The sequence below is a fragment of the Azospirillum brasilense genome, from assembly GCF_022023855.1.
GTDB classification, from domain to species: Bacteria; Pseudomonadota; Alphaproteobacteria; order Azospirillales; family Azospirillaceae; genus Azospirillum; species Azospirillum brasilense_F.
The window spans coordinates 507074-563693 of sequence record NZ_CP059450.1; the positions used below are offsets into that span (position 1 = coordinate 507074).

The 56620-nt window shown below is 67.3% G+C and carries 52 protein-coding genes (2 of these 52 cut by a window edge); 23 read left to right on the forward strand and 29 right to left on the reverse strand.

Features of this window, described 5'->3' with window-relative positions:
- The 4 genes from H1Q64_RS15705 to H1Q64_RS15720 form a co-directional block, all read left to right on the forward strand.
- A protein-coding gene (locus H1Q64_RS15705; protein WP_237906098.1) for an AAA family ATPase crosses the window boundary here: on the forward strand, window positions 1-1042 show its 3' portion. Its footprint begins 518 nt before the window's first position; the window shows 1042 of its 1560 coding nt (coding positions 519-1560); its start codon lies off the left edge, out of view; its stop codon occupies window positions 1040-1042.
- A 138-nt stretch (window positions 1043-1180) separates the two neighbouring features.
- A complete protein-coding gene (locus H1Q64_RS15710; RefSeq protein ID WP_237906099.1) occupies window positions 1181-2047 on the forward strand; it encodes a universal stress protein in 867 nt (288 codons plus the stop codon).
- Between the two features lie 154 nt (window positions 2048-2201).
- Window positions 2202-2462, forward strand: a complete 261-nt coding sequence (locus tag H1Q64_RS15715; RefSeq protein WP_014197158.1) for a hypothetical protein — start codon at window positions 2202-2204, stop codon at window positions 2460-2462.
- A 238-nt stretch (window positions 2463-2700) separates the two neighbouring features.
- The gene (locus H1Q64_RS15720) at window positions 2701-3060 is read left to right on the forward strand and encodes a hypothetical protein (RefSeq protein ID WP_237906100.1); all 360 of its coding nucleotides are present in this window, start codon (window positions 2701-2703) and stop codon (window positions 3058-3060) included.
- A gap of 90 nt (window positions 3061-3150) precedes the next feature.
- Here H1Q64_RS15720 and H1Q64_RS15725 read toward each other — a convergent pair whose 3' ends face one another.
- The 3 genes from H1Q64_RS15725 to folK form a co-directional block, all read right to left on the reverse strand.
- On the reverse strand, window positions 3151-3309 hold the full coding sequence (locus H1Q64_RS15725; protein ID WP_014197156.1) for a hypothetical protein: 159 nt from the start codon (window positions 3307-3309) through the stop codon (window positions 3151-3153).
- A 205-nt stretch (window positions 3310-3514) separates the two neighbouring features.
- Window positions 3515-3922 carry a dihydroneopterin aldolase gene (locus H1Q64_RS15730; protein WP_237906101.1) on the reverse strand — a complete coding sequence of 136 codons (408 nt, stop codon included), beginning with the start codon at window positions 3920-3922 and terminating at the stop codon, window positions 3515-3517.
- Between the two features lie 144 nt (window positions 3923-4066).
- Complete coding sequence (gene folK, locus H1Q64_RS15735; RefSeq protein WP_237906102.1) at window positions 4067-4573, reverse strand: 2-amino-4-hydroxy-6-hydroxymethyldihydropteridine diphosphokinase; 507 nt, start codon at window positions 4571-4573, stop codon at window positions 4067-4069.
- A gap of 235 nt (window positions 4574-4808) precedes the next feature.
- Between folK and H1Q64_RS33855 the strand changes: the two genes are divergently transcribed.
- The 3 genes from H1Q64_RS33855 to H1Q64_RS15750 all read left to right on the forward strand — a co-directional run bounded on the left by H1Q64_RS33855 (window position 4809) and on the right by H1Q64_RS15750 (window position 6543).
- Window positions 4809-5270 carry a hypothetical protein gene (locus tag H1Q64_RS33855; protein ID WP_014197152.1) on the forward strand — a complete coding sequence of 154 codons (462 nt, stop codon included), beginning with the start codon at window positions 4809-4811 and terminating at the stop codon, window positions 5268-5270.
- 100 nt (window positions 5271-5370) lie between these two features.
- Complete coding sequence (locus H1Q64_RS15745) at window positions 5371-6033, forward strand: SRPBCC family protein (protein ID WP_237906103.1); 663 nt, start codon at window positions 5371-5373, stop codon at window positions 6031-6033.
- Between the two features lie 129 nt (window positions 6034-6162).
- Entirely contained in the window at window positions 6163-6543 is a 381-nt protein-coding gene (locus H1Q64_RS15750; protein WP_237906104.1) for a c-type cytochrome, read from the forward strand.
- 85 nt (window positions 6544-6628) lie between these two features.
- Here H1Q64_RS15750 and pepN read toward each other — a convergent pair whose 3' ends face one another.
- Window positions 6629-9286: an aminopeptidase N gene (gene pepN / locus H1Q64_RS15755; RefSeq protein ID WP_237906105.1), complete on the reverse strand. Its 2658-nt coding sequence runs from the start codon at window positions 9284-9286 to the stop codon at window positions 6629-6631.
- Between the two features lie 167 nt (window positions 9287-9453).
- On the opposite strand from pepN, the gene H1Q64_RS15760 reads away from it, so the two are divergent.
- The gene (locus tag H1Q64_RS15760) at window positions 9454-9969 is read left to right on the forward strand and encodes a DUF305 domain-containing protein (protein ID WP_237906106.1); all 516 of its coding nucleotides are present in this window, start codon (window positions 9454-9456) and stop codon (window positions 9967-9969) included.
- Between the two features lie 20 nt (window positions 9970-9989).
- On the opposite strand, the gene H1Q64_RS15765 is transcribed toward H1Q64_RS15760, so the two are convergent.
- The 11 genes from H1Q64_RS15765 to H1Q64_RS15815 form a co-directional block, all read right to left on the reverse strand.
- Entirely contained in the window at window positions 9990-10346 is a 357-nt protein-coding gene (locus tag H1Q64_RS15765; RefSeq protein WP_237906107.1) for a HesB/IscA family protein, read from the reverse strand.
- Between the two features lie 17 nt (window positions 10347-10363).
- A complete protein-coding gene (locus tag H1Q64_RS15770; protein WP_149165072.1) occupies window positions 10364-10771 on the reverse strand; it encodes an iron-sulfur cluster assembly protein in 408 nt (135 codons plus the stop codon).
- 23 nt (window positions 10772-10794) lie between these two features.
- Complete coding sequence (sufU, locus tag H1Q64_RS15775) at window positions 10795-11262, reverse strand: Fe-S cluster assembly sulfur transfer protein SufU (protein ID WP_014197141.1); 468 nt, start codon at window positions 11260-11262, stop codon at window positions 10795-10797.
- Window positions 11259-12521, reverse strand: coding sequence for a cysteine desulfurase (locus H1Q64_RS15780; RefSeq protein WP_237906108.1), 1263 nt, complete (start codon window positions 12519-12521; stop codon window positions 11259-11261). The genes sufU and H1Q64_RS15780 overlap by 4 nt, the downstream gene beginning before the upstream one ends.
- Window positions 12522-12535: 14 nt before the next feature.
- Window positions 12536-13891 carry a Fe-S cluster assembly protein SufD gene (gene sufD / locus H1Q64_RS15785; protein WP_237906109.1) on the reverse strand — a complete coding sequence of 452 codons (1356 nt, stop codon included), beginning with the start codon at window positions 13889-13891 and terminating at the stop codon, window positions 12536-12538.
- Between the two features lie 2 nt (window positions 13892-13893).
- Complete coding sequence (gene sufC, locus H1Q64_RS15790; protein ID WP_137116359.1) at window positions 13894-14646, reverse strand: Fe-S cluster assembly ATPase SufC; 753 nt, start codon at window positions 14644-14646, stop codon at window positions 13894-13896.
- Between the two features lie 32 nt (window positions 14647-14678).
- On the reverse strand, window positions 14679-16166 hold the full coding sequence (gene sufB, locus H1Q64_RS15795) for a Fe-S cluster assembly protein SufB (RefSeq protein ID WP_237906110.1): 1488 nt from the start codon (window positions 16164-16166) through the stop codon (window positions 14679-14681).
- Between the two features lie 48 nt (window positions 16167-16214).
- Entirely contained in the window at window positions 16215-16697 is a 483-nt protein-coding gene (locus H1Q64_RS15800; protein WP_237906111.1) for an SUF system Fe-S cluster assembly regulator, read from the reverse strand.
- A 286-nt stretch (window positions 16698-16983) separates the two neighbouring features.
- A complete protein-coding gene (locus tag H1Q64_RS15805; protein ID WP_237906112.1) occupies window positions 16984-17943 on the reverse strand; it encodes a hypothetical protein in 960 nt (319 codons plus the stop codon).
- Between the two features lie 7 nt (window positions 17944-17950).
- Window positions 17951-18367 (reverse strand): phage holin family protein, encoded by a 417-nt coding sequence (locus H1Q64_RS15810; protein WP_237906113.1) that lies wholly within the window; start codon window positions 18365-18367, stop codon window positions 17951-17953.
- On the reverse strand, window positions 18364-19347 hold the full coding sequence (locus H1Q64_RS15815; protein ID WP_237906114.1) for a hypothetical protein: 984 nt from the start codon (window positions 19345-19347) through the stop codon (window positions 18364-18366). The genes H1Q64_RS15810 and H1Q64_RS15815 overlap by 4 nt, the downstream gene beginning before the upstream one ends.
- 261 nt (window positions 19348-19608) lie before the next feature.
- Here H1Q64_RS15815 and H1Q64_RS15820 point away from each other — a divergent pair, with 261 nt between their 5' ends.
- The 7 genes from H1Q64_RS15820 (at window position 19609) to H1Q64_RS15850 (ending at window position 29058) form a co-directional block, all read left to right on the forward strand.
- Window positions 19609-21045: a hypothetical protein gene (locus H1Q64_RS15820; protein WP_237906115.1), complete on the forward strand. Its 1437-nt coding sequence runs from the start codon at window positions 19609-19611 to the stop codon at window positions 21043-21045.
- Between the two features lie 800 nt (window positions 21046-21845).
- The gene (locus tag H1Q64_RS15825) at window positions 21846-22385 is read left to right on the forward strand and encodes a hypothetical protein (protein WP_237906116.1); all 540 of its coding nucleotides are present in this window, start codon (window positions 21846-21848) and stop codon (window positions 22383-22385) included.
- Complete coding sequence (locus H1Q64_RS15830; RefSeq protein ID WP_237906117.1) at window positions 22378-23178, forward strand: response regulator transcription factor; 801 nt, start codon at window positions 22378-22380, stop codon at window positions 23176-23178. Before H1Q64_RS15825 ends, H1Q64_RS15830 begins: the two co-directional genes overlap by 8 nt.
- Window positions 23159-24790: a sensor histidine kinase gene (locus H1Q64_RS15835; protein WP_237906118.1), complete on the forward strand. Its 1632-nt coding sequence runs from the start codon at window positions 23159-23161 to the stop codon at window positions 24788-24790. The genes H1Q64_RS15830 and H1Q64_RS15835 overlap by 20 nt, the downstream gene beginning before the upstream one ends.
- 184 nt (window positions 24791-24974) lie before the next feature.
- The gene (locus H1Q64_RS15840; RefSeq protein WP_237906119.1) at window positions 24975-27614 is read left to right on the forward strand and encodes a cation:proton antiporter; all 2640 of its coding nucleotides are present in this window, start codon (window positions 24975-24977) and stop codon (window positions 27612-27614) included.
- A gap of 16 nt (window positions 27615-27630) precedes the next feature.
- Window positions 27631-28542 carry a DMT family transporter gene (locus tag H1Q64_RS15845; RefSeq protein ID WP_237906120.1) on the forward strand — a complete coding sequence of 304 codons (912 nt, stop codon included), beginning with the start codon at window positions 27631-27633 and terminating at the stop codon, window positions 28540-28542.
- 117 nt (window positions 28543-28659) lie between these two features.
- Window positions 28660-29058: a hypothetical protein gene (locus H1Q64_RS15850; protein ID WP_014197122.1), complete on the forward strand. Its 399-nt coding sequence runs from the start codon at window positions 28660-28662 to the stop codon at window positions 29056-29058.
- 48 nt (window positions 29059-29106) lie between these two features.
- Here the strand turns inward: H1Q64_RS15850 and H1Q64_RS15855 are convergent, their stop codons facing one another.
- The 5 genes from H1Q64_RS15855 to rimI form a co-directional block, all read right to left on the reverse strand.
- Entirely contained in the window at window positions 29107-30591 is a 1485-nt protein-coding gene (locus H1Q64_RS15855; RefSeq protein ID WP_237906121.1) for an alkaline phosphatase D family protein, read from the reverse strand.
- A gap of 250 nt (window positions 30592-30841) precedes the next feature.
- Entirely contained in the window at window positions 30842-31069 is a 228-nt protein-coding gene (locus H1Q64_RS15860) for an anti-sigma factor family protein (RefSeq protein WP_103039101.1), read from the reverse strand.
- 331 nt (window positions 31070-31400) lie between these two features.
- Complete coding sequence (locus tag H1Q64_RS15865; protein WP_237906122.1) at window positions 31401-31838, reverse strand: sigma-70 family RNA polymerase sigma factor; 438 nt, start codon at window positions 31836-31838, stop codon at window positions 31401-31403.
- Between the two features lie 522 nt (window positions 31839-32360).
- Window positions 32361-33842 (reverse strand): RimK family protein, encoded by a 1482-nt coding sequence (locus tag H1Q64_RS15870; protein ID WP_237906123.1) that lies wholly within the window; start codon window positions 33840-33842, stop codon window positions 32361-32363.
- Entirely contained in the window at window positions 33842-35035 is a 1194-nt protein-coding gene (rimI, locus tag H1Q64_RS15875; RefSeq protein ID WP_237906124.1) for a ribosomal protein S18-alanine N-acetyltransferase, read from the reverse strand. Before rimI ends, H1Q64_RS15870 begins: the two co-directional genes overlap by 1 nt.
- 288 nt (window positions 35036-35323) lie before the next feature.
- Here rimI and H1Q64_RS15880 point away from each other — a divergent pair, with 288 nt between their 5' ends.
- The 5 genes from H1Q64_RS15880 (at window position 35324) to H1Q64_RS15900 (ending at window position 43092) form a co-directional block, all read left to right on the forward strand.
- On the forward strand, window positions 35324-37822 hold the full coding sequence (locus H1Q64_RS15880; RefSeq protein WP_237906125.1) for a glycogen/starch/alpha-glucan phosphorylase: 2499 nt from the start codon (window positions 35324-35326) through the stop codon (window positions 37820-37822).
- Between the two features lie 285 nt (window positions 37823-38107).
- Window positions 38108-39121: an aspartate-semialdehyde dehydrogenase gene (locus H1Q64_RS15885; RefSeq protein WP_145671931.1), complete on the forward strand. Its 1014-nt coding sequence runs from the start codon at window positions 38108-38110 to the stop codon at window positions 39119-39121.
- A 166-nt stretch (window positions 39122-39287) separates the two neighbouring features.
- Window positions 39288-40895, forward strand: a complete 1608-nt coding sequence (locus tag H1Q64_RS15890; RefSeq protein WP_103039104.1) for a peptide chain release factor 3 — start codon at window positions 39288-39290, stop codon at window positions 40893-40895.
- 219 nt (window positions 40896-41114) lie between these two features.
- Window positions 41115-42692, forward strand: coding sequence for a sensor histidine kinase (locus H1Q64_RS15895; RefSeq protein WP_237906126.1), 1578 nt, complete (start codon window positions 41115-41117; stop codon window positions 42690-42692).
- Window positions 42685-43092, forward strand: coding sequence for a response regulator (locus H1Q64_RS15900; RefSeq protein WP_237906127.1), 408 nt, complete (start codon window positions 42685-42687; stop codon window positions 43090-43092). The genes H1Q64_RS15895 and H1Q64_RS15900 overlap by 8 nt, the downstream gene beginning before the upstream one ends.
- 10 nt (window positions 43093-43102) lie before the next feature.
- Here H1Q64_RS15900 and H1Q64_RS15905 read toward each other — a convergent pair whose 3' ends face one another.
- From H1Q64_RS15905 to H1Q64_RS15940, 8 genes are all read right to left on the reverse strand, one after another.
- Window positions 43103-43882: a LamB/YcsF family protein gene (locus tag H1Q64_RS15905; RefSeq protein ID WP_237906128.1), complete on the reverse strand. Its 780-nt coding sequence runs from the start codon at window positions 43880-43882 to the stop codon at window positions 43103-43105.
- The gene (locus H1Q64_RS15910; RefSeq protein WP_237906129.1) at window positions 43879-44964 is read right to left on the reverse strand and encodes a biotin-dependent carboxyltransferase family protein; all 1086 of its coding nucleotides are present in this window, start codon (window positions 44962-44964) and stop codon (window positions 43879-43881) included. The genes H1Q64_RS15905 and H1Q64_RS15910 overlap by 4 nt, the downstream gene beginning before the upstream one ends.
- Window positions 44961-45683, reverse strand: a complete 723-nt coding sequence (gene pxpB / locus H1Q64_RS15915) for a 5-oxoprolinase subunit PxpB (protein WP_237906130.1) — start codon at window positions 45681-45683, stop codon at window positions 44961-44963. Before pxpB ends, H1Q64_RS15910 begins: the two co-directional genes overlap by 4 nt.
- Before the next feature lie 11 nt (window positions 45684-45694).
- Window positions 45695-46996: a TRAP transporter large permease gene (locus tag H1Q64_RS15920; protein ID WP_237906131.1), complete on the reverse strand. Its 1302-nt coding sequence runs from the start codon at window positions 46994-46996 to the stop codon at window positions 45695-45697.
- A gap of 3 nt (window positions 46997-46999) precedes the next feature.
- The gene (locus tag H1Q64_RS15925) at window positions 47000-47509 is read right to left on the reverse strand and encodes a TRAP transporter small permease (protein ID WP_237906132.1); all 510 of its coding nucleotides are present in this window, start codon (window positions 47507-47509) and stop codon (window positions 47000-47002) included.
- Between the two features lie 154 nt (window positions 47510-47663).
- The gene (locus H1Q64_RS15930; RefSeq protein ID WP_237906133.1) at window positions 47664-48650 is read right to left on the reverse strand and encodes a TRAP transporter substrate-binding protein; all 987 of its coding nucleotides are present in this window, start codon (window positions 48648-48650) and stop codon (window positions 47664-47666) included.
- A 1-nt stretch (window position 48651) separates the two neighbouring features.
- Entirely contained in the window at window positions 48652-49515 is an 864-nt protein-coding gene (locus H1Q64_RS15935; RefSeq protein WP_237906134.1) for a putative hydro-lyase, read from the reverse strand.
- Between the two features lie 43 nt (window positions 49516-49558).
- Window positions 49559-50521 (reverse strand): LysR family transcriptional regulator, encoded by a 963-nt coding sequence (locus tag H1Q64_RS15940; RefSeq protein WP_237906135.1) that lies wholly within the window; start codon window positions 50519-50521, stop codon window positions 49559-49561.
- Between the two features lie 163 nt (window positions 50522-50684).
- Here H1Q64_RS15940 and H1Q64_RS15945 point away from each other — a divergent pair, with 163 nt between their 5' ends.
- Together H1Q64_RS15945 and H1Q64_RS15950 are read left to right on the forward strand one after the other, a co-directional pair.
- Complete coding sequence (locus tag H1Q64_RS15945; protein WP_237906136.1) at window positions 50685-51869, forward strand: efflux RND transporter periplasmic adaptor subunit; 1185 nt, start codon at window positions 50685-50687, stop codon at window positions 51867-51869.
- The gene (locus tag H1Q64_RS15950) at window positions 51866-54988 is read left to right on the forward strand and encodes an efflux RND transporter permease subunit (protein ID WP_237906137.1); all 3123 of its coding nucleotides are present in this window, start codon (window positions 51866-51868) and stop codon (window positions 54986-54988) included. Before H1Q64_RS15945 ends, H1Q64_RS15950 begins: the two co-directional genes overlap by 4 nt.
- A gap of 137 nt (window positions 54989-55125) precedes the next feature.
- Here the strand turns inward: H1Q64_RS15950 and H1Q64_RS15955 are convergent, their stop codons facing one another.
- Window positions 55126-56013 (reverse strand): LysR substrate-binding domain-containing protein, encoded by an 888-nt coding sequence (locus tag H1Q64_RS15955; RefSeq protein WP_237906138.1) that lies wholly within the window; start codon window positions 56011-56013, stop codon window positions 55126-55128.
- Window positions 56014-56114: 101 nt separating this feature from the next.
- Here H1Q64_RS15955 and H1Q64_RS15960 point away from each other — a divergent pair, with 101 nt between their 5' ends.
- Window positions 56115-56620: the 5' portion of a sulfite exporter TauE/SafE family protein gene (locus H1Q64_RS15960; RefSeq protein WP_237906513.1), read on the forward strand. It continues 244 nt past the right edge of the window; only the first 506 of its 750 coding nucleotides appear in the window; its start codon is at window positions 56115-56117; its stop codon lies beyond the right edge, outside the window.

A 56620-nucleotide genomic window follows, 5' to 3' on the forward strand; every position in this document is an offset into this window, starting at 1 on the left:
GGACGGCAACATCGCAGAACTGCGCGCCTGCCCGTCGCTGTTTCCCCAGGATGGCGTCGAGACGCTGGCCCGCAGATCCAGGGGCGCGCTGGAGCGCCTGACCCCGCAGTTGGAGGAGCGGCGTCGGCGTGGCTTCGTCCGGCACTGCCATGGCGACCTGCATCTGCGGAACATCGTGCTGCTGGAGGGAAGGCCGGTCCTGTTCGACGGCATCGAGTTCGACGAGCGCTTGGCGGTCATCGACGTCGCCTACGATCTCGCCTTTCTGCTGATGGATCTGGAGCGGCGGGGGCAGCGCCCGCTCGGCAACGCCTTCCTCAACCGCAGCCTGGACGCGACGGAGGATTATGGCGGGTTGGCGCTGCTGCCCCTGTTCCTGTCGGCACGGGCGGCCATCCGCGCCAAGATCGCCGCCACCACGGCGGCGCTCCGCCCCGGCGAAGATGCGGAGCGCAGCTCGGAAGGGGAGGCGTTGGCCTATCTGGAGCAGGCCATCGCGGCGCTGGAGCCGCCGCCGCCGCGGCTGGTCGCCATCGGCGGCCTGTCCGGCAGCGGCAAAACCCGGCTGGCCCGCGCCCTTGCGCCGTCGCTGGGGGCGTCGCCGGGCGCGGTGGTCCTGCGCTCCGACGCGCTGCGCAAGCGTCTCTTCGGGGTCGGGGAGACGGAGCGGCTCCCCGCCGACGCCTACACGCCGGCAGTAACCGGGCGGGTCTATGCCGGGCTTCTGGAACGGGCGCGGGTCGTGCTCGCCGCTGGCCATGCCGTGGTGCTGGACGCCGTCCATGCCCGACCGGAGGAGCGTTCCGCCGCGGCCCGTCTTGCCGCCGAAACCGGTGTTCGATTCGACGGGATTTGGCTGGACGCGCCCTTGGACACGCGGGTCGCCCGCATCGCCGCCCGCCGCGGCGACGCCTCGGACGCGACGGCGGAGGTGGCCGAGCGGCAGGACGTCTATGATCTGGGCCCGCTTGAGTGGCTGCGTACGAATGCTGGCAGGGATGCGGGGGAAACGCTTGCGGCCGTGCTGGAGCGACTGGTGTAATTCCAGGTGGAACGGGCGCCGCCGGTTCCCCATGGTCTAATATATGGGCGGCGCGGCGCTGGAAACGGTGCATCCAGCCGTCGTTCCGACAGGCACCGTCCAGAAGATGGGCCGGCGGAAACGGCCCGGGGGGAGATCATGTCACTCAAGACGATCCTTGTGCCGTTGGCCGGACTCGACGGCGACACGGTGGCTTTGAACGCCGCTCTGAAGATCGCGCGCGAATTCGACGCCCATGTCGACGCCCTGTTCGTGTCGCTGGACCCGCGCGACGCCGTGCCCATGCTGGGCGAGGGCATGTCCGGCGCGATGGTCGAGGAAATCATGCGCGCCGCCGAAGGGGAGTCGAAGACCCACCTCCACACCGCCCGCCGCACCTTCGACGATGTGATTCGCGCCGCGGACATCGAACTGCGCGACATCCCGACCGGCGTCGAGGCGCCGACCGCCCAGTGGCGGGAGGAAACGGGCCGCGTCGAGGAGGTGGTGCCGCGCGAGGGGCGGCTGGCCGATCTGCTGGTCTTCGCCCACACCACGCTGGACAGCAACACCCAGGCTTACGCCACGGTGGAAAGCGCCCTGCTGGGGGCGGCCCGTCCGCTGCTGCTGGCGCCAGCCACCCTGCCGGACGAGATCGGGCGCACGGTGGCGCTCGCCTGGAACGGCAGCCCCGAATCGGTGCGCGCCCTGACCGGGGCGATGCCCTTCCTGACCGGTGCCGACACCGTCCATGTGCTGACCGCCGAGACGTCCCACACCCAGGCTGCGGCAGGGCGTCGCATCGCCCAATATCTCGCTTGGCACGGCGTTAACGTTCAGGTAACCATATTGAAGCCGGGATCGGAACCCGTCGGCCAAGCCATCATCAACAAGGCCTCGGAACTTGGGTCCGACCTCCTCGTGATGGGGGGATACGGACACAGCCGGATGCGGGAAATGATCCTGGGTGGCGTGACCCGCTATGTGCTGAATCACGCCGGCCTGCCCGTGCTGATGGCCCACTGACGACGGGGCCTCTCTTTTAAAAGGCCGGGCTTCTCCGATCCGACGCGCGGCGCCGCAAGCAACGATGGGCGCCCTCCACGCCGATGGTTTTCAACCACAAGGGCCACCCGGACTCCGGTCCGGGCAAGGCCCGGCAATCGGGAAGGAACGCGCCATGTTGACGATCGACGATTGCATCGCGCTCAGCGATTTGACCGAAGAGGAAATCGACGCCATCGCGGAGCATGAGCATCTGCCGGAAATCCTAGCGGTGGAACTGGGCTGCTGTCTTGCCCACGACGCCGAAGGCATCCGCCGGATCGCCCGCATCATCCGCGAGGACATCGACCGGGCCCGCAGCCATGGGCAGACCGTCCACGCCCGCCAGTTGACGGTCGTTCTGGACGGCTTCGTGCACCAGCACCCGGCCCTGTAAGGCGACGCCACATCTCAAGAGGGCGGCAGGACGGGAGGACGTCAGGAAGGAAACGCCCCACCCGCGCCGTGACGGTGCGGGTGGTCGTGGGGAGCCGCGGAACAACCGGCTCCCTGTTTGGTTGGCATTGGCGGGATCGCGTCGGGGGGACGGCGGGGAGTGCGTTTGGCGCGCTCCCCCAACCGTCGGGCTTCCGCGACGTGTGCCTTGTACCGCCGCCTGCAAAGGACGAACGACCGTGCCCTTGAAGACAATCCGCCTTGAACTGGCCCGCACCGCCGACCATCCGGAAGGCAGCGCGGAGCATGGCTATGAGTTCATCGCCCCGCTGACCACGGACGGCCATCTGGATCTCGAGGAATGGCGCAGCCAGAGGGCTTCCTGCACGGTCCGCCGTTTCTGGCGCGGGGAGGACGAGCAGACCGGCCACCTTGTTCATCGTGGCAAGGGGTGGCTGTTCGACTACGACGCCGACGACAGCGACGACGACGAACCGATCTTCCGCTTCGACCGCCACACTCTGGTCGAGGGGGAATACATCTCCATCACCGAGCATGATGGAGAGCTGCGCCCCTTCCGCGTCGTGTCTGTCCGCTGAAAATCAGCCTGCTGAATACCTGCCCGCGGAATACAAGCTGTTTCCGGCGGCGGTCCGGCTGGTCCGGACCCGCCGCCGGACGCCGTCCGCTCAGGCGGCCAACCGGTCCTCGCGGTCGCGCAAATTGCGCCCAACCTGTTCGAGAAGCTGCCGCAGCGTCTCGGCGGTCATGCCGTCCCGATTCATCAGGGCGACGATGATGGGCTCGTCCAGGATTTCCGACAGGGTCGGAGCCGTCAAATGGTCCATGTTACCCTCCCTGTGCATTCCGGCCGGCCTTGAGGCGGCGTGGTTCTATTGTACTTAAGATACGGTATTTCGCAACAATGCTGCATCGCGAAATATTCTATCGCGGTTTGCGCAAGGGTAGAAAGCCGCTGAGTGTTCATGCCTGAACACCGGACCGATGCCTATATCGGTAAAAGGGTTACCGCATTGGTGGAGGTGAATGAACTCAGTGTTCCGCGTCGCGGTTTCGCATGATCGTGACGCCGGCCCCGGCCGTGTCGGGTAGCAAGGACGGCAGTTCCACATCGACGCGCACATGGCGGACCTTCGGCTGGGCCATGCACAGCGCGGCGGTGCGGTCAGCCAGATAGTCGGGCCCGGGCACCATGTCCTCGGCGCACAGACGGCGCAGGTCCTCCACAATGTCCTCGTAGGACATGACCGCGGTTATGTCGTCGGGAAAGTCGAGACCGGGATGACTGACCTTCAACTCCAGACTGATGTGAACGGTGTGGCGTCCGGAGCGCCCGGCGAGCGACACGGTGGCGGTGAAATCGCGCAGCAGGATGGTGTAGGTCGCCCCTGCGCCGGGAGAGCCGGAGCCGGTGTGTCGGGAAACGGAATCGTTGGCCAAAAAAGACATCTCCTGGCGGGCGGCGGCCCTGGTCGATGCCCCGTCCGGGGCGGCCGCCTCGTCGCTGCGCCACGCCCACTATAGCGCAGGCGCCCGCCCATTCGGCAAGGTTAGACCGTCAACAAGGTCAGACCGTCAAAAAGGTCAGACTGCCACCGGAAGCTCCGTGCCGGTGCGGACCACCGTGTCGCGCCCCGGTACGGCGGCCAAAAGATCATCGAAGCTGCGTGCGATGGCCGGGTGCTGAAGGTCGCCCGCGATATCGGCCAGCGGGGCCAGGACGAAGGCGCGCTCGGCGATGCGGGGATGGGGAATCTCCAGTTCCGGCGCGTACATCACCAACTCGCCATAGAGCAGAATGTCGATGTCGATGGGGCGCGGCCCGAAGCGAAGGCCGCCTTTCAGGTCGCGGCCCATCTCCGCCTCGATGTCCTTGACGTGGCGGAGAAGTTCCCACGGGCCGAGCGCCGTCTGCGTGCGCAGCACCATGTTCAGGAAGGACGGCTGGTCGGTCACGTACATGGGGGCGGTTTCATAGACGGGCGAGGCCAGTGTGACCTGGACCTGCGGAGAGAGCCGGCGTTGCGCGGTCGCCAGATTGGCGGCGCGGTCGCCCAGATTGCTGCCGAGCGCAAGGAAGACCGTGGTCATCGCAGAACCGTCGCTAGTCGAAACCAAACCCTCGTCAGTCATACCATGATCCTCCGTTCCATCAACCGTCAAAGCGTCGGACGGCACCGCCGTCACATCCAAAGCCGACCTTTCGTCTGGTGAAAAGGGCCAGCGTGGAGCACGCTCCGGTTTAGGTAGCCGGCTTTCTCCGGGAACCGCAAGCAGCGGACGGGGTTGTGCCAGTCGTGCGATGCTGCATCGGAGGGGAACGGTCATGGCGGTTCGGCATGTCGGGACGGCAACGCTTCTGGGATTGGCCGGGGCGCTCCTGGCCTCCTGCGCCACGGGGCCGGACCCGCAGATCGCCCGGCGCGCCCAGACCGAACTGGTCGGCATGCCGAAGGAACGGCTGCTCGCCTGCGCCGGGGTTCCAGCGCGGCAGGCCCAGGCCGGCGGGCGGGAATACTACACCTACGTCTCCGACCCCGGAGTGGCGATCAGCCCGCTTGGCGGCAGCAGCATCGGCGTCGGAGGCTTCGGAGGCGGCGGTTCCAGCGGTGTCGGCGTCGGGCTGGGATTCGGGCTCCCGATCGGTTCCTCCTCTCCCGGCATGTGCGAGGCCACCTTCGTCCTGGGGCCGGACGGGGTCGTGGAGCAGGTGTCCTACCCGGGCAACGCCTCGCTGTCCGCCTGCACGCCGATCGTCCAGAACTGCGTGCCTCCCGCCCCGCGCTGAGACGTCCCTTCCTGGCTGAAAGGGGGACTGTCGCCGGTTGCGGCCTTGCCGTATCGTCCGGCTATGGCTTGGCTGTGAAAAAGCAGGGGAGAACCACGTCATGGACATGAGCGGCAGCCAGCGCATCACGGCCCCGCGCGACAAGGTTTGGGCGGCGCTGAACGACCCGGACATCCTGCGCCAGTGCATTCCCGGCTGCGAGGAGGTGCAGAAGACCTCCGACACGGAATTCACCGCGAAAGTGGTCGCCAAGGTGGGACCGGTCAGCGCCAAGTTCTCCGGCAAGGTGACGCTGTCGGATCTCGACCCGCCCAACGGTTACACCATCACCGGCGAAGGCTCGGGCGGGGCCGCCGGTTTCGGCAAGGGCGGTGCCAAGGTTTCCTTGGAACCGGATGGCGAGGCGGCGACGGTGCTGTCCTACACCGCGCACGCCACGGTCGGCGGCAAGCTGGCGCAGATCGGTTCACGTCTGGTGGACGCCACGGCGCGCAAGATGGCGGATGATTTCTTCAACCGCTTCACGGCTGTGGTCGGCGGACCGCAGCCCGAACCGGTCGCCGAACCGGTCGCTCAGACGGTCGCGCAGCCCGCGGCGACGAGTGCGGCCGCTCCACAACCGATAACGCCCGCCGTGGCCGCCCCAGCCCCGGAAATCCCCATTCCGCTTCCCGCCGCCCGGGGGCGTGGCGGCTTTTATGTGCCTTGGGCGGCGCTGGTCGTGGTGGCCGTTCTTGTCCTTCTTCTGGCATGGATGAAATAACCCGTATTTGGTGTTTGTGCTGTGGGCGCGACACGTTGGGGGGTTGGCCTTAACCACAGAATGTGTATGCTGCGCCCGAACCTGCCGGCACCAGAACGCCGGCCTCATCCGGAAGGGGGAATCTGACCAATGAACAAGCATATCCTGGGCGCCGCCCTGATCGCCGGCATTGCCATGGGCGCGGGCGCCGCGCAGGCCGCTGACGCCGCCGCCGGTAAGGACGTCTTCAAGCAGTGCATGGCCTGCCACACGGCCGAGCAGGGCAAGAACAAGGTCGGCCCGTCGCTGTTCGGCGTCGTTGGCCGCCCGGCCGCCGCCATCGACGGCTTCAAGTACTCCAAGCCGATGCAGGAGAAGGCCGCCGGCGGTCTGACCTGGACCCCGGACAACCTGAAGGCCTACATCACCGCCCCGAAGGAAGTCGTTCCGGGTGGCACGATGGCCTTCGCCGGCATCAAGGACGCCGGCAAGGTGGACGACCTGGTTGCCTTCCTGGCCGAGCAGAAGTAAAGACGCCCGCGTTTCGGCGCGGGGGTATGGACGGGCCGGAGGGGAAATCCTCCGGCCCTTTCCTTTTTCATCAGGCCTCTTCCGATCAGCCGGCCGCCTCCAGGCTCTTGCTCGCCACCTCGAAGACGTCGGGCGACAGGCCCGGCGTGGCGACGATGCGCTCCAACTCGGCTTTCATCAGGGCGCGGCGCGGCGCATCGTAGCGGCGCAGACGCGAGAAGGGACCGACCATGCGCGCCGCCACCTGCGGGTTCATCGGGTCGAGCCGAAGAACCTGATCGGCCAGGAAGCGATAGCCCGCCCCGCTGGTGTCGTGGAAGCGCACCGGGTTGCCGCCCGCGAAGCCGCCGATCAGGGCGTAGACCTTGTTCGGGTTGCGGATCTCGAAGGCGGGATGGGCGAGCAGTTCCGTCACCCGCTCCAGGGCATCGGGGCGGTGCGAGGTCGCCTGCACGCCGAACCACTTGTCGACCACCAGCGCCTCCCCCTTCCAGCGCTCGTAGAAAGCGGCGATGGCCTCGTCCCGCTCCGGCGCGTTGGAATTGCTGAGGAACTGCAGCGCCGCCATCACGTCGGTCATTGCCTGGGCGCCGCGATACTGGCCGAGGCAGAGGCCCAGCGCCTCCTCATCCTCCAGCGCCATCAGGTAGGCGAGGCACAGATTCTTCAGCGCGCGCCGCCCGATCGCCGCCGCGTCCACCGAGAAGGGCTCGTTGCCCGCGTTGCGGCGGTGCGTGTCGAGCCAGCCCGGTCGCAGAGCTTCGGCCAGCCGGCGGCGGGCGAACTCGCGCACGGCGTGGATGGCGTCGGGGTCGATCACCTCCATCTGCGTGCCGAGGTAGCTCTCGGTCGGCAGCACCAGGGCCTGCGCGGCGAAGGCCGGATCCTGGTCGGCGTCCTTCAGAACGGCGCCCACCGCGTCGATGAAGCTTTGGGGCAGCGCCAGTTCCCGCCCGGCCTGACGGTCGGCGACGAGGGAGAGCAGGAGGCGGGTGGCCAGCGTCTGGCCGGCCTCCCAGCGGTTGAAGGCGTCGCTGTCGTTGGCCATCAGGAAGGTCAGGTCGCCGTCCGTCAGGTCGGCCCGCAGCTTCACCGGGGCGGAGAAGCCGCGCAGCAGTGACGGAACCGGGCGGGCCGGCACGTCGACGAACGTGAAGGTCTGCTCGACCTCGGTGACATGCAGGGTGCGGCTGGTGCCGGCCGGCTCCGCCTCGCCGGTCAGGCGCAGCGGCAGGTCCGCCCCGTCCGGACCGAGCAACCCCATGACCAGCGGGATGTGCATCGGCTCCTTCACCGGCTGGCCGGGGGTGGGCGGCACGGTCTGCTTCACGGTCAGCCGGTAGGTCTTCGATGCGCCGTCATAGGCGCCGGCGACATCCAGCTCCGGCGTGCCGGCCTGCCGGTACCAGCGCTTGAACTGGGTCAGGTCCACGCCGGTTGCGTCGGACATCGCCGCCGCGAAATCGTCGCAGGTGACCGCCTGCCCGTCGTGGCGCTGGAAATACAGGTCCATTCCCTTGCGGAAGCCCTGCGGCCCCAGCAGCGTGTGGTACATGCGGATGACTTCAGACCCCTTGTCGTAGACGGTGGGGGTGTAGAAGTTGTTGATCTCCACATAGCTGTCCGGGCGCACGGGGTGCGCCATGGCGCCCGAATCCTCGGGGAACTGCACGGTGCGCAGGCGCTGCACGTCGGCGATGCGCTTGACCGCCCTCGAATTCATGTCGCTGGAGAATTCCTGATCGCGGAAGACGGTCAGCCCTTCCTTCAGCGAGAGCTGGAACCAGTCGCGGCAGGTGACGCGGTTGCCAGTCCAGTTGTGGAAATACTCGTGCGCCACCACGGCCTCGATGCCCAGGAAATCCTGGTCGGTGGCGGTTTCCGGCTTCGCCAGGATGTATTTGGTGTTGAAGACGTTGAGCGACTTGTTCTCCATCGCCCCCATGTTGAAGTCGCCGACCGCGACGATGTTGAAGATGTTGAGGTCGTACTCCAGCCCGAACACTTCCTCGTCCCAGCGCATCGACTTGATGAGCGAGCGCATGGCGTGGTCGACCTTGTCCTCGTTCCCCGGCTCGACATAGATGCGCAGGGTGACGTCGCGGCCGGACGCGGTGCGGAAGCGGTCCTCCTGATGCACCAGCGTGCCGGCGACCAGGGCGAACAGGTAGCAGGGCTTGGGGAAGGGGTCCTCCCACACCGCGCGGTGGCGCCCGTCGGGCAGGTCGCCGGATTCCATGAGATTGCCGTTGGACAGCAGCACTGGGTAGCGCGCCTTGTCCGCGGTGATCGTGGTGGTGTAGCGGGCCATCACGTCGGGCCGGTCGGCGAAATAGGTGATCTTGCGGAAGCCCTCCGCCTCGCACTGGCTGCAGAAGTTGCCGGAGGATTTGTAGAGCCCTTCCAGCGCCGTGTTCTCCTGTGGCTTGATGCGGACGACGGTTTCCAGCGTGAAGGTTTCCGGCACGCTGTGGACGGTCAGATGGTCCGGCGTGACGGTGTAGTCGGCATCGCCCAGTGGCTGTCCGTTCAGTGCCACGGACACCAGTTCCAGCCGCTGCCCGTCCAGCGTCAGCGGCAGCGCTGACGCATCGTCGCGCGCCGGGTTGCGCCGCAGCCCGAGCTGCGCGCGGACCGTAGTCACCTCCTCGCCGAGGTCGAAGAACAGATCGACCGTGTCGATCAGGTGCGCGGGCGGGCGGTAGTCCTGCAGGCGGATGGCCTTGGGCGTGCCTTTGTCCATGGGGCTTTTCTCTAACCTTGTTTTGGCCGTGTCGGCGTCGCGGGGACGGACTCTAGCATGGAGAGTGGGGACGCGGGACGCCGTTGGACAGGGGAGGGGCGCGTGGCGGGACGATGAAAGCCGATTGCTGTTTGAAGCTCTGAATCCTGAAGGTGGAGCGAAAGGCCATGAGCTACTGGCGCTTTCTGGCGATGATTGTGGTCTCGACGATCGTGATGTTCGGGCTGATGTATTTGAACACCTACGCCCTCGACCATGTGTTCTACAGCCAGACGCGGACCTGGATGGCCTTGGTGATGGGGGCCACGATGGCGATCATCATGATCGGCTTCATGTGGTCCATGTACAGAAGCACCGCTACCAACCTCGCCATCGTGGTGGCGGGCATCGCGGTGTTCGAAGGAGCGCTGTGGCTGGTGCGCAGCCAGGAAACCGTGGATGACGTGTCCTATATGAAGGCGATGATTCCACACCATTCCATCGCGATCATGACCAGTGAACGCGCCCACATCCGCGATCCGCGCGTGCGCGAACTGGCGGATCGCATCATCGAGGCGCAGGTGCGGGAAATCGGCGAGATGAAAGCGTTGATCGGCGATCTGGAGCGCAACCCCACACCGGATGCGGCGCCGGATCTGCTGTCCTATCGCGAACGGGGAGCGCCTCCTCCGGAAAAGGAATAGGCGCTTCCGTCCGGTGCCCATCAAACGTGGAAGCTCTCGCCGCAGCCGCAGCGGCCCTTCTCATTCGGATTCTTGAAGACGAATCCGGTCTGGAACTTGTCGTCGACGTAGTCCATCTCGCTGCCGATCAGGAACATCACGGCGGCGGGATCAATCAGGACGGTGACGCCCTTGTCCTCGACCACCTCGTCGAACTTCATCTTTTCCTTGGCGTACTGCACGTCGTAGCTGAGGCCGGAGCAGCCCTTCGCCTTCACGCCGATGCGCAGGCCGATGTAGTCGTCCGTCGCCTTCGCCATCAGCGCTTTCACGCGGTCCGCCGCAGCGTCGGTGATGGAAAGGGCCTTGGGGAGAGAAGCCGTAGAAGCCGTAGCCATGGGGGATCTTCGCCTCCTTAGAACATATCCAGTTGGACCCGCGCGACCTCGGACATCATGTCCTGGCGCCAGGGCGGTTCCCAAACCAGCTCAACCTTGCATGTGGTGACGTCCTCGACGGACGCAACCGCCTGCTGCACCTGCATCGGCAGTTCGCCGGCCACCGGGCACATGGGACTGGTCAGGGTCATGTCGATCTCGACCTCGTTGTTCGGGCCGATGTCGACGCGGTAGATCAACCCCAGCTCCCAGATGTCCACGGGGATTTCCGGGTCGTAGCAGCTCTTCAGCGCCGAGATCACCGCCTCGCTCAGCGCGGCGCGCGGGTCGTAGGCGGCCTTGGCCGCAGCCATGTCCGCTTCGGTCTGGTTCATCGGCTTGGCCTCCGCGGCGTCGGCTTCCTTGGAGATCGCGTCATCGGGCATCGCGTTTCACCGTTTCCTGCAACTTACTCGCTGCTCGCCTTGTCCTCGCCTTCGATGGCCGCGTTCATCGCGTGCCAGGCGAGGGTGGCGCATTTCACGCGCACCGGGAACTGACGGACGCCGGACAGCACCATCAGCCGCTCCATGGCGTCCTCGTCCACCGGACCGTGGTCACCGTGGTCGTGGTCGTCCTTGGTGCAGAGGTCGTGGAAGGTCTCGAACAGGGCCTTGGCCTCCGCCTCGGTCTTGCCCTTGACCACCTCGGTCATCATGGACGCGCTGGCGGTGGAGATGGCGCAGCCGCGGCCCTGGAAGGCCACATCCTCGACCACCCCGTCCTTCAGCTTCAGATAGACCATGAAGCGGTCGCCGCACATGGGGTTCTCGCCCTTGGCCTCCCGGTTGGCATCGTCGGGATGCCGGAAGTTCCGGGGGTTCTTGCCGTGGTCCAGGATCACTTCCTGGTACAGCTCGCGCAGTTCGTCCATCATGCTCCGAAGAACTCCTTCACCGCGATCACCGATTCGACCAGAGCGTCGGCTTCCGCCCGCGTGTTGTAAAGGGCGAAGCTGGCCCGCGCCGTGGCGCCGACCCCGAAACGGTCCATCAGCGGCTCGGCGCAGTGGCGGCCGACGCGGACGGCGACGCCGTACTGGTCCACGATGGTGCCGAGGTCGTGCGGGTGCACCCCCTCCAGCGTGAAGGAGATGATCGGGCCTTTGCCCGGCGCGGTGCCGTAGACGCGCAGGCCGTCGATCTGGGAAAGCTGCTGCGTGGCGTATTGGAGCAGGTCGTGCTCGTGCGCCGCGATGGCCTCGCGGCCCAGCGTCTCCATGTAGTCCAGCGCCACGCCCAGCCCGATCACCTCGGTGATGGCCGGGGTGCCGGCCTCGAAGCGGGCCGGCGGGGCCTTGAAGGTGGTGCCTTCGAAGCTGACGCTCTCGATCATGTCGCCGCCGCCCTGATAGGGGGGCATCTTCTTCAGCAGGTCGTACTTGCCGTACAGCACGCCGGTCCCGGTCGGGCCGTAGAGCTTGTGGCCGGTCATGATGTAAAAGTCGGCGTCGATGTCCTGGACGTCCACCACGCCGTGCACCGCGGCCTGGCTGCCGTCGAACAGGACCGGCACGCCGCGCTCGTGCGCCATGCGGGCGATGATCTTGGCCGGCGTCACCGTGCCCAGCACGTTGGAGCAGTGGGTCATCGCCACCAGCTTCGTGCGGTCGGACAGCAGGTCCTCGTAGGCGTTCAGGTCCAGCACGCCGTGCTCGTCCACGGGAACGACGCGGATGCGGATGCCTTTGTCCATCTGCAGGAGCTGCCACGGCACGATGTTGGCGTGGTGCTCCATGACCGAGACGATGATCTCGTCGCCCTCCGACAGGAAGGTCCGGCCATAGCTGTGGGCGACGAGGTTGACGGCCTCGGTCGCGCTGCGGGTGAAGACGATGTTGCGCTCCGACGGGGCGTTCAGGAAGCGGGCGACCTTGCGGCGGGCCTCCTCGAACTGGTCGGTCGCGGTCTGCGACAAGAAATGGACGCCCCGGTGGATGTTGGAATAATCCTCCTCCAGGAAGCGGGTCATGGCGTCGATGACCTGCCGCGGCTTCTGCGCGGAGGCGGCGCTGTCCAGATAGACGAGCGGCTTGCCGGGCTTGCCCTTCCGCTCATGCACGGTGCGCGACAGGATGGGGAAGTCGGCGCGGACGCGCTCCACATCGAAGGTGGGGAGGGCGATCTGGGTGTCCATCTCCGGGTCCCTCCTCAGCGCGCGTTCTGCCAGTTGGCGACGTAGCTCTGGAAGGCGTCGCGGACGCTCTCCTCGGCGATCTCCTCCAGCGCCTCGGACAGGAAGGCGCCGATCAACAGGCCGCGCGCCGTATCCTTGTCGATGCCGCGGGCGCGCAGGTAGAAGAGCTGGTCGTCGTCCAGCTCGCCCACCGTGGCGCCGTGGCTGCACTTCACGTCGTCGGCGTAGATCTCCAGCTCCGGCTTCGCGTCGATCTCCGCGGTGTCGGAGAGCAGGAGCGCGCGGTTCTGCTGGTAGCCGTCGGTCTTCTGCGCGTCGGGGCGCACGATGATCTTGCCCTGGAAGACGGCGCGGGCCTGGTCGTCGATCACGCCCTTGTAGACCTCGCGGCTGGTGCAGCAGGGCTTGGCGTGGTCGATGAAGGTCGTGGTGTCGACGTGCTGGCCACCGCGCACCATGTAGGCGCCGCTGACATGCGTGTCGCCTTCCTCGCCGTCCAGGACGCTGTTCACCTCGTTGCGCGACAGCTTGGCGCCGATGGTCAGGATGAAGTTGTCGTACACGCCCTTGCCGGCCACCTTCGCCGCGGTGTGCGACAGGTGGAAGGCCTCCGTGTGCTCGCGCTGGACCTTGTAGTGGTGGATCGACGCGCCTGCGCCGACGAAGACCTCGGTCACGCCGTTCGACAGGGTGGTGCAGGAGCCCAGGCCCACGTGATGCTCGACGATCACGGCGCGGGATTCCGCCTCCGCGACGATCAGGCCACGCGGGTGGAAGGCGGTGGGCTGCGCCTCGGTGCCGACGGAGACGAAGACCAGCTCGATGGTCTCCTCCACCGTGACGCCGCGCGGCACGTGCAGGACCGGGCCATCCGCTAGGAAGGCGGTGTTCAGAGCGACCAGCGGCTGATCGTCGGGGGCGGCGATGCGGCCCAAATGCTCAGCCACCAGATCGGGCTTGCGCGTCAGGGCGTCGGCGAGGTTCAGCAGCTCCACCCCCGCCGGCAGACCGGCGGTGGAGGACAGCTCCGCCCGGAAGCGCCCGTCCACGAAGACCAGACGCGGGCCGGTCGCGCCGTCCGCGCGCACCGTCGGCAGCACGTCGAAGCGGACAGCCTCGCCGGCGTCCGTGGCCGGCTGGAAGGCCAGCTTGTCGAGCGCGCGCAGGTTGGTGTAGCGCCAGGACTCGTTCTTCACGGTCGGCAGGCCGAGCGCGGCGAAGCGGTCATGGCCCTGGCTGCGCAGGTCGTTCAGCCAGGACAGGCCGGCGCCGGGCAGGCCGTCCTTGACCCGGTCGAACTGCTCCAGGAAGGGCTTGGCCGCCGCCGGGTCGTAGCCCCGCGGCGCCTTCGTGAGGGTTGTCGTCGCCATGGTCAGGCCGCCTCGTTCACGCCGAACTCGGCGTAGCCGTTCTTCTCCAGCTCCAGCGCCAGCTCCTTGCCGCCGGAGCGCTGGATCTTGCCGAAGGCCAGCACATGGACATGGTCCGGCACGATGTAGTCGAGCAGGCGCTGGTAGTGGGTGATGACCAGCATCGACCGCTCCGGCGAGCGGAGCGCGTTCACGCCTTCGGCGACGATCTTCAGCGCGTCGATGTCCAGGCCGCTGTCCGTCTCGTCGAGGATCGCGAACTTCGGCTGGAGAACGGCCATCTGGAGCGTCTCGTTGCGCTTCTTCTCGCCGCCCGAGAAGCCGACGTTGACCGCGCGCTTCAGCATCTCGTCGGTCATGCTCAGCGCCTTGGTCTTCTCGCGCACCAGCTTCAGGAACTGCATGGCGTCCAGCTCCGGCTCGCCGCGCTGCTTGCGGATGGCGTTCAGGGCGGACTTCAGGAAGGTGGTGTTGGCGACGCCGGGGATCTCGACCGGGTACTGGAAGGCCAGGAACAAGCCGGCGGCGGCGCGCTCCTCCGGCTCCATCTCCAGCAGGTCCTTGCCGAAGAAGCTCACCGAGCCCTCGGTGATCTCGTAGCCGTCGCGGCCGGCCAGCACGTAGCTGAGCGTGCTCTTGCCCGAGCCGTTCGGCCCCATGATGGCGTGCACCTCGCCCGGGTTGATCGTCAGGTCGATGCCCTTGAGGATTTCCTTGCCGTCCACCGTGGCGTGCAGGTTCTTGATCTCAATCATCGTTTCTTCTTCCTTCGCGATACGGTGGGCGGTCAGCCAACGCTGCCTTCGAGGCTGATGCCGACGAGCTTCTGGGCTTCCACGGCGAACTCCATGGGCAGCTCCTTCAGCACTTCCTTGCAGAAGCCGTTGACGATCAGCGACACGGCGTCCTCTTCCGACAGGCCGCGCTGGCGGCAGTAGAAGAGCTGGTCTTCGCTGATCTTGGCGGTCGTCGCCTCGTGCTCGACGCGGGCGGTGCGGTTGCGGTTCTCGATGTAGGGCACCGTGTGGGCGCCGCACTGGTCGCCGATCAGCAGGCTGTCGCACTGGGTGTGGTTGCGCGCGCCCTCGGCCTTCGGCAGGATCTTGACCAGCCCGCGGTAGGTCTGCTGCGCCCGCCCGGCGGAGATGCCCTTCGACACGATGGTCGAGCGGGTGTTCTTGCCGATGTGGATCATCTTGGTGCCGGTGTCGGCCTGCTGGAAGTTGTTGGTGATAGCGACCGAATAGAACTCGCCCACCGAATTGTCGCCCTGCAGGATGCAGCTCGGGTACTTCCAGGTGATGGCGGAACCGGTCTCCACCTGCGTCCAGGAGATCTTGGAGTTGCGGCCGCGGCAGGCGCCGCGCTTCGTCACGAAGTTGTAGATGCCGCCGACGCCCTCCGCGTTGCCCGGATACCAGTTCTGGACCGTCGAGTACTTGATCTGCGCGTCGTCCAGAGCCACCAGCTCGACCACTGCGGCGTGCAGCTGGTTCTCGTCGCGCTGGGGCGCCGTGCAGCCTTCCAGATAGCTGACGTAGCTGCCCTCGTCGGCGATGATCAGCGTCCGCTCGAACTGGCCGGTGTTGGCCTGGTTGATGCGGAAGTAGGTGGACAGCTCCATCGGGCAGCGCACGCCCTTCGGGATGTAGACGAAGCTGCCGTCGGTGAAGACCGCGCAGTTCAGCGTCGCGTAGAAGTTGTCGGTGTAGGGCACGACGGAGCCGAGGTACTTCTGGACCAGATCCGGACACTTGTGCACGGCCTCGGAGATCGCGCAGAAGATGATGCCCATCTCCTCCAGCTTGGCCTTGAAGGTGGTCGCGACCGACACGCTGTCGAACACGGCGTCCACAGCTATGGCCGGGCTCTTGCCCTCGGCCCCTTCGACGCCGGCCAGGATCTCCTGCTCGCGCAGCGGGATGCCCAGCTTCTCATAGGTCTTCAGCAGCTCGGGATCGACCTCGTCCAGAGACTTCGGGCGATCCTTCATCTTGGGCGCAGCGTAGTAGTGCGCGTCCTGATAGTCGATCGGCGGGAAGGACAGCTTCGCCCAGTGGCGCGGCTCCTCCATCTCCTGCCAGACGCGGAACGCCTTCAGGCGCCATTCGAGAAGCCATTCCGGCTCCTCCTTCTTGGCGGAGATGAAGCGGACGATGTCCTCGTTCAGGCCCTTGGGCGCGACATCCGATTCGATGTCCGTCGTGAAGCCGTACTTGTACTTCTGCTCCGTGACGGCGCGGACCTGTTCGACGGTTTCGGTCGTGGCGGCCATGCTTGTCTCTCGTTCCCTGAAAGCGTTTCCGATGAAGGCGCCGAAACGTCAGACGGCGGCGCGCCGTGCCGGGCTGGGGCCGGCTCCAATGCTGTCGAGCGGGCCGGGTGGGCCCTCCGCCCAGGCGGGCGGTCCCATCATGTCGGCCAGCGTCACCTGTTCGAGCGCGCCGCGGATGGCGCTGTTGACCTTCTCCCAGCCGCCGCGCATCGGGCACAGGCGCTGCACGCCGCACTGGCTGTCGCCGCCCTCAACGCAGGCGGTGAGCGCGATCGGGCCGTCGAGCGCCGTGATGATCTCGGCGATAGAGATTGCATGGGCGGCGCGGCTGAGCGCATAACCACCGGCGGCGCCGCGGTGCGAGGTCGTGAGGCCCGCCGGGGTCAGCGTCTTCATGAGCTTGGCGACCGTGGGGGAGGGCACGCCCGTGCGCTCCGCCAGATGGGAGACGGTGTGAACCGTGCCCACATGGCGCGCCATTTCGCTCATCACGACGATGGCGTAGTCGGTCAGCTTGCTCAGCCGGATCATAACCACCCCGATACAGGACTAAATTGGTCCTGATTAAGTGGCCATCATAGGACCTTTGTCAAGCGGAACCGGAGCGGGATAACCAGGAAAAACACTCGGGTATAAGGATGGCAGGCCTGCGCCCGGCGCACGCTGCGGCGAACTGTCGCGGGCGGACTCCACCCAGGGGAAACCATGCGGAGCGGTCGGACAAAGAAAAACCGGCCCCGCGGTTGACGCCGCGGGGCCGGTGCAGTCAGCGTGGAACCCGAAGGGAGCCGACGGGGGAGCCATGAGCGAAACCGGATCAGCCCGGCTTGCGCGCCTCCTCCCGGGCCGCGTCGCTGGCCGCGCTCACCGCGTCGCCGACCTCTTCCTTGGCGGCTTCGACCGCCGCGCGGGCGGCGCGGGTGCCGCGGTCCATGGCGTCGAGGGCCATCTCCTTGGCGCGGCTCGTCGCCTCGTCGGCGTAGTCGCCGACCCAGCGGTCCTCATAGCGGGAGGACGGGATGCTGGCGCCGAGCGCGGCGCCGAGCGCGACGCCCATCATGCCGGCCACCACCGGATGGTCGTCCACCATCTCCCAGAAACGTCCGGTCGCGCTGTGCAGCCGGTCCGATGTCCGGAAATGGCTGGCGCCGCCATGGTTGCCGCCATGGTTGCCGATGTGGCTGTCCACGCGGCTGCTCATGTCCCGGCGCATGTTGTGCGTCCGGTCACGGGCTTGGTCGGTCAGCCCACGCACGCGGTCGCCGGCCTCGTCCACGGCGTCGCTCGCGCGCTCGTAGACGTGGCTGGCGGCCTCGCGCACGCTGTTGCCGGCGCTGTAGAAGGTGTCGCGGGCGTACTGCGCGGCGTTGCCGGCGCGGTCGCGGACGTTGTGCATGGTGCCGCTGCGCGCGATGCGCCGGTCGTAACCCGAGGCGGTCAGGGCCAGCCAGCCCACACCGATGCCGATCATGGCGAGCGGGATCGGGTTGCTGCGCATGGTCTCGCCGACCGAGTGGGACCGCTGGTGGGTCTGGTTGCGGATCGGCTCGTAATAGCGGTCCTGGGCGCGTTCGCCGTAGCCGCCGGTGGTGGTGTGCATCCGGTTCATGGTCTGCTCCATCAGGTGACGGGGAGCGAGCCGCGCGGTCTTTCGCTTCAGGACCTGGATCGTGTCGCCGATCCGGGCCTGGCGTTCGCGGATCTCCCGTTGCATCGCGTCGTAGTCGCGGGGCGTTCCGCGCCCCTTCTCACCGCCGTTCTTCGGTCCGTCGCTCATGGGCCGCTCATCGGGCGAGCTGGGAGCGGGCCCAGCGTTTGTCGTCACGCAGCGTCTCAATGGTGCGTTGCGGCTGGAGATTCTCCGGGCTGAGCCGCTTCTTGCCGATCATCGCCAGCACGCCGCCGATGACCAGCACGACGACCCCGACAATGACGGCGGCCAGCCAGGGCTCGACCACCTTCGACAGGGCCAGCACCGCCGCGGCCAGCAGGACCAGGACGCCGGCGAAGGCGATCAGGCCGCCGGCGACGACATAGGCTGCGCCGCCCGCCGCCTGTCCGGCCTTTTCGGTCAGCTCCGCCTTGGCCAATTCGATCTCGGTGCGGGCGAGGTTGGTGGTCTCCCGTGCCAGATCGGCGAACAGGCCGGCGATGGGTCGGTCTTGCCGCGGATCGTAGGAACGGTCCTCCGCAGCGCTCATGGTTTGATCCCCTGGATCGGGTTGTTGCCGGACATCGGCTTGGACTCGCTGGTGCTGCCCTGAGTGGTGCCGGGCGCGGAGCCGGCGACCATTTCAGCGGCGTCGCGGGTGCGGGCAGCGGTGGTCGCCGCGGTGGCGGTATTCAGCGGACGCGGACTCTCCTGGTTGCGGCCGATCCCGCCGCCGGCCGAGTTTATGGCTGTCGCCGACGTCATGCCGGCCGACGTCATGCCTGAGGAGGCGAAGCCGGACGACAGGCCGGACCGCGGCTGCGCCGCACCGGTTCCCCCCATCGAGGCCGACGCGCCGAGCCCGCCGGGACCGGCGCGGCGATGGCCGGCGAGGTCATGGTCGGTGCGCAGAGCCTCCTGCCCAGCGCGGTCGGCGCCGCGCAGCCCGAAGTCACGGTAGTCGTGATGGTCCTGGTCACGACCGCCGTATCCACGGTCGTGCCGGGCGTACCCACCGGTCAGATGCGACGACGACGCGCCGCGAAATCGCCGTTCTCCGGAGCTTTTGACGAAGCGGGCAAACAGGAAGCCGACGGCGAAGGCGGCGCCGACGAAGACCTCCGGCTGACGCCGCGCGAAACGCTCCACCTGGCCGACCATGTCGTCCACAGTTGAGTTGCGCAGCATGTCGGCAACCCGCTCCACCCGGTCGGCGGCCTGTCCTGCGTAATGGGCGGCGGTGCCGTTGTTCTCCTCGTTCAGCTGTTCCGCAGCCTTGTGCAGCGCGTTGGCGACGCTGCCCAACTGGTCGGCGGCGCGGTCCGTCTGCGTCTCCAGAAGCGAGCGGATGCGGCCTTGCGCGGCACCGAGGGTGTCGCGGCCGGCATCAGCTGCTTCGCCGGCCATCCGGTTCAAGTCGTCCGAGGAACCCCGGTTCTGCGAACGATCGTTGCCCAATCCACTGTTCGCCATCGGGTCCGGCGTCTTGCGGTTCGGTTCGCCGGTGCCCAACGTATCGCGGTCTGCCATCTGTTTTCCTCCTCGGGGTCGGCTGCGGATGTGTTCCGGTCCGCGGCCTGCGGCAATTCGCCGCGCTTTGCGGTGTCCGATGTCGGGAATCAAACACACTCATGGGCATCGGAGTTCCAGGGTGTGTATTGCGTTCCTGCGCGGCAACGCGGGGTTGCCGGCGCCGATTCTAATGGTGCTGTCGGAATTGGACGGCTCGCGAAAGTGTGCTAAACTTCTCCGCGAATTCGCGAAGGTTCCAATGAACCGGAGGAGGCGGCCGTGAACGGCATTTTTTCCGCTCTGAGCAACGGCCAGAACAGCCTTTTCCAGCTCCAGAAAGCCAAGAAGGACTGGGAGCGGGCATTGGAGGCCATGGAGGGCAAGGACGCCAAGCAGGTCCTGACCGAGAAGGCCGACCAGGCAAAGCTGCCCTTCACCATGACGCCTGAGCAGCAGAAGAATTTCACCGCCGTGGTCAACGCTCTGGAGGAGGCCAAGCGTGTCGGCGGGCCGAAGGCCGTCGCCGCGCAACGGCTGGAAGAGGTCGAGCGCAAGATCGAAGAACTGAAGATGATGATGCGCCACAACCATGGCGACCGGGAAAAGCTGGTGCAGCTGGCGCGGGAGGCTGCGATCCTCGCCAAGCAGGCCGGACGGGCGGCGAAAGAATATGGCGCCGGCGTGGCCGCCGCTGCGGAGATGGGACTTCCCGGCGGGGCGGGGGCGCCGTCCATCGGCGGCATCACCATCGAGCGGACGACCACCCGCACCTCCATCACCATGGTTCAGACGGAAATCGCCGTCGATGTCACGGTGACCATCCGCGGCGACGGCGCGACGGCTGAGGGCGCCTTGACCGAAGGGGCGCCGCAGGACACGCCGCCAGCCCCGGCGCTGCCGACGGACACTGCGGCCGCCGACGGCACAAGCACGGCTAAGGATATGGCGGCCGGCGAAGAGGCGGCGGAAGACGGAGAGGCGCGTGCCGCCGAGGCTGTCGCCGCGGAGGCCGCCGGTCTGGCCGGGCAGGCCACGGCCCCGGGCGTTGCTCCGGATGGCAAGCCGCCATCGGACGGCAAGTCCTCCACTGGAACGGCGGCTACCGAGAAGACGGCGGCTAAGAAAACGGAAGAAGAAAAGGAAAAGGACCGGGCTGAAGGGAGAACCGACGAGGATGCCGAGGACGGGCAGGGGACCGACCTCCAGCAACTGATGAAGGACGTGGCGCCCAGCCTGAACGCCACCCCCAACGCCCCGCTGGGCGAGCGGATCCGCAACTACATCCAGCGGATGATGGCTGACAACGATCTGAAGATGTCGCGCTACCGTGAGGCCGACGAATTCGGGCGTCGGGTGGAGGCCGTCCTTGCCGAGGCGAAGTCGATCATCGCCGAAGCAAAGGCCGCCAACGAGTTGGATCAGGCCGAAGAGCGGCGCAAGGCGCGGCGGGAGTCCTTCAAGGATTACGACAAGGTCGTGGAGGAGGCGCAGGACAACGTCAACGAACTGCGTCAAGCGGCCTTCGGGTCCGGCACGACACTGAAGGATTTTGTGGAGGCCATGACCAATCCGGACGGCACGGACGGCGGTTCCGGAGAGCCGGACGGTGCCGCCGGAGAGGACGCAATCATGCCTTCGGCGGACAGCCTCGCGGCGCTCGGTGGGACGGATCTGGGGATGCCCGCCCTGTCTGGTTCGGTCAATCTGCTCGCGTAAGAGCATCGGTGCGCCGAAGCTCAGGGCACCCCCTTCGTGCACGTTGGGCGATCACCTTCGGCAGTATCGCCATCTGGGTAATCCAGCCCATTTCGCAGTCCACGCGGTCTTGACGACGGCCTCGGTCCGGCGCAGGATGGTCGGCGTGAAGGTTGATGCTCGAAAAGCATTGTACGCACAGTGCCGACCGGCGGTAACGACGGTCGGATAGAAGGCTGGAGTTCAAGCGGCAACATCCTGTGAGACGCCATCGCGGTGTTCTCATCTTACCGATATTGTTGCCCGTCCGGCTGACCGGCGGTGGGGCCATACCCGGGTGGCTCCGCCGCCGATTGTTTTTGGGGCTCTTTTTCGCCCTTTCCTTTTTCCCTTCCCAACCGCCGGTTTTCGCACCCATGGGCGCATGGTGCCACGCGCCGTGCGCAAGGCCTCCCCGTGCTTTTCCCGTCACAGGATAAGCCAAAGGGAAGTATGGGTATTTGAGGCGGTCGATGCCCTGCCACCTAACCCACAAATAGGCAAATTAGTTCAAAATCCGACCTATCGATAGGAGTAGGAACAAAAATTGGCCGCAAATGTGCGCAAAAAGGGGGTATCAAACAGGGGTTTAACGCCACATTAACCAGACTGGACTGACCTTGATCTCACGGAGGCGGCAAGTGCAGGCATGGGGCCAGCAACACCGCCCGCGAATTCAACCACGTTGCTTGAAAGGCCCGACGATGACGATGACGGGTACCATATGCGAAGTGGCTGGAACCAAAGCCGGAGTGGGGTGCCGGCGGCGGAAGGCGGGCCTTGTGCTGGCGGTTCTTCTGCTGGCCGGGTGCCCCGGCACCACGGTTCCTCCCGAAACGCAGACCGCCGGACCGACCGCCATGGCCGTTCCGGTGCCGAAGACAAAGCCTGCTCCTCCGCGCGTCAAGACCGCGGGGAAGGATCAGGCGGCCACGCCGGCGGTGAGCGGTCCGGGGACCGGTCCCGCCGCCGAGGTCATCGCCATGGCTGGGACAGAGGTGGCGGGGCTGCCCCCCGTACCGTTCGGCGGCGCCAGCCCGCCTGCCACCCTGTCCCCCGAAACGCTCGTCGGCCTGGACCAAGTCCAGACCCGGCGTCTCCTGGGCACCCCTGCCGCAACGGAAGAGGCGCCACCTGCAAAGGTGTGGCATTACGCTAAGGGCGATTGCTCGCTCAAAGTCTTCTTCTTCATGGACATGACGTCCTCCCAGGACTTCCGTGCCCTTTCCTACGATATGAAGAGCAGCGAAAATGTCCCAGATGTCGATAAACGATGCTTCGCTCAACTCCTTGCCCAAGGCTGGGATGTCCGCAATGACTGAGGCCGCCGTCGCCCGCGTGGCGCTGGTCGACGACGACGACCTGTTCCGCGAATCCCTCAGCCTCAACCTCGCCGACGAGGGGTATGAGGTCATCACGTTCGACCGTGGCGAACCCGCGCTCGACTTCTTCGCCGAGGGCGGTTCGGTGGACATCGTCCTGCTGGACTGGCGCATGCCGAAGATGGACGGCATCGACGTCCTCCGCCAGATGCGCTCCCGCGGCATCGACCTGCCGGTGATCTTCCTCACCGTGCTGTCGGATCAGATTTATGAAGAGGCCGCCCTGGCCGGCGGCGCGCTCGACTTCGTGGAGAAGTCGCGTAGCCTGTCCATCCTGCTGAAGCGCATGCGCCTCATCGTGGATGGCTCCAAGGGCACGCCCGAGGAGGCCGAGGGGCCGAAGGAATCCGTCTACGCGCTGGGCAACCTCGACCTGCGCCTGGACAACAGCCGCGCCCTGTGGAACGGCAAGCGCATCGACCTGACGCTGACCGAGTTCAACATCGTCAAGCTGATGGCGACCCGCCCGGAAGAGGACGTGTCCTATCGCGAGATCTACGACCTTGTGCATGGCAAGGGCTTCCTGGCCGGCTACGGCCCGTCGGGCTACCGCGCCAACGTCCGCGCCTTCATCAAGCGCATCCGCCAGAAGTTCCGCGTGGTGGACGCCGAGTTCGATTGCATCGAGAACTATCCGGGCTTCGGCTACCGCTGGGGCAACGGCACCGGCGGCACGGGCCGCACGCGGGATGACGACGCGGATGTGATGGTCGATGGCGCTGCTGCCGATTGAGGCCCATGGGCCCGACGGCGCGCGGGACGGGGCGGAACTCACCAAGGGAGGATTCTCCATGGCGGGTTTCCCCGGCGGCCGGTTGCGGTGGCTGTGGCACTCGCTGGCCAGCCGGCTGGCGCTGCTGACCATCGTCTTCCTGGCGGTGCCGGTGCTGATCTACGATCAGTTCCAGCGGGCCGACACCACGACGCAGACCCTGCTGCTGCAAAGCGCGCAGCGGCAGGGCGAGCTGATTGCCCGCGCGCTGGAGCCGGACCTGTCCCGCGCCAACCGCGCGGCCCTGCCGCAGCTCGGCCCCATCCTGCGCCGCTTCGCCGACGGGAATACGCGGCTGAAGCTGCTGGTCCGGCCGCGCGCCCTGGCCGGCAACAACCTGATGGGCAGCGACGGCTTCTATTACGTCGCCGCCGCCCCGTCGGTGCCCACCGACGATCTGGACGCCGAGCGGCACCAGCTCCTCGAACAGGGGGTGCTGGACCGGCTGGGCGCTTCCTGCGCCGGAAACGAACCGTTGGCGCTGCGCCTGCCACGCGCCTCCGGCGGCTACGAGATTCTGACCTCGGTCACGCCGATCAACACGGCCTTCGGCTGCTGGGCGCTGGTGACCAGCCACACCGCCGGCGGCTATCTGGAATCCTCCCTGGGACGCCCCTACTGGAGCACGCCGGTCGTCCAGGCCGCGGCGATGATCTACATCGTCATGGCGGCGCTGGTGATGGCGGTGCTGTTGGGGGTCTGGCGCAACCTGCACCGGTTCGGCGATCTGGCGCGCGACATCGTGTCGGGCGGCATCGGCGAGAGTGGGCAGGGGTCCTTCACCAACCGCAACACCGTGCCGGAACTGTCCGGGGTGGCCGAGGATTTCGACCGGCTGGTCGACACCCTGCGCGAAAGCGCGCGGTCGCTGCGCCGCGCGGCGGAGGACAACGCCCACGCCTACAAGACGCCCATCGCGGTCATCCGCCAGTCGGTGGAGCCGCTGCGCCGCTCGCTGTCCGCCGAGGACAACCGCAGCCAGCGCGCCCTGACCATGATCGAGAAGTCGGTCGACAAGCTCGACGGGCTGGTCTCCTTCGGGCGGCGCATGGACGAGGCCGCCGCCGATCTGCTGGTCCCGCCGCGCCGCCGGGTGGACCTGTCCGATCTGGTGGAGCGCATGGCCGGCGGTTACACCAGCCTGCTTGCCGAACGGCAGCTCCACATGCGCTCGCGGATCGAGTCCGGGGTGGTCGTGCGGGCCAGCGAGGACATCCTGGAGACCGTCATCGAGAATCTGGTTGAGAACGCCGTCAGCTTCTCTCCACCGGACGGCACCGTCAGCGTGCGCCTGTCGCGCAACGGCGCCTGGGCGGAGCTGGTGGTCGAGGACGAGGGGCCGGGCGTCGATCCGGCGAACCTGCCGCGCATCTTCGAACGCTACTTCTCCCAGCGCGAGCCGGGACGGGGCATGCCGGAGGACGCGGCGGCCCAGAACCAGGCCGAGGCGACCCATTTCGGTATCGGCTTGTGGATCGTGCGGCGGAACATCGAGGCCTTCGGTGGCAAGGTCCGCGCCGAAAACCGCTCCACCGGCGGCTTCCGCATGACGGTGACGCTGGCGGTGGCCTGACGGGGGCGGTGGCCTGACGGGGCGCAAGCCCTGTACGTTCCCATCCGTACGGGTGTGGCCGGACCGTACGTCCGGTCACACGTACGGAACAGCTTTGTCCCTTATCCTGACCTTGCTCCCGCCCCAATCGGGCGATACCGTGCGCCGCGACTCCCCAAGGCCCCTCAAAGGGCAAGGCAGCCCCATGCACGTCATCGTCATCTATGTCCTCGCGGTATCCGGCCTTCTGGCGCTGGTCAGCCTGCTCCCGCCGCTGGCGGCCCGGCTGCGGGTGCCCTACACGGTGCTGCTGGCCGCCGTGGGCGTGGCGCTGGGACTGGTGATCCAGACTTTTGCCGGCCAGGGCGGCACGGGTCCCTTTCATGACTTCCTGAATTCCCTGGCCGAGATGGACATCTCGTCCGAGGTGCTGATTTACGTCTTCCTGCCGGTGCTGTTGTTCGAAACGGCCCTGGCGGTGGACGTGCGGCGGCTGTTCGACGACGTGTGGCCGATCCTGCTGATGGCCGTTGTGGCGGTGTTCGTCTGCACCTTCGCCGTCGGCTATGCGCTGACCCTCTTCACCTCGATGGGGTTGGTGGCCTGCCTGCTGCTGGGGGCGATCGTCGCCACCACCGACCCGGCAGCGGTCGTCAGCATTTTCCGCGATCTCGGTGCGCCACGCCGCCTGACCATGCTGGTCGAGGGCGAAAGCCTGCTGAACGACGCCGCGGCCATCGCGCTGTTCACGCTGCTGCTCGGCATGCTGACCCGCAACGCTCATGGCGGGGCGACCGAAGCGGCGATGGAGTTCCTGCGCGACTTCGCCGGCGGCGTGCTGACCGGCTATGTGTGTGGGCGCGTGGTCTGCATGATTGTCGAGCCGGTGCGTGACCAGCCGATGGCCGAGATCACCCTGACCGTGGCGCTCGCCTATCTCAGCTATGTGCTGGCGGAGCATTACGTCGGCGCGTCGGGGGTCGTGGCGGTGGTCACGGCGGCGCTGGTCGTCGGCTCGGTCGGGCGCACGCGCATTTCCCCGGCCACCTGGGGGGCGCTGGAGCATGTCTGGAAGCAGCTCGGCTTCTGGGCGAATTCGCTGATCTTCCTGATGACGGCGCTGCTGGTGCCGCGCCTGCTCGGCGGCATCGGCTGGAGCGACGTCGGGCTGGTGCTGGTCGTGGTCGGGGCGGCGACGGTGTCCCGCGCGCTGGTGCTGTTCGGCCTGCTGCCGCTGCTGTCCGGCGCCGGTCTGGCACAGCGCGTCAGCCACGCCTACAAAGCGGTGATGCTGTGGGGCGGCCTGCGCGGCGCGGTGTCGCTGACGTTGGCCCTGGCCGTCACCGAGAACGGGCGTGTGCCCGACCGGGTCCAAGGCTTCGTCGCGGTGCTGGTCACCGGCTTCGTCTTCTACACGCTGTTCATCAACGGCACGACGCTGCGCGCCGTCATCAATCTTCTGGGCCTGAACAAGCTGTCGCCGGTCGAGCACGCCATGCGCAACCGAGCGCTCGCTTTGTCGCTGACCGGCGTGCGTGAGCGGGTGGAGGGGCTTGCCCACCGCTACGAGGTCGACGAGCAGGCCGTCGGGTCCATTGTGTCGCAATACAGCGACCGGCTCGACGCCATCGTCCGGGAGCGGTCGACCGAAGCGCCGCTGAACAACGAGGACCGCGTGACTATCGGCCTCGTCATCCTGGTGAACCGCGAGGAGGAGCTGTACTACGAGCATTTCCGTGAAGGCATCCTGTCGCGCGGGGTGGCGGAACTGCTGAACCGCCGCACCGGACGCCTGCTCGACGCGGTGAAGACCCAGGGGCGCACCGGTTACCGTGCCTTCGAGGAGCCCTTCATCTCCTTCACGCCCTGGATGAGGGTCGCCAGCCTGCTGCACCGCCGGCTGGGCATTCACGCGCCGCTGGCCCGCCGGCTCGCCTTCCGGTTCGAGATTCTTCTCGGCGTGCGCACCGTGCAGCGCGAACTTCTGGAGTTCATCAACGACAAGGTCGGGCATGTGCTGGGCACCGACGTCGCCTGCGAGCTGGAAGGCATCCTGACCGTCCGCCTCGCCATGGTCGAGCAGGCCCTGGCGGCGCTGAAGCTGCAGTATCCCGACTACGCGCTGATCCTGCAGAGCCGCTACGTCAGCCGCGCCGCCCTGAGGCTGGAGGAGGCGGATTACCGGGCGCTCTTCGCCGAATCGATCATCAGCCAGGAAATCCTGAGCGATCTGCAACGCGATCTGGACGACCGCCGCCGCGCGCTCGACGCCCTGCCGAAGCTCGATCTGCGGCTCGATCTGATGGACCTCGTCGGGCGGGTGCCGCTGTTCGAGGGGTTGGAGGGTGACCGTCTGCGTGGCATCGCCACCCTGCTGAAGCCACGGCTGGTCCTGCCCGGGGAGACCATCGTCCGGCGTGGCGAGCGCGGCGACGCCATGTTCTTCATCGCGTCCGGCGCCGTCGAGGTGCTGGTTCCGGGTCTGGACGAGCCGGTCCAGCTCGGCACTGGGGAGGTGTTCGGCGAGATGGCACTGCTGACCCGCCAACGGCGCAACGCCGATGTGCGTGCGATGGGCTATTGCCAACTGCTGGTCCTGGATGTGAGAGACTTCCATCGGCTGGTGAAGAAGGACGCAAGCCTGCGCGCCCATCTCCAGTCGGTGGCCGAGGCGCGGCGCAACCCGCCGCCGAAGCCTGTGGAGGAGGCCGTGACGCCCGTGGCGGAAGCGCGTGCGGTGGAAGAAGCGCCCAAGCCGGACCTGTCCGGCGTCGCGCCCGCCCCGGACGTCCCGTCTCTGGCGGCCGAGGTTCCAACCGCGGAAGGCGCGCAGGCGCGGGGATAGGAGTCGAGGAAAAGCGATGACCGTGCAAGCGACCACCGCCGCCGCGGGCGGGCGGCCCGATTGGGTGCGCCTGATGCCGGGCGTCTTCGTGCTGCTGTGGAGCACGGGATTCATCGGCGCGAAATATGGCCTTCCCTACGCGGAGCCGCTGACCTTCCTGCTGGTCCGGCTTGGCTTGGTGGCCGTGATCCTCGGCCTTGTCGCCCTGGTCACCGGCGCTCCCTGGCCGAAAAGTTGGGCCGAGGCCGGACGGATCGCGCTGGCCGGGCTGCTGGTGCACGGCGTCTATCTGACTGGGGTGTTCTGCGCCATCGCCAAGGGCATGCCGGCGGGGGTGACCGCTCTGATCGTCGGCATCCAGCCGTTGCTGACCGCCGCCCTTTCCGGCCCGCTGCTGGGCGAACGGGTGAGCGGGCGGCAATGGGTGGGGTTCCTGATGGGGCTGGCCGGAGTCGGGCTGGTGGTGGGCGAGAAGCTCCACTTCGACTCGACCGATGCGCTGGGCATCGGGCTGGCGCTGGCTGCCCTCCTGGGCATCACCTTCGGGACGCTCTACCAGAAGCGCCACGGCACGGCGATGGACCTGCGCAGCGGTGCGGCCATCCAGTACGCGGCGACGGCGGCGGTGCTGGCGGTGCTCGCCCCGCTGTTCGAAACCATGCGCATCGACTGGACCGGCGAATTCGTCTTCGCCCTGCTGTGGCTCAGCTTCGTGCTGTCGGTGGGAGCGATTTTCCTGCTGTTCCTGTTGATCCGGCACGGTGCGGCGGCGCGTGTGGCGAGCCTGTTCTATCTGGTCCCGCCGGTCACGGCGGTGATTGCCTGGGCGATGTTCGGGGAGCGGCTGGGGCTGCTGGCCCTCTCCGGCATGGCGCTGGCGGTCGCCGGGGTGGCCCTGGTCAATCGCAGTGCCAAGCGCGCGGCCTGACGCCGTGCGCATTGCCTCGGCGGGGCGCTCCGACTATGCTTTCCCGCACCGGCAAAAGATCCGGCGGTGTCCGCAGGTTCAACCACGCTTCGGCAAACCACATCGGAAGTGAGTGTCATGGACGGCCTGGAGCCCATCTCGCTCGATGACAACCAGACCCTGCAGGCCATCGGCATCCTGGCCGATGTCCTGGATGGGGTGGATGGCCCCGGCGGGCTGGACACGGTTCTGGTTTCCAAGGCGCTGCGGCAGGTGATCGCCACCAAGTCCCAGCCGGCCTTCGAATTCGCCACCCGCGCCTTCAACACGCTCGACGCCGACGTGCGCCGTCAGGTGGCGGAGACCGCCGATCAGGCGGCACACGATTCGGTCGAGCTGCGCGCGCGCGTCGGCGGCTTCCTGGCGACTTCGGCCAAGGCGCCGGGAGCGGGCGGCCCGGCCACGCCGGCGCAGGCCACCAGCTTCCTCAATGCGCTCAATCTGCGCAACCGCCGCCGGTCTCCGCAGTCGGAGTGAGCCGGCGGGCTCCTCCGGTCCGATCGCTTGGGTTCAGATCACCTGAGTTCAGATCACCTGGGTGTAGCGGTTTGGTTGGCCCTCGGCGGACCAGCGGGCATGGATTTGCCCCTTGCCGTCGAAGATTAGCGACAACCAGTTGCGCTGCCGGATGATGCGCTTGCCCGATTCAGGAAAAGCCGGCATTTCGAAGACATAGCCGTTGGGCAGGGTTTCCTTGCGGCCGGCCAGCCATTCCAGCGCGAAGGCGGTGGCTTTGGCGGGCGGCGGGTGGACGACCCCCGACGCGATGAGCTGCCAGATCTCCACGCCGCCGCCGCGCAGCACGGCCCGCGCGCCCGCGTGGATTTCACCCGACACCGAGGTCACCCGGCACCCGGTACGCCGCGAGAATTCCGCCAGAAGGCCGATCAGGCGCAGCCATTCCTCGGCGTGGGCTGGGCTGCGCCACTGGTCGCGCAAATCGTCCTCGATCCCGACGCGGACGGGCGACAGGCCGACCGCCCGCTCCATCACGCCGGTGTCGAGGTAGAGCAGCGGTACGCTGGACATCAGGATCAGATGCCGGCAGCCCTTGAAGCGTTCCAGCCACTCCGGCAGGGCGTCCCACACCCGGTCCGACAGAACGCGGCGGGGGGTGCGGTCGCTGCGCATGTCCAGTGCCAGAACGCCGACATCGCCGAGCCGGAACCCCTGGCTGAAGGAGTCCAAGGGCGCGCCCCATACGCATTCCGGCTGGGCGCCCTCCATGGCGGCCAGTTGGAACAGCGAGAAGTGGCGGCGGGCGGCCGCGTAGACGCCGCGCCAGGCCGGGGACATCATTTCCTCGTCCGGATGGGAGCCCCAGCCGTCGAAGATGTCGTGGTCATCCCACATCATCACCGAGGGAATTCGGGCGGTCACCGCCGCGGTTTCCGGCTGGCCCCAGACGCGCAGATAGAGGTCGAAGTAGAAGTCCGCCGCCTCCTCCGCCATGGCGGGAGTAAAGGGCTCGTCCAAGCGGGCGGCGTCGGTCCGCTTCTTCCAGGCGCTGAGCAGCGGCGGCTTGCGCCACACCGCGTCGGCGTAGAGCTGATCGCCACCTTGCAGCAGCAGGTGGAAGCGCTCGCCCTCGTGACGGCGGCGCAGATCACCCCACAGGGCGTTGCGCGGTGCGTCCAGCCCGGCGATCTTCTCCTCGTCCTCTGCCCCGTTGCAGGAGACATAGGCGATCCGCGGCGACGAGGCGCGTCCCGGCACGGTCACCGCCCAGATGTCCCCCGGCGACGCCCCATCGGTGAAACCATAGGCGGCCTCGACATCGCGGGCGCCGCGCGGAATGGCGAAATCGAAACGCCAGACATGCCGGTTGCCCCATTGAGCGAGGTGGCGGGGCGGCACGGGCAGGGTCACGCCGTCCACCCGCAAATCATAGGGTTCGGCGTCGCCGTCCAGCACGAAGAGGGCGGACAGCCACCAGCGGTCGCCTTGCTCTCCCCGGAAATAAAGGACGGGACCCAGAATGATGTTCGGTGCCGGCCTGCCGCGCGCCATGGACGCTGTCTATCCTCTTCGTTCCCGCCGGTCCGGGCGCCCATGGCCCAGCTTCCGTTTCCGCGGCTCCTGTTTATGGGAAAAGCCGCAGGTCTGTAAAAGGGGCAAGCGTTGATCCGAAGGGGGAAGCCGCGTGGAAATGCGGGAGAACGCGCCGCGCTGGTGGAAGGCCAGGGTGCGGGCAAAAAAAGCGGGCGGCCGGGTCGTCCGGTCGCCCCTCATGTGACGATGGAACACGGGAATCGGGGGGCTAGTCCTTGCGGCGCTGCCTCAGCAGTTCGAGCATGCGCGCCGGTACCGGTTCTTCCAGCACGGGATCGTAAAGGCGGTGAAGCTCATCCACATGGCTCCTGTGGAAGGTCACCACGGCCTTCGCGTCGGCGTCGTCCTCTACGGACTGCTCGAACTCCTGACGCTCCTTATCGTCCAAGGCACCGTCAAGATATGCGTTGATATGGTTCATCGTCACACGCTTCATATCTTTTGATCCCGGAACGTCTCCGGAGGCCATCCCCCCGAGACGGAAACGATCCGCGACGCAGAGTTCAATATAGTGCGGCGGGCACGGCGTCGGGAGTGGTGATTTACCTCTTCTTATGGGGAGGATGCTGATACCGCCAAATGGTTGGCGAAGCGTATCCGATCGTTCCCCGTGGATGTTCGGCCACTCCGCAGCAGCCATACTCGTTTCGCACGCGGGATGTAACAGCCGCTCCCGTTGGTTGTTCCGGCGCCGGACCGTCCGATGCGATGGAAGAATCAACCTGTTGTACGGTTGCCATACCCCGCGGCGCATTCCCTGCCGCGTCCTAGGCGGCCATCAGGTTGTTCAGCCGCTCGCGAGCCCGGCACAGGCGGGACCGGATGGTGCCGATGGAGACGTTCAGCTTCTCCGCGGCCTCCTGATAGGGGCGCCCTTCGATGGCGACCAGCTTCACGACCTTGCGCTGGCTGGGGGTCAGGGCGCCGAAGGCGCGGTCCACGTCGCGGAAGACCAGCCGTGCGATCTGCGAGGCCTCGACCGACATGGCGCCGTCCCACAGTTCGACCTTGGTGACGTGCTTTTCACGCTGGAGGTTGTTGAAATGCAGGTTCTTCAGCATCGTGGTCAGCCAAGCCTGCATGTTGGTGCCGGGCTCGAAACGATGCTGGCGGGACAGAGCGCGGGCAAGACAGTCCTGGGTGAGATCCTCGGCGGCGCTGACGTCGCGCGTCAACTTGCAGGCATAACGCTGCAGGTTCGGCATGCAACGGATCAGTTCGGATTCGAAACAATACGCCATTGTTGCTCTTCCTCCAGCTTCTCTTCATTCGGCGGGGCTGCCGGTCCGTGGTGACGGCGCCCCCGTCCCGAGATTTCAGTTCGCGGGATTCAGACTCCCGAGGCTTCGGTGGGAGACGATCCCTTTTTCGACGCGCCCATTTTCGACGCGTGGTCCCTTCCGGCGCCGGTCCTGTGGCCGCGCCGGTTCTGCGATTCGTGTCGGTGGTTTAGAATGCGGTGGTGCTGCCTAGCAGTGTCCGGGTGTCGGTCCGGCGCAGCACATTGAGCAGTTCGTCGTCATCAACGGTCTCCCGCTCTCCAGCCTGGGCAACTCCAAAGCGTTGATGCGCTTCGGTGTTGCTCCCGTTCGTGGTGACGTTGATTTCATAACGCGGTGGGAAGAGGCTTGTTCCCCGGCGGCCACAGCCGAAAACATCTTAGGAGGAGAAGTGATCGGAATGTGGGGGGCATCCAAACGGATGGCGGAACTGCCCGAAGGGGGTTTTCAGGCTCCGGAGCCGGGCTTGCGCGGCCGCGATTCCAGGCGGCGCAGGAATTCGCCCATGATGAGGCGGTACAGACCGTCCTTCAGCTTGGCGTCCTCGACGCCGAGGTCGATGCTGGGGTTGTCGTTGATCTCGATGACGAAGACGCCGCGCTCGTTCTGCTTCACGTCTACGCCATAGAGCCCGTCGCCGATCAGCCCCGCTGCCTTCACGGCGGTCTCGATGACCTCGCGCGGCGCCTCCTCGACGGCCAGCGTGCGTGCGGAGCCCTGTTCGGCGCGACCATTGCCGCCGTGCTTGACGATCTGCCAGTGCTTCTTCGCCATCAGATACTGGCAGACATAGATCGGCTGCCGGTTCAGCACGCCGACGCGCCAGTCGAACTCCGTGTACATGAACTCCTGGGCCAGGATCACGTCGGACTGCTCGAACAGGCCTTCGGCCGTCGCATCCAGCTCGCTGCGGGTCTGCACCTTGAAGACGCCGCGGGAGAAGGAGCCGTCCGGAATCTTCAGGACGATGGGGTAGGGGATCTCCTGATCCAGCGTCGCCAGCCCGCGCTTGTCGAAGATCACCGTCTTCGGCGCCGGGATACGGTTGGCGCGCAGCAACTCGGCCAGATAGACCTTGTTGGTGCATTTCAGGATCGAGTTCGGATCGTCGATCACCGGCATGCCTTCCGTCGCCGCCTTCTTGGCGAAGCGGTAGGTATGGTGGTCGAGATTCGTCGTCTCGCGGATGAACAGCGCGTCGAACTCGGCGAGGCGGGCGTAGTCCTTCTTCTCGATCAGCTCGACCGCGATGCCCAGGCTTTCCCCGGCCTTGACGAATTTCTGGAGCGCGCGCGGGCTCGAGGGGGGAAGCTCCTCCTTCGGGTTGTGCAGGATGGCCAGCGTGTAGCGCGGCGGCGCCTTCGCCGCCGGCTCCCGCCAGGAGGTGCGGGTGTAGGCGTCGAGCGCCGCCTGGAACAGCGGCTCCTGGTCGGGGCGAAGGTCGGCCAGCGACAGCGGCTCCAGGGCATGGACGGTCCAGCCCTCCTTCAGCCGCACCTGAACCTTCAGCAGGGGACAGCGGAACAGGTCGAAGATCGTCCGGGCGATGTCCTGGAACCGGGCGTCGTCGGCGTGGCCGAAGAAGAGGGTGAGGTTGAAGGACGCTTCCGGCGGGTGGTCCATCCGCTTGATCGCCTTGCGCACCGCCTCCTCCACCTCGGCCAGTTGGGCGCGGTAGAAGGTCTTCTGCGACAGGTCCAGGATGGTCCGGACGGAGGGGATCACCCGCTCGCCGCGCGCCTCCGCCAGCAGCGAGACGTAGTAGCCGGTGCCCAGATAGCGGTAGCTGCGCGAAAGGTTCAGCACCCGCGCGCCGCGCGGCGCCTGCTCCGGGTGGGCGATGTAGTCGCGGGCGCTGATCACCGGCAGCCCGTCCTTCGCCCATTTCACGTCCGCCCGGCGGTCGACGACCAGGAGATGCGCGGGCATCAGTCGGCGACCCCATCGGAGGCCCGATCACAGGACTGGGGGCGCAGGAGAAGGGCGGCCTTCAACTGGGCCTTTCCGTAGCGGGCCATGCGCTCGAAGTCGGCTTTCGGGATCGGCATGTTCATCCGGTCGATGTGAGCGTGGTGACGATCGTACACAAGCGGATCATGAACATAGAGAAAGCGGTCGTCGGCACCGGTCACGACGACCCAATGCGGAAATTTTTCGTGATAGATCCGGTAGGAGCTGATGAGCACGATGGGGATGGCCCCGCCCGCCACCGCATCGGCCATGTCCTGGGCGGTCAGGGTGTTGTGGCGGACGGTGGCACCGCTGCCCTCCAGTTCGTCGAGGAAATCCTCGTGCACGATGCGCATGACCTCCTTCTTTTCGTCGCTGCGCACGCTGTCCAGGAAGGGGGTGGCGTTGTCCTTGATGTGGATGTCCACCGCGAAGCCGCGCCGCGCCGCCGCCAGCGCCAGCCCGAACGGGCCGCAGCCGCCATGGCCGGAGGTCATGAAGACGGTCGTCGATTCTCGCCACAGCCGGATTTCCAGCTTCCGCCCCAGTTCGATCTCCGCGGGCTTCAGCGCCTTCATCGCCATCATCAGGGCCGACGGGCCGCAGGTGAAGTCCAGGGTCTGCTGGTAATAGGGGACCAGAGGCCCGCCCAGCGGTGCGCTGGGGCCGCTGTGGCCGAGGCGCTTCTCCAGCCGCAGCGCTTCCATATGGTCTTCGTAATAGTCGGTGTAGACGCCGAACTCGCGGTAGCCGGCCTTCTTGTAGAGATCGATCGCCGCGGCGTTGTCGCGCCGCACCTCCAGCCGCAGGTAGATGCAGTCCCGCGAGCGGGCCGCCTGCTCCGCCGCGGCGAGCAGCCGCTTGGCGACGCCCTGGCCGCGGTGGCCGGGGTCGACGGCGAAGGAGTAGAGCCGGGCGAGCGAGGTTCCGGAATGGAAGGACACCAGGGCGTAGCCGACGACCGTGCCGCTGTGGACTTCCACAAGGCCTGTGGCCTTGGCTTTCGTGAGCAAATATTGAAAACTACGTCGGGTCAGGCGGTCGGTGGCGAAACACCGCTCCTCGATGGCCAGCAGAGCGGCGATGTCCGACGGCTGGGCCTGACGGAGCAGGATGGTGGCGTCGCCGGGCAGCTCCTGGCGGGAGTCCGCAGATTCGGTATTGTCGAGCATCGGGAGGTTCAAAGAGGCTGACACGGACGCCATCTTACTCCCTCCAGCGGGGCTTCGCAGCGATTACCGGTATGGGCGCGCTGCGGAGGTGGCCTTCGTTTTGACACAGCGCGTCTGGCACAAGGGCAAGCCCCGGCTGTTGCTCTGGACGAACGGCCTAGCCGTTTCGACTGGTTGGCCGCAGCGACTTAAACGTTGCTTAACCATGGACCCCGGAAACTGCCGCCGATGGAAGACCGGCTAAATAACCGCCGCTCCAGTTGGCCCTGGAAAGAAGAAAGTCAAGACATGGACGCTCGGTATAAGTCCCGCGAGATCGAACGCCGCAGTCTGGATGTCGACGGGCTGAAGCGCTCGTTTCTGGAGTGGCTGGTTTATTCCGTCGGCAAGGACGCGCGGGCGGCGACCCGGCGCGACTGGTTCCACACCGTGGCGCTGGCCGTGCGCGACCGCCTTGTGGACCGCTGGATGGACACGACGCGGACCTATTACCAGCAGGACGCCAAGCGCGTTTACTACCTCTCGCTGGAATTCCTGATCGGCCGCCTGCTGACCAACAGCCTCGCCAACCTCGGCATCACCGACCAGTGCCGTCAGGCACTCGACCGCATCGGCCTGAACCTTGACGACGTGGTGGAGGCTGAGCCGGACGCCGCGCTCGGCAACGGCGGCCTCGGCCGTCTGGCCGCCTGTTTCCTCGACAGCATGGCGTCGGAAGCGCTGCCCGGCTACGGCTACGGCATCCGCTATGAGTTCGGCCTCTTCGAGCAGCGCTTCGAGCATGGCTGGCAGGTCGAGTATCCGGAACAGTGGCTGCAGTTCGGCAACCCGTGGGAATTCCCGCGTCCGGAGGTGCTGTACCCCGTCCAGTTCTATGGCCGCGTCGAGGAGTTCCGGGATTCGGTTGGCGAGCGCGCCTACCGCTGGGTCGACGCCGAGCGCGTGCTGGCCATGGCCTACGACACGCCGGTGGTCGGGTACGGCGGCGACACGATCAACACGCTGCGCCTGTGGTCGGCCCGCGCCACCCGGGACTTCAACTTCGGCCACTTCAACGACGGCGCCTACATGAAGGCGGTCGAGCAGAAGGTGCTGACCGAGAATTTGAGCCGCGTCCTCTACCCGAACGACGCGACGGAGGGTGGCAAGGAACTGCGGCTGAAGCAGGAGTATTTCTTCACCTCCGCCTCGCTGCAGGACATCCTGCGCCGCTATCTGCAGCACCATTCCAACTTCGACAGCCTGCCGGACAAGGCGGCGATCCAGCTCAACGACACGCACCCGGCCATCGGCATCGCCGAGTTGATGCGGCTGCTGGTGGACCAGCACGGGGTTACCTGGGACAAGGCGTGGGACATCACCCGCGCGACCTTCTCCTACACCAACCACACGCTGCTTCCGGAAGCGCTCGAGGCATGGCCGGTGCGCATGATGGAGCGCGTGCTGCCGCGCCACATGCAGATCATCTACGAGATCAACGCCAAGTTCCTGAACCGCTCCAAGGCGCGGGCGGCAGGCGACAACGGGCGGCTGTCCCGCCTGTCGCTGATCGACGAGCGCGGCGACCGCCGGGTGCGCATGGGCAATCTGGCCTTCCTCGGCTCGCACAAGGTCAACGGCGTGTCGGCCCTGCACACCGAACTGATGAAACAGACCGTCTTCGCCGACTTCCACGCGGAATTCCCGGAGCGCATCAACAACAAGACCAACGGCATCACCCCGCGCCGCTGGCTGCATCAGGCGAACCAGCCGCTGGCCGCGCTGATCACCAGCCGCATCGGCAACGGCTGGATCAAGGACCTCAGCCAGATCAGCGCGCTGGCCGAGAAGGCCGACGATCTGGTCTTCCGCGAGGAGTTCCGCCGCGCCAAGCGCAAGAACAAGAAGCGGTTGGCCGCCTACATCGCGCGCCAGACCGGGGTGGACGTGCAGGTCGACAGCCTGTTCGACGTGCAGGTCAAGCGCATGCACGAGTACAAGCGCCAGCTCCTGAACATCCTCCAGGCGATCGCGCTGTACAACGAGATGCGCGACAACCCGACCGTCGCCTGGGTGCCGGTGACCAAGATCTTCGCCGGCAAGGCGGCGCCGAGCTATCACATGGCCAAGCTCATCATCAAGCTCATCAACGATGTGGCGAAGGTGGTGAATCATGACCCGTCGGTGCACGACAACCTGAAGATCGTTCTTTTGCCGAACTACAACGTGACGGCGGCGGAGATCATCATGCCGGCGGCCGACCTGTCGGAGCAGATCTCCACCGCGGGCATGGAGGCGTCGGGCACCGGCAACATGAAGCTGGCCCTGAACGGCGCGCTGACCATCGGCACGCTGGACGGCGCCAACGTCGAAATCCGCGAGCATGTGGGCGACGACAACATCTTCATCTTTGGCCTGACCGCCGAGGAGGTGAACGACCTGCGGGCCAGCGGCGGCTTCAACCCGCGCGACGTCATCGCATCGAACCCCAGCCTGAAGCGGGCGCTGGACATGATCTCCACCGGCGTCTTCTCGCCGGACGATCCCCACCGCTACCACCCGATCCTCCAGGCGCTGACCGACGGCGGCGACCACTTCCTGGTGACCGCGGATTTCTCCGACTATTGCCAGGCGCAGCAGGCGGCCATGGACCTCTACCGCGACCAGGAGGAATGGACGCGAAAGGCCATCCTGAACACGGCCAACATGGGCTGGTTCTCCTCCGACCGCACCATCATGGAATATGCGACGGAGATCTGGGACGTGCACCCCGTGAAGCCGGAACATCCCGCCGAAACCGAGACCTGACGCGGCCCTGTCCGGCACCGGACAAAAATTGTGATGCGAAGGCGCGGGCGCTTTACAAGCCCCGCGCCTTTCGTTTATCTAGCGGGTTATGAATCGCTCGCTCGCCATCACCACCACCACTACCAAAACGACCCGCTCCGGCGGGCCGTCGGACGGTGGCGTGCGTTGATCGAGTAAGACGCTTCACCCACCACGAAGGCCCCGCCGGACACGGACGGGGCCTTGGTGCATCTGGGGCCGCCGTCCACGCTCGATCCGGGCAAGACCAAAGGACGGACCACACCCATGAGCACCTCTTCTCCTTCTCCCCGCCGCGTCGCCATCGTCGGTGCCACGGGCGCCGTCGGCCGCGAGATGGTCGATGTTCTTCACCGCCGTTCGTTCCCGGTCGCGGAACTTGGCCTGTTCGCGTCGGAGCGCAGCGCCGGCCGCACGGTCGAGACCCCGTTCGGCGAGAAGACCCTCGTGGCGTTCGACGTCGAGAAGGTGAAGGGTTACGACATCGTCCTGCTCGCCGTGTCCGGTGATTTCGCCAAGGAGCACGCGCCGGCCATCGCCGCGGGCGGGGCGCTGGTGATCGACAACTCCTCGGCCTTCCGCTACGACGACAACGTCCCGCTGATCGTGCCGGAGATCAACGCCCACGCAATGGGCGACGCCAAGCTCGTCGCCAACCCGAACTGCACGACCGCCATCGCCGTCGTGGCGCTCGGGCCCCTGCACAAGGCGTTCGGCCTGAAGCGCGTGATCGTTTCCACCTATCAGGCGACCAGCGGCGCCGGTGCGGAGGGCATGGCCGAGCTTGAGGAGCAGACCCGCAACCAGCTCGACGGAAAGCCGGTCGTCAACAGCGTGTTCCGCCACCCGATCCCCTTCAACCTGATCCCCCAGATCGACGCCTTCCAGGAGAACGGCTACACGAAGGAGGAGATGAAGGTGACCTGGGAGACCCGGAAGATCCTGGAGATCCCGGACCTGCCGGTCAGCTGCACCGCGGTGCGCATCCCGACCTACCGCGCCCACTCCGAGGCGATCACGGTCGAGACGCTGTCCCCGGTCACCCCGGACGCCGCCCGCGCCGTGCTGGCCGACGCGCCGGGCGTGGTGGTGAAGGACGTGCCGGCGGACGGCGTCTACCCGATGCCGCTGAACGCCACCGGCCAGTTCGACGTCGAGGTCGGCCGCATCCGCACCAGCCTGATCTTCGGCGACCACGGCCTCGACCTGTTCGTCTGCGGCGACCAGCTCCTGAAGGGTGCGGCGCTGAACGCCGTGCAGATCGCCGAGCTGAGCCTGTAAGGCACCCCGGAACCCTTCATCCCTGCGTCCGTCTGGCGGCAGGGATGAAGGCTGGAACGGGCCGGTCTTCGCTGCTATCTATACGTCCGAACGAAGAGGGCCGTGGGGCGTTCCGCCTCCCGGCCCTCTTCGCCGTTGTCTGCACCGCTGAGTTACGGGAACGCGCATGTCCGAGCTTCTGGACGCTGTTTCCCGGCGTCGAACCTTCGCGATCATCGCGCACCCCGACGCCGGCAAGACCACCCTCACCGAAAAGCTGCTGCTGTTCGGCGGCGCCATCCAGATGGCCGGCGCCGTCAAGGCCCGCGGCGAGCAACGCCGCGCCAAGTCGGACTGGATGAAGGTGGAGCGCGAGCGCGGCATCTCCGTGACCGCCTCCGTCATGACCTTCGATTACGAAGGGCGCACCTTCAACCTGCTGGACACGCCGGGCCACGAGGACTTCTCGGAGGACACCTACCGGACGCTGACCGCGGTGGACAGCGCCGTCATGGTGATCGACGGCGCGAAGGGCATCGAAAGCCAGACGTTGAAGCTTTTCGAGGTCTGCCGCCTGCGCGACGTGCCGATCATCACCTTCTGCAACAAGATGGACCGCGAGGCCCGCGACCCCTTCGACCTCATTTCCGAGATCGAAAGCTCGCTGGCGCTGGAGGTCACCCCAGCGAGCTGGCCCATCGGCATGGGCCGCGACTTCCTGGGCTGCTACGACCTGATCCGCGACCGCTTGATCCTGATGGACCGCACCAAGGGCGACGAGATCGACGACGGCATTGAGTGCAACGGCCTCGACGATCCGCGCCTCGACGAGCTTCTGCCGGACCACGCGGTGGCAAAGCTGCGCGAGGAGGTGGAAATGGCCCGCGGGCTGATGCCGCCCTTTGACCTGGAAGCCTATCGCGCCGGCCATCTGACGCCGATTTATTTCGGCTCGGCGATCAATAACTTCGGCGTGCGCGAGCTTCTCCAGGGCTTGGCCGAGAACGCCCCGCCGCCGCGCCCGCAGCCGGCGGAGCAGCGCTCGGTTCAGCCGGACGAGGGCAAGTTCAGCGGCTTCGTGTTCAAGGTCCAGGCCAACATGGACCCCAACCACCGCGACCGCATCGCCTTCGTGCGCATCTGCTCCGGCAAGTTCAAGCGCGGGGCGAAGCTGAAGCATGTCCGGTCGGGCAAGCTGATGGCGGTGAACAACGCCGTGCTGTTCCTGGCCCGTGACCGCGAGCTGGCGGAAGAGGCGTGGCCCGGCGACATCATGGGCATCCCCAACCACGGGTCCTTGCGTATCGGCGACACGCTGACCGAGGGCGAGGATCTGCGCTTCACCGGCGTGCCGAGCTTCGCGCCGGAACTGCTGCAGCGTGTCCGCCTGGAAGACCCGATGCGCGTGAAGCATCTGCGCAAGGCGCTGGAGCATTTCGCGGAGGAGGGCGCCTCCCAGGTGTTCAAGCCGCTGACCGGGGCGGATTGGGTGGTCGGCGTGGTCGGCCAGCTTCAGTTCGAGGTGCTGGCGGCCCGCATCGAGGCGGAATATGGCCTCGCCGCCCGCTTCGAGGGGGCGGGGGTGGACGCCGCCCGCTGGATCGAGACGGACGACGAGGACCAGCTCAAGAAGTTCCTCGACCTCAACCGCTCGGCGGCGGCGGAGGACCATGACGGGGCGCTGGTCTTCCTGGCCCGCAACGCTTGGCACCTGAACCGCACGCAGGAGGATTTTCCGGCTCTGCGCTTCCTGAAGACCCGCGAGCAAAACCGCAAGGTGCACACCGCGGCGTAACGTGCATCCAGAGCCATGCGGAACGCGCTGGCCATTCGCCGGGATCGCGTTCCGCGTGTTGCTCCTCCTGCCTGATTCGAGTAGCGTTTGCTGACGCAGCCTCCGCGGCATGGTGCCGCAAGGCGTTGTGCTTCAAGGTTTTGGGGCAAGATCAGAGAAACGGTGGCGTTTCCGGACCCGGCTGGACCGCGGACGGTGACTGAATAAAAGAGGGGCGGCATGTTCGGTGGCGTGGAAGCCTTCTTCGACACCAGCGCGTACTTGCCTCACGGCGTGTGCCTGTTCTGGCGTCCGGAAATCCTGACCCTGCACATCGTGTCCGATGTGTTGACCGGCCTTTCCTATTATTCGATTCCGGTGGCGCTGCTTTACTTCGTCGTGAAGCGCCGCGACGTGGCCTTCACCTGGATCGTCTGGCTGTTCGCCGCCTTCATCCTGGCCTGCGGCACGACGCATTTCTTCAGCCTGTGGACCTTGTGGTATCCCGACTATGCCGTGGAAGGCATCATCAAGGCGCTGACCGCAATGGTGTCGGTGCTGACCGCCGTCGCCTTGTGGGTGCAGATGCCCAAGGCTCTCGCTTTGCCCAGCGCCACCCAGCTCGCCGACGCCAACGGAGCCCTTCAGCGCGAGATCGAGATCCGGCGTCAGGCCGAGCTGCGCTACGCCAGCTTCTTCAACAATCTGGCGGAGGGGCTGTTCGTCATCACGGTGCTGCCGGACGGTGACTTCGCCTTCGACACGCTGAACCCCGCCCACGCGCGGGGGACGGGAATCGACCCGGAGACCATCCGCGGCCGGCTGGTCCGCGAGGCCGTTCCGCCGGAGACCGCCGCGGCGGTGATCGAACGCTACAGCGCCTGCGTCGCCGCGGGCGGCCCGATCGATTACGAGGAGACGCTGGACCTTCCGGTCGGACGGCGCACGTGGCACACCGTCCTGGTGCCGGTGCGCGGCGAGGGAGGGCAGGTGGTCCAGATTCTGGGCAGCTCCCGCGACATCACCGACCGCAAGAGGCTTCAGGAGGAGCTGGTCCAGACCTCCAAGCTGGCGACGCTGGGCACGCTCGCCGCCGGCATGGCCCATGAGATGAGCCAGCCCCTGAACATCATCCGGATCTGGGCCGAGAACGCCCTGTCCCGCCTGCGCGACGGCGACGCCGACACCGCGCGCCTGGACAAGGTGCTGACCATCATGTCGGAACAGGCGGAGCGCATGGGCCGCATCATCGACCATATGCGCACCTTCAGCCGCCGCGACGGCGCCACCCAGCGCTTCGACCCCGCGGCCAGCGTCCGCTCCGCCGTCGAGCTGGTGTCCAACCAGTTCGCCTTGGAGAACATCGAGGTCGTGAGTGACGTCCCGGCCATCGACTGCGTCACGCGCGGCCGTCCCCTGCAACTGGAGCAGGTGCTGGTCAATCTGCTGTCCAACGCGCGCGACGCCATCCTGGAATGGCGCGCCGACCCCGACGGGTCGCCGGCAGCCGGGCGGATTGCGGTGGGTATGCGCTGCGACATGACCGCCGGGCGGGCGGTCATCACCATCACCGACGATGGCGGCGGTATCGACCCGGACGTACTGCCGCGCATTTTCGATCCATTCTTCACGACCAAGGAGGTCGGGAAGGGCTCTGGCCTTGGCCTGTCCATCGGCTATGGCATCATCGATTCGATGGGCGGGCGGATCGACGCGGCGAACGTGACCCACGAGAACGGAAGCCGCGGCGTCCGCTTCACCATCACCGTGCCGGTGTCCCATCCCTCCGTTCAGGACGTGGAGCGCGCTCATGCCTGACCCTGTCACCGCTCCGTTGCATGTTCTGGTGGCCGAGGACGAAGCTCTGGCCGCCATGGCGCTGGAGGATTTCCTGTCCCGCAAGGGGTATCGCGTGACCCTGGCCCAGGACGGGCAGGAGGGGCTGGAGCGCTACAGCGCCGATCCCGCCGATCTCGTCATCACCGATCTGCGCATGCCGCGGATGGACGGCCGCGCCTTGATCCGCGAGTTGCGGATCAAGGCTGCCGGACTGCCGATCCTGGTGATGACCGGCTTCCTGTCGATGGAGGCGGGAGAGGACGACCTGACGTCCGACCGCTGGCAGCCGTTGGTGGTGCTGCGCAAGCCGGTCAGCCCGCAGGTCATCCTGGACACGCTCGCCAGCCTCGCACAGGCAGCGAAGCTGCGGCCCGCATGATCGCCGACCGTTAGAAACGGTCGCGCAGTTCCGGCAGGGGGACGATGCGGACCCCCTTGGCCTCCAGGGTGCGGCGCAGGTTGCTCGCCATGGCGACGGCGCTCGGCTCGTCGCCGTGGACGCAGACGGAATGGACGGTGCAGGGGATGCGCGTGCCGGTGACCGACAGGATCACCCCCTCCTCCAGCATGCGCAGGACGTTGGCGGCCGCCACGTCCGGGTCGTGGACCATCGCGCCGGGCTGGCCGCGCGGCACGAGGTTGCCGTTGTCGTCGTAGGCGCGGTCGGCGAAGACCTCCTCCGCCGTGGGCAGGCCCAGCGTCCGCCCGGCCCGCGCCATCTCCGAACCGGCGGTGGCGAGGTAGATCAGCGAGGGATCGACGCCCTTGATCGCCCGCCCGATCGCCAGGGCCAGCCCCTCGTCCACCGCCGCCATGTTGTTCAGCGCGCCGTGCGCCTTCACATGGGTGACCGTCCCGCCGGCGGTGGCGGCGATGCCCATCAGCGCCCCGATCTGATAGGCGACCATCGCCTCGACCTCCGCCGCCGACATCCGCAAGGGACGGCGTCCGAAGCCCTGGAGGTCGGGGTAGGAGGGGTGGGCGCCCAGGCTGACGCCCTTCGCCACCGCGTTCCGGATGGTCCGCGCCATCACCAGCGGGTCGCCGGCGTGGAAGCCGCAGGCGATGTTGGCGGAGGCGACGATGCCGAGCATGGAGTCGTCGTCGCCGATGTCGTAGGCGCCGAAGCCCTCGCCCAGGTCGGCGTTCAGGTTCACGGTGATGGTCATGGTGCCCTCCCGCACATCTGTTCTTGGTTCAGGATGTCACCGTTGCCGTTGACGATGTCGACGACCCCGGACACGAGGTTTTCCGCGTAGAGCGCCTCCAGATCGACGCCGCCCGCCGGGCGCACTGGACGGATGGCGCGGACCCAGGACGCGATGGTCTGTTCCTGGCGCCGCCGGATGGCCTCCGCCTCTTCCACCGTAACGGCGCGGAAGCTGAGGGAGCCGCCGGGGCTCAGCCGGCCGACGCGGGGCAGGTCGGCGGAGATCACCGTGGCGATCTTGGCGTAGCCGCCGGCCGTCTGGTGGTCGTTCAGCAGAAGGATCGGCTGGCCATTGCCCGGCACCTGGATGGAGCCGGTGACCAGCCCGTCCGACGGAATGTCTGCGGAGCCGGTGTGGGCAAGCGTCGGGCCGTCGAGCCGCAGGCCCATGCGGTCGGCGTCCTTGCCGACGCTGTAAGTGGCCGACAGGAAGGTTTCCACCGCCTCCGCCGTGAAACGGTCCTCCTGCGGGCCGAGCACCACCCGCACCGGCCCGCCGCCATAGTCCGGCGGCTCCGGCAGCTCCACGTCGGCGCCCGGTGTGGCGTCGTTGCGGTTGAGCGGCAGGCGCGTCCCGTCGCCCAGCGGCTTGCCGCCGAGCGGCCCGATGCCGGCGCGCACGTAGGTGGACAGGCTGCCCAGGAACGGTTCCAGCGCGAAGCCGCCGGCCACCGCCAGATAGGCGACGGCCGCCCCGGTGACCGCACCCAGCTTCAGCACGTCGCCACGCACCAGCGTGTGGCTGCGGTGGGGTTCCAGCGGCTGGGGCGATTGCCCCTCGCGCTCCAGGCTCAGCGCCATGGGGCCGACGACGGCGACGCGCACGCCATCGGCTTCCACTTTCAGGGCGGGGCCGAGCAGGGCGATCTCCACCCCCGCCGTGCCTAGCGGATTGCCGACCAGCGCATTGGCGAGGCGCAGGGCGATGGGGTCGAGCGCGCCAGCCACCGGCATGCCGAGTTCCTGATGGCCGAAGCGGCCGAGGTCCTGGATGGTGGCGAACAGCCCTGGCCGGACAACCGTAAGACAGGGGGCGCTCATGATGCGGCCCTCAGTGTGTCGGGATCGAAGTGCCCAGCGGTGGCGGCGGCGGACAGGGTGTCGAAGCGGGAGCGGTCCACCGCCTCGAACCGCACACGGTCGCCGGCGGCGAGCAGGACCGGAGAGGGACGGGCGCCGTCGTAGAGCGGCACCGGGCAGCGCCCGATCAGGTGCCAGCCGCCGGGGCTCTCCCACGGATAGACGGTGGTCAGCCGCCCGGCGGTGGCGACGGAGCCCGCCGGCACGCGGACCCGCGGCTCGCTGCGCCGCGGCCTTTCCATCTCCGCCGGCAGGTCGCCCATGTAGGCGAAGCCTGGCATGAAGCCCAGCATGTAGACGAAATACTCCGTCGACCCGTGGAGGTCGATCAGCCGATCCGCCGACAGGCCGAGCGAAGAGGACAGTTCCAAAAGATCCGGCCCCAGATCGGGATCGTAGCAGACGGGCAGGCGCCACAGGGTGCCTTCGACCGGCGCCTCACCGGCGTGGGCCAGTTCTGCCTCGACGGCGGCCTGGACCTCCCGACGGCTGGTGACCGCCGGGTCGTAGACGACCTGGAGCGAGCGGAAGGTCGGCACCGTCTCCACCAGACCCGGCGGTGCGGCGGCCTTCAGGCGGGCGTGCAGAGCCATGACGCGGGCGTTGGTGGGGCGGTCGATGCCCTCGCCGAACTCCACGTTGAAGGCGGTGTCGCCCGCCGTGGTGAAACGGACGTCCATGATGCCGCTCCTCACCCGATCATCAGCGAGGGCAGCCACGTTACCATGCCCGGGAAGATCCAGAGCAGCGCTACCATCAGGATCATCATCACGAAGAAGGGCAGGCTGGCCTTGCCGATCGTGAAGATGCTCTTGCCCGTCATGGATTGCAGGACGAACAGGTTGAAGCCCACCGGTGGGGTGATCTGCGCCATCTCCACCACGATGATGATGTAGATGCCGAACCACAGCAGGTCGATCCCGGCGTTCTGCACCATCGGCAGGATGACCGAGGTGGTCAGCACGACCATCGAAATGCCGTCGAGGAAGCAGCCCATGACGATGAAGAACAGCGTCAGCACGACCAGCAGCGCCGCGGTGGAGAGCTGCATGGAGGTGATCCACTCCGCCAGCAGGCGCGGAATGCCGGTGTAGCCCATGGCGACGGTCAGGAAGGCCGCTCCCGCCAGGATGAAGCCGATCATGCAGGAGGTGTGCGCCGCCCCCATCACGCTGTCGCGAAAGGTCGCCCAGCTCATCGTGCCGGTGACCATGGCCAGCAGCAGCGATCCAAGAACGCCGATGCCCGCGGCCTCCGTCGGCGTGGCGATGCCCGCGTAGATGGAGCCGAGCACTCCGACGATCAGCAGCATGACCGGGATCAGCGACCCGGTATCGCGGATCTTCTCCGCGAAGCTCTGGCGCGCCTCCCGCGGCGGCACGCGGTTGGGATTCAGCAGCGACCAGCCGCCCACATAGAGCATGAACAGGCCTGTCAGCACGATCCCAGGAATGACGCCGGCGATGAACAGCCGGGCGATCGACACGTCCGCCGCCACGCCATAGACGATCATGATGATCGAGGGCGGGATCAGCAGGCCCAACGTTCCGGCGCCGGCCAGCGAGCCGACGATCATCATCGGGTCGTAGCCGCGCCGGGTCAGCTCCGGGATGGTCATCCGCCCGATGGTCGCGGCGGTCGCGGCCGAGGAGCCAGAGACGGCGGCGAAGATCGTGCAGCCGACGATGTTGACGTGCATCAGCCGTCCCGGCAGCCAGCCCGTCCATGGCGCCAGCCCCTTGAACATGTCCGACGAAATGCGCGTTCGGAAGAGGATCTCGCCCATCCAGATGAACAGCGGCAGGGCGGTCAGGGTCCAGCTCGTGCTGGCGCCCCAGATGTTGGTGGCCATGACCATGCCGACGGGGCGGGTGGTAAACAGCGCCATGGCGACGAAGCCGACGCCGGCCAGCGCCAGGGCCACCCAGATTCCGGTCCCCAGCATCAGGAGCATCGTCACCACGACGACAATGGAAGCGGTCGTCTGGTCCATGGGTCAGCCCTCGCTCTGCATGCCGGCGCTTTGGTAGGACGCCTCGCGCCCCCGGATCACCGCCAGCAGGTCGTCCAGGAAGGCCACCACCAGAATGACCAGCCCGACGCCCATGGCGGCCTGCGGAATCCACAGCGGGATGGGCAGCACGCCCTGTCCCAGATCGCCGAAATCGTAGGAATCGTAGGTCATGCGCAGCCAGTACCACGCGAAATAGCCGCTCAGCGCCGTGCCGAAGCCGAGGCAGACCAGTTCCACGACACGGCGGGGACCGCCGCGCAGCCGGTCGACCAGCACGCCGACGCGGATGTGCGCGCCGCGGCGCAGCGCCGGACCGAGCATGAGGAAGAAGGAGGCGGCCATGCAGTAGCCGGCCAGTTCGTCGGCTCCCGGCACCATGCGGTTGGCCAGCCGGGCGAAGACCTGGGACACGATCAGCACGGCGATCAGCACCAGGAACACCGCGCCCAGGATCTCGGCGGCGCGGTAAAGGAAGGTCAATGCGGTGCGCATGGCGCGACCACCTCCGGGTAGAGCGGGCGGGGGGTTTTTTGTGGTGGGCGTGTTGCCCCCACCCCGGCCCTCCCCCGCTTCGCAGGGGAGGGAGTTAAAATCCCCTCCCCTGCGAAGCGGGGGAGGGTTAGGGTGGGGCCAACGTCGCCGCCGCTTACTTCCGGAAGGCCGAAATGATCGCCTCGCCGTCGGCGCCGGCGGCCTTGGTCCACTCGTCGGTCATCGTCTTGCCGATGGCGGCGAAGCCGTCCTTGATCGCCGGGGACGGGGTCAGCACCTTCATGCCGTTGCCGGACAGGGTCTGGTTCAGCTCCGCCGTCTTCTTCTCCCACTCGGTCCAGCCGGTGGCCTCGGCCTTGGCGGCCGCCTGCTCGACGGCCTTCCTCGTGGCGTCGTCCAGGCCCTTCCAGACCTCGGTGCTGACGAACACCATGTTGCGCGGCAGCCAAGCCTGCACATCGTAGTAGACGTTCACGAAGTCCCACGCCTTGGTGTCAACGCCGGTGGCGGCGGAGGTCATCATGGCGGTGACGATGCCGGTGCCGAAGGCCTGGGACACTTCGGCGGCCTCGATCTTGGTCGGCACGGCGCCGGCCAGCTCGGCGATGCGGGTGGTCGCCGGGTTGTAGGCGCGGAACTTCTGCCCCTTCAGGTCGGCGACGGAGGCGATCTCCTGCTTCACGTAGAGGCCCTGCGGCGGCCACGGAATCGAGTAGAGGAGCTTCAGGCGCTGACGCTCCAGCTTCTTCTCCAGATAGGGCTTCGACGCCTCGTAGAGCTTCTTGGAGGCGGCGAAGTCGGTCGCCAGGAAGGGCACGGAATCAAGACCGTAGAGCGGGTCCTCGTTTGCCCAGGAGCTGATGAGCACCTCGCCGATCTGGGCCTGCCCGGACTGGACGGCGCGCTTGATCTCCGGATGCTTCACCAGCGAGCCGTTGGAATGGACGGTGATCTGGATCTTGCCGTTGGTCGCCGCCTTCACATCCTCGGCGAACTGGCGCACCGTGATGGTGTGCAGGTTTGTGTCGGGATAGGGGGTCGGCATGTCCCAGGTCTCGGCGAAGGCCGCGACCGGGGTGGCGCAGAGGCCGATGCCGAAGGCGGCGGCGGCGAGGCGGGTACGCAGGGTGATCGCGGTCATGTCATGAAGCTCCCTGTTCTTGTCTGAAGAGTTGCGCGACCGAAGGGGACACGCCTTCCAGCTCGGCGTTCAGCCGGTCGGTGACCAGCATGTGGCCGGGGCTGTGGGCGATGGCGAAGGGCAGGCGGGCGGCGGCGAGCGCCACCTGGGGGGTGACCCCGCAGGCCCAGAAGACGGGGACCTCACCGGGGGTGAGCGGGACGGCGTCGCCGAACTCCGGCTGCGACAGGTCGCGGATGCCGAGCGCCGCCGGGTCGCCGATGTGGACCGGCGCGCCGTGGACGGCGGCGTAGCGCCCGGTCACCGTGGCGGCGCGTTCCGCTTGCGCGGGCGTCATCGGCCGCATCGACACCACCATGCGCCCGGCGAAGGGCGGGACGGCCACGCAGTCCCGATCCGTCACGTACATCGGCACGTTGCAGCCGCGCTCGATGTGGCGGACGGGAAGGCCGGCGGCGAGCAGCGCCTCCTCGAAGGAGAAGGAGCAGCCGATGGCGAAGGCGACCAGATCGTCGCGCCAGACGGACAGCAGGTCCTCTGGCTCCTCCGCCAGCAGGCCGTGGCGATAGATGCGATAGCGCGGAAAGTCGGTGCGCAGGTCGAGGTCCGTTCCAAGCTCCGTGAAGCGGTGATCGCCCGGCTTCGACACGGCGAGCAGCGGGCAGGGCACCGGGTTGGCGCGGCAGAACCGTTCGAAGGCGGGGGCCACCTCGGCGGGAACGATGGCGAGGTTCGCCTGCACATGGCCCGGCGCCAGTCCGGCGGTCGGCCCGCGATGCTCTCCCCGGCGGATCGCCAGACGCGCCAGCAGGGCGGCGGATGGGGTGCCGAGGGGAAACGGGGTGCTTGGGGTCACGGACTGCATGGCGGGCAAAACCTCGGTGACCGAACTGTTGTGTCCTAAAGGTTCACGCATCCGTCCGATCCGTCAAATTTTCATTTTTGATCGTTTGCGATAAACGGCGTTTATCAGTCGGCGTCCTATGCCGCTGCGCGCGCACGATCTCCAGCGCCATGTCCGCCACGATGGGCACCAGCGGGTTGTCGCTGTCCACCGGGTGGCAGATGGTGAAGTCGAGGTCGGGCAGCGGGTCCTCCGCCGGGATCAGCCGCAGCAGCCCTTCGGCCAGTTCGCGCTCGATCACCGCGGGCGGGATGGCGCTGATGCCGATGCCGTCCAGGGTCATCCGCACGATGCTGGCCAGCGAGCTGTTGCCATAGAAGCGCAGCGGTGGCAGGCCGGGCCGCTTGAACATCTGCTGGATGGCCACCGACGGTTTGGTCTGCCGGGAAAAGGTGATGACCGGGTAGCGCGCCAGATCGGCCAGACCCAGCCGCCCGGCGGGGAGGTCGAGCGAGGGGCTGGCCACCCAGGCCATGGGGTAGCTGCTCAGCGCCTCATTGCGCATGTCCGGTTCGGCCACCGGCCCCAGCATGAAGGCGATGTCGAGGTCGTGCGCCAGCAGCCCGTTGCGCAGGTGGATGGAGGTGTCGACCTCGATCTCCAGGCTGACCAGGGGGAAGCGGTTGTGCACCCGTTCGATCAGGCGGCTCAGCCACGTGTGGACGATGGTTTCTGCCACGCCGAGCCGGATCAGCCCGCGCAGGGTCGTCGATTCGGCGACCGCGTGCACCAGTTCGGCCTGGAGCGTCAGCATCCGTTCGGCATGGTCCAGCAGCTCCATGCCCTTCAGCGTCAACGTCACCCGCCGCGTGCCGCGGTTGAACAGCTGGACGCCCAGCTCCTTTTCCAGCTGGGCGATGCGGGCGGAGATGGCCGGTTGGGTGGTGTTCAGCCGCCCTGCGGCGGCTCGGAAGCCGCCCAAACGGGCGATCCACACGAAGGCTTCCAGGTTCTTCAGGTCCAGCATCGCCGAATCGCCCCGCATCCCATGGCCGTTGTTACAGTCTGTTACCAAATGGCTGTAGGATGGACATTAACCTGCAAAGCCTCACCTGCGATAATGGGCCGCATTGCCTTATGGCAGGATGGCGCGCTCCGGCCGGACCGGGCAGCCCCACCGGGAGTTCGATGTGACGAAACGCATAGCGCTGTTTGCGCTCCTGCTGGCCGCGCTGATCGGCGGCGGTTACTGGTACACGCAGCGGGCGGGCGGGGCCGACGCGCAGACGGCGAAGGCCGCCGCCCCGGCGGGACCGCGCGCCCTTCCGGTGGTCATCCAGACGGTCGAGAAGCGCGCGGTGCCGGAGCGGCTGGGCACCATCGGCTCGGTCCAGCCGGTGGCCGCCATCGCGATCAAGGCGCGCGTCGATTCGGTGGTCGAGACGGTCCATTTCACCGAGGGGCAGGAGGTGAAGGCGGGGGACCTGCTGTTCACCCTCGACTCCCGCGCGCTGGAGGCGCAGCTCCGGCAGGCCCAGGCCAATCTGGAACGCGACCGCGCCAATCTCGACAAGGCGCGTGGCGACGTGAAGCGTTACGAGCAGCTCGTCCGTTCCAACACCGTCGCCCGCCAGCAATACGACGCCGCGGTGGCCGCCGCCGACGCGCTGGAGGCCACGGTGAAGGCCGGGCAGGCTGCCATCGAGGCGGCCAAGGTCTCGCTCAGCTTCACCCGCATCGCCGCCCCCATGGACGGGCGCACCGGTGCGGTGAACGCCAAGCCCGGCACGATGGTGCGGGCGGCGGACGCCACGCCGCTGGTCACGCTGACCCAGCTCCGCCCGATCACCGTCGCCTTCAACGTGCCGGAACGCCACCTGCCGACCATCCGCGCGGCGATGGAGACGAGCACACTGGCGGTCACCGCCGGCATCCCCGGCGCCGCCGTCCCGCCCGCCGAGGGCGCCCTGAATTTCGTGGACAGTCAGGTCGACCAGCAGACCGGCACGATCCTGGTGAAGGGCCAGTTCACCAACGCCGACACCCGGCTGTGGCCCGGCCAGTTCGTGGATGTGGTCCTGACCCTGCGCGTCGAACCGCAGGCCCTTACGCTTCCACAGGAAGCCGTGCAGACCGGCCAGCAGGGCCGTTTCGTCTATGTGGTCAAGCCCGACGACACGGTGGAGATCCGCAACGTCACCGTGGCGCGCAGCCAGGAGGGCATCGCGGTCATCGCCGACGGGGTGCAGGCCGGTGAGCGCGTGGTGGTCGACGGCCAGTCCCGCCTGTATCCCGGCGCCAAGGTCGCCGCCGCCAGGAACGGCGGAAAGGAGGGCGCCAACGGCAAGGCTCCGCTCACCGGAGGCGCGTCATGACCCTCTCGGAGCTGTGCATCCGCCGTCCGGTGATGACCATCCTGCTGACGGCGGCGCTGGTTCTGGGGGGCCTAGCCGCCTACCGGCAACTGCCCGTCGCGGCGCTGCCGCGGGTGGATTTCCCGGTCATCAACGTCTCCGCCACGCTGCCCGGCGCCAGCCCGGAAACCATGGCGGCCTCGGTCGCCAGCCCGCTGGAGCGTGAGTTCTCGACCATCGCCGGCATCGACACGATCACCTCGACGTCGAGCCTTGGCAACACCTCGATCACCATCCAGTTCGTTCTGGAACGCGACATCGACGCCGCCGCGCAGGACGTGCAGGCGGCCATTGCCCGCACCCAGCGCCGCCTGCCGGCGGAGATGACCACCGCGCCCAGCTACCGCAAGGTGAACCCGGCCGACCAGCCGGTGCTGATGCTGGCCCTCTCGTCGCCGACGCTGACGCTGTCGTCGCTGAACGACTTCGCGGAGACCGCGGTCCAGCCCAAGGTCGCCACCCTGCCGGGCGTCGCCCAGGTGCAGATCTACGGCGCGCAGAAATACGCTGTGCGCGTCCAGGTCGACCCCAACGCGCTGGCCGTGCGCGGCATCGGCATCGACGAGCTACAGAAGGCGCTGGCCGCCGCCAACGCCAACACGCCGGTCGGCACGCTGTCCGGCGCCCGGCAGCAGCTTGTCCTCGCCGCCAACCCGCAGCTTCCCGACGCCGACGCCTTCCGCGGCCTGATCGTCGCCTACCGCAACGGCGCCCCGGTCCGGCTGGGCGACGTGGCGAACGTCCTGGACAGCGTCGAGAACGCCCGCACGGCGAGCTGGCACAACGGCACCCGCGCCATCGTCATGGCCGTGCAGCGCCAGCCCGACGCCAACACGGTGGACGTGGTGGACCGGGTGCGCAACCTGCTGCCCACCTTCCGCGCGCAGCTTCCGCCCAGCGCCAAGGTGGAGGTGGTGAACGACCGCTCCACCTCGATCCGCGAGGCGGTGGAAGACGTGCAGTTCACGCTGGGCCTGACCATCGCGCTGGTCGTGCTGGTCATCTTCCTGTTCCTGCGCCGCCTGACGGCGACGATGATCCCGGCGCTGACGGTGCCGATCTCGCTGATCGCAACGGCGGGCGGGATGCATCTGATGGGCTTCTCCATCGACAACATTTCGCTGATGGCGCTGACGCTGGCGGTCGGCCTCGTCGTCGACGACGCCATCGTGATGATGGAGAACATCGTCCGTTACGTCGAAGAGGGGATGCAGCCCTTCGAGGCGGCGCTCAAGGGCTCGCGGGAGATCGGCTTCACCATCATCTCCATCACCGTGTCGCTTGTGGCTGTCTTCATCCCGATCCTGCTGATGGGCGGGGTGGTCGGGCGCGTCTTCCACGAGTTCGCGCTGGTGGTGACCATGGCGATCAGCGCCTCGGCCTTCGTCGCGCTGACGCTGACGCCGATGATGTGCGCCCGCATGCTGACCCACGAACCCCACGGGGCCAAGGAGGGCTGGTTCGGCCGCGTCCTGGAGGGCGGGTTCAGCGCGCTGCACCGCGGCTACGCCGTGACCCTGCGGATGGCGTTGAGGCACCGCCCGGTCATGGGGCTCGTCATGATCGCGACGGTGGTCGGTTCCGCCCTGCTGTTCCAGGCGATCCCCAAGGGCTTCTTCCCGACCGAGGACATCGGCCAGATCACCGTCTCGACCGAGGCCGCCCCCGACATCTCCTTCCCGGCCATGGCCGAGCGGCAGCAGGAGGTGGCGCGAATCATCCAGGCGCATCCGGCGGTTGCCAACATGACCTCGTCCGTCGCCATCGGCGGCAATTCGGTCAACACCGGACGCATGTTCGTTGTGCTGAAGCCGCGCGCCGAGCGACCGCCGGCGGGCGAGGTGATCCAGCAACTCCGCCGCCAGCTCGCCGGCATACCCGGCATGGCGGTCTACATGCAGCCGGTGCAGAATCTGCGCATCGGCGGCCGTTCGTCCAAGAACGAGTTCCAGTACACCATCCAGGGCCTGAACACGGAAGAACTGTACGCCTGGTCGGGACGGCTGGAGCGGGCGATGCACGACATCCCGATCCTGCAGGACGTGACCAGCGACCTCCAGCTCAACAGCCCGCAGGCCTATGTGCATGTGGACCGCGAGAAGGCGGCGACGTTGGGGATTGGGGTCGATCAGGTGCGCTCCACCCTCTACAGCGCCTTCGGCCAGCGGCAGGTCTCGACCATCTACACGCCGACCAACGACTATCAGGTGCTGATCGAGCTGGCGCCGAAGTACCAGCAGGACGACAACGCCCTGTCGCGCATCTATGTGCGCTCCGGCTCCGGCAAGCTGGTGCCGCTGGATGCCTTCGCCAGCGTGCAGCGCACCGCCGGTCCGCTGACGGTCAACCACCAGGGGCAGTTGCCCGCCGTCACCCTGTCCTTCAACGTGGCGCCCGGTCATTCGCTGGGCGAGGCGGTGAACGCCGTCCGGCAGGCGGAGATGGAGATGGCCCTGCCGCCGGGCATCACCACCGGCTTCGCCGGCACCGCCCAGGTCTTCGAGGACGCGCAGAAGAGCCAGGGGCTGCTGCTGCTCGCCGCGGTGCTGGTGATCTACATTGTGCTCGGCGTTCTGTATGAGAGCTTCATCCACCCGCTGACCATCCTGTCCGGCCTGCCGTCCGCGGCCATCGGGGCGCTGGCAACGCTGATGGTGTTCGGGCAGGAACTGAGCGTCATCGCGATCATCGGCATCCTGATGCTGATCGGCATCGTGAAGAAGAACGCGATCATGATGATCGACTTCGCCATCGACGCGCAGCGCAACCAGGGCATGACCGCGCGCGAGGCGATCGAGCAGGCCTGCCTGCTGCGCTTCCGCCCGATTATGATGACGACCATGGCAGCGATCATGGGCACCCTGCCCATCGCCGTCGCCCACGGCGCCGCCGCGGAACTGCGCCAGCCCCTGGGTCTCGCCGTGGTCGGCGGCCTGTGCGTATCGCAGATCCTGACGCTCTACATCACGCCTGTGCTGTTTCTCTACATGGAGGACGCCGGAAACGCGGTCTCCCGTCTGTGGAAGCGCCGTCACGGCGCCGCCCCGGAGGCGCCGCACCCGGTCCCGGGCGCGGAGTAATAGCTCCACAAGGTTGTTTTCCCTCTCCCCTCCGGGGAGAGGGTTAGGGTGAGGGGGATGCGCGTGGCGATGCGTTTGGCAAAAGCGCAACCCCCTCACCGGCCCTCCGGGCCACCCTCTCCCCAGAGGGGAGAGGGTTAAACAGCGCCGGCAAGGCGCGTCACCAACTCGCGGCTGTGGCTGGGCAGCGCGTCCAGCCGGCGGACGCAGACGACCAGCGAACGGACCGCCCAGGGGTCGGTCAGGCGCACCGCGCGGATTTTCGTGAAGCGGCGGCAACGCTTCGCCGAGGCTTCCGGGACGATGCCGAGCCCCACCCCCTGCTCGACCATCCGGCAGATCCCGTCGAAGCCGCGCACCCGCACGCGCAGCTTCAGCGGGCGGCCGGCGCGGATGGCGTGCTCGTTGATGTGCTGCTGAAGGGCGTTGCGCGTCGCCAGCCCGACGAAATCCTCCTCCAGAACCTCGCGCAAGGCGACGCTGCGGCGGTTGGTCAGCGGGTGGCCGTGCGGCGTGACCAGCACCATGCGGTCGGTCCGGAAGGGAAAGACCTCCAGTCCCGACAGGTCGGCGTGATCGGACACCACCCCGACGTCGGCCAACCCCTCCGCCACCGCCCGCACGATCTCGTGGCTGGGCTTCTCCTCCAGATCGATGTCGATGTTGGGGTGGGCGGCGAGGAAGGGCGCCAGGGCCTCGGGCAGGAATTCGGCCAGGGCGGCGGTGTTGGAGAGCAGTCGGACATGGCCCTTCAGCCCCTTCGCGTAATCGCCCAGCTCGCCGCGCATCCGCTCCACCTGCTGGAGGAGGAGGCGGGCGTGGTGGACCAGCGCCTCACCCGCCGGGGTCGGGCGGACGCCACGCCGCCAGCGCTCCAGCAGCGGTGCGCCGAGCGTCTCCTCCATCCCACGGATGCGCGCGCTCGCCGAGGCGAGGGCGAGGTGCGTCCGCTCCGCGCCGTGGGTGATGCTCTCCGCCTCCGCCACGTTCAGAAACAGCCGCAGGTCGGTCAGGTCGAAGCGCATGGGCAGGGTCTCCGGCGGGGAACCAGCCTTCGTCCGAAGCGAAGGCTGGCTGCGTGACATCCACATTGCCGGAAGCCGTGGCCGGGCTTCAAGTGGTGGGCATGACCGACCTCCCTCTCCTCATCGTCGCCGCCATGGCCTTGACCTTCCTGCTGGCCGGGTTCGTCAAGGGCATGATCGGCCTGGGCCTGCCGACCGTCGCCATGGGTCTGCTCGGCCTCGTCATGCCGCCCGCCGAGGCGGCGGTGATCCTGATCGTGCCTTCGCTGGTGACGAATCTCTGGCAACTGGCCTTCGGCCCCGGCCTCGGCGCCACCATCGAGCGCTTCTGGCCGATGATGCTGGGGATCACGCTGGGCACCTGGGCCGGGGCGGGGCTGCTGGCGGGCGCCTCGTCGGGGCAGGCCGCGGCGGCTCTGGGCGGGGCGTTGGCGCTCTACGCGGTGGCCGGGCTGGTGAAGCTGCCGCTGCGGGTGCCGCCGCCGGCGGAATCCTGGCTGTCGCCGCTGGTCGGCGTGGCGACCGGTGTGGTGACGGCGGCAACCGGTGTCTTCGTCATCCCCGCCGTGCCCTACCTCCAGGCGCTCGATCTGGAGCGCGACCGGCT

Bases quoted from the DNA above. Each gene is read 5' to 3' on its own strand.
- H1Q64_RS15710 (WP_237906099.1), top strand. From the start codon at position 1,181: ATGTCACTCAAGACGATCCTTGTGCCGTTGGCCGGACTCGACGGCGAC.
- H1Q64_RS15715 (WP_014197158.1), top strand. From the start codon at position 2,202: ATGTTGACGATCGACGATTGCATCGCGCTCAGCGATTTGACCGAAGAG.
- H1Q64_RS15725 (WP_014197156.1), bottom strand. From the start codon at position 3,309: ATGGACCATTTGACGGCTCCGACCCTGTCGGAAATCCTGGACGAGCCC.
- folK (WP_237906102.1), bottom strand. From the start codon at position 4,573: ATGACCACGGTCTTCCTTGCGCTCGGCAGCAATCTGGGCGACCGCGCC.
- H1Q64_RS33855 (WP_014197152.1), top strand. From the start codon at position 4,809: ATGGCGGTTCGGCATGTCGGGACGGCAACGCTTCTGGGATTGGCCGGG.
- H1Q64_RS15745 (WP_237906103.1), top strand. From the start codon at position 5,371: ATGGACATGAGCGGCAGCCAGCGCATCACGGCCCCGCGCGACAAGGTT.
- H1Q64_RS15750 (WP_237906104.1), top strand. From the start codon at position 6,163: ATGAACAAGCATATCCTGGGCGCCGCCCTGATCGCCGGCATTGCCATG.
- pepN (WP_237906105.1), bottom strand. From the start codon at position 9,286: ATGGACAAAGGCACGCCCAAGGCCATCCGCCTGCAGGACTACCGCCCG.
- H1Q64_RS15760 (WP_237906106.1), top strand. From the start codon at position 9,454: ATGAGCTACTGGCGCTTTCTGGCGATGATTGTGGTCTCGACGATCGTG.
- H1Q64_RS15765 (WP_237906107.1), bottom strand. From the start codon at position 10,346: ATGGCTACGGCTTCTACGGCTTCTCTCCCCAAGGCCCTTTCCATCACC.
- H1Q64_RS15770 (WP_149165072.1), bottom strand. From the start codon at position 10,771: ATGCCCGATGACGCGATCTCCAAGGAAGCCGACGCCGCGGAGGCCAAG.
- sufU (WP_014197141.1), bottom strand. From the start codon at position 11,262: ATGATGGACGAACTGCGCGAGCTGTACCAGGAAGTGATCCTGGACCAC.
- H1Q64_RS15780 (WP_237906108.1), bottom strand. From the start codon at position 12,521: ATGGACACCCAGATCGCCCTCCCCACCTTCGATGTGGAGCGCGTCCGC.
- sufD (WP_237906109.1), bottom strand. From the start codon at position 13,891: ATGGCGACGACAACCCTCACGAAGGCGCCGCGGGGCTACGACCCGGCG.
- sufC (WP_137116359.1), bottom strand. From the start codon at position 14,646: ATGATTGAGATCAAGAACCTGCACGCCACGGTGGACGGCAAGGAAATC.
- sufB (WP_237906110.1), bottom strand. From the start codon at position 16,166: ATGGCCGCCACGACCGAAACCGTCGAACAGGTCCGCGCCGTCACGGAG.
- H1Q64_RS15800 (WP_237906111.1), bottom strand. From the start codon at position 16,697: ATGATCCGGCTGAGCAAGCTGACCGACTACGCCATCGTCGTGATGAGC.
- H1Q64_RS15805 (WP_237906112.1), bottom strand. From the start codon at position 17,943: ATGAGCGACGGACCGAAGAACGGCGGTGAGAAGGGGCGCGGAACGCCC.
- H1Q64_RS15810 (WP_237906113.1), bottom strand. From the start codon at position 18,367: ATGAGCGCTGCGGAGGACCGTTCCTACGATCCGCGGCAAGACCGACCC.
- H1Q64_RS15815 (WP_237906114.1), bottom strand. From the start codon at position 19,347: ATGGCAGACCGCGATACGTTGGGCACCGGCGAACCGAACCGCAAGACG.
- H1Q64_RS15830 (WP_237906117.1), top strand. From the start codon at position 22,378: ATGACTGAGGCCGCCGTCGCCCGCGTGGCGCTGGTCGACGACGACGAC.
- H1Q64_RS15835 (WP_237906118.1), top strand. From the start codon at position 23,159: ATGGCGCTGCTGCCGATTGAGGCCCATGGGCCCGACGGCGCGCGGGAC.
- H1Q64_RS15840 (WP_237906119.1), top strand. From the start codon at position 24,975: ATGCACGTCATCGTCATCTATGTCCTCGCGGTATCCGGCCTTCTGGCG.
- H1Q64_RS15845 (WP_237906120.1), top strand. From the start codon at position 27,631: ATGACCGTGCAAGCGACCACCGCCGCCGCGGGCGGGCGGCCCGATTGG.
- H1Q64_RS15850 (WP_014197122.1), top strand. From the start codon at position 28,660: ATGGACGGCCTGGAGCCCATCTCGCTCGATGACAACCAGACCCTGCAG.
- H1Q64_RS15855 (WP_237906121.1), bottom strand. From the start codon at position 30,591: ATGGCGCGCGGCAGGCCGGCACCGAACATCATTCTGGGTCCCGTCCTT.
- H1Q64_RS15860 (WP_103039101.1), bottom strand. From the start codon at position 31,069: ATGAAGCGTGTGACGATGAACCATATCAACGCATATCTTGACGGTGCC.
- H1Q64_RS15865 (WP_237906122.1), bottom strand. From the start codon at position 31,838: ATGCCGAACCTGCAGCGTTATGCCTGCAAGTTGACGCGCGACGTCAGC.
- H1Q64_RS15870 (WP_237906123.1), bottom strand. From the start codon at position 33,842: ATGCCCGCGCATCTCCTGGTCGTCGACCGCCGGGCGGACGTGAAATGG.
- rimI (WP_237906124.1), bottom strand. From the start codon at position 35,035: ATGCTCGACAATACCGAATCTGCGGACTCCCGCCAGGAGCTGCCCGGC.
- H1Q64_RS15880 (WP_237906125.1), top strand. From the start codon at position 35,324: ATGGACGCTCGGTATAAGTCCCGCGAGATCGAACGCCGCAGTCTGGAT.
- H1Q64_RS15885 (WP_145671931.1), top strand. From the start codon at position 38,108: ATGAGCACCTCTTCTCCTTCTCCCCGCCGCGTCGCCATCGTCGGTGCC.
- H1Q64_RS15890 (WP_103039104.1), top strand. From the start codon at position 39,288: ATGTCCGAGCTTCTGGACGCTGTTTCCCGGCGTCGAACCTTCGCGATC.
- H1Q64_RS15895 (WP_237906126.1), top strand. From the start codon at position 41,115: ATGTTCGGTGGCGTGGAAGCCTTCTTCGACACCAGCGCGTACTTGCCT.
- H1Q64_RS15900 (WP_237906127.1), top strand. From the start codon at position 42,685: ATGCCTGACCCTGTCACCGCTCCGTTGCATGTTCTGGTGGCCGAGGAC.
- H1Q64_RS15905 (WP_237906128.1), bottom strand. From the start codon at position 43,882: ATGACCATCACCGTGAACCTGAACGCCGACCTGGGCGAGGGCTTCGGC.
- H1Q64_RS15910 (WP_237906129.1), bottom strand. From the start codon at position 44,964: ATGAGCGCCCCCTGTCTTACGGTTGTCCGGCCAGGGCTGTTCGCCACC.
- pxpB (WP_237906130.1), bottom strand. From the start codon at position 45,683: ATGGACGTCCGTTTCACCACGGCGGGCGACACCGCCTTCAACGTGGAG.
- H1Q64_RS15920 (WP_237906131.1), bottom strand. From the start codon at position 46,996: ATGGACCAGACGACCGCTTCCATTGTCGTCGTGGTGACGATGCTCCTG.
- H1Q64_RS15925 (WP_237906132.1), bottom strand. From the start codon at position 47,509: ATGCGCACCGCATTGACCTTCCTTTACCGCGCCGCCGAGATCCTGGGC.
- H1Q64_RS15930 (WP_237906133.1), bottom strand. From the start codon at position 48,650: ATGACCGCGATCACCCTGCGTACCCGCCTCGCCGCCGCCGCCTTCGGC.
- H1Q64_RS15935 (WP_237906134.1), bottom strand. From the start codon at position 49,515: ATGCAGTCCGTGACCCCAAGCACCCCGTTTCCCCTCGGCACCCCATCC.
- H1Q64_RS15940 (WP_237906135.1), bottom strand. From the start codon at position 50,521: ATGCTGGACCTGAAGAACCTGGAAGCCTTCGTGTGGATCGCCCGTTTG.
- H1Q64_RS15950 (WP_237906137.1), top strand. From the start codon at position 51,866: ATGACCCTCTCGGAGCTGTGCATCCGCCGTCCGGTGATGACCATCCTG.
- H1Q64_RS15955 (WP_237906138.1), bottom strand. From the start codon at position 56,013: ATGCGCTTCGACCTGACCGACCTGCGGCTGTTTCTGAACGTGGCGGAG.